Annotated in this window: 46 protein-coding genes and 3 pseudogenes (2 of these 49 running past the window's edge); 29 read left to right on the top strand and 20 right to left on the bottom strand. The window is 70.8% G+C overall.

Annotated features, from left to right (window positions below; genetic code table 11):
* From AB5J50_RS47780 to AB5J50_RS47770, 3 genes are all read right to left on the bottom strand, one after another.
* A protein-coding gene (locus tag AB5J50_RS47780; protein ID WP_369264777.1) for a transaminase crosses the window boundary here: on the bottom strand, positions 1-1103 show its 5' portion. 247 nt of this gene lie to the left of the window's left edge; 1103 of the gene's 1350 nt are visible here — the first part of the coding sequence; it begins with the start codon at positions 1101-1103; its stop codon lies beyond the left edge, outside the window.
* 137 nt (positions 1104-1240) lie between these two features.
* Complete coding sequence (locus AB5J50_RS47775; protein ID WP_369264776.1) at positions 1241-2320, bottom strand: dipeptidase; 1080 nt, start codon at positions 2318-2320, stop codon at positions 1241-1243.
* Positions 2317-3666, bottom strand: coding sequence for an amidohydrolase family protein (locus AB5J50_RS47770; protein ID WP_369264775.1), 1350 nt, complete (start codon positions 3664-3666; stop codon positions 2317-2319). The genes AB5J50_RS47775 and AB5J50_RS47770 overlap by 4 nt, the downstream gene beginning before the upstream one ends.
* A gap of 146 nt (positions 3667-3812) precedes the next feature.
* Between AB5J50_RS47770 and AB5J50_RS47765 the strand changes: the two genes are divergently transcribed.
* Both AB5J50_RS47765 and AB5J50_RS47760 read left to right on the top strand, forming a co-directional pair.
* A complete protein-coding gene (locus AB5J50_RS47765; RefSeq protein WP_369264774.1) occupies positions 3813-4589 on the top strand; it encodes an IclR family transcriptional regulator in 777 nt (258 codons plus the stop codon).
* Positions 4586-5536 carry an ornithine cyclodeaminase family protein gene (locus AB5J50_RS47760; RefSeq protein WP_369264773.1) on the top strand — a complete coding sequence of 317 codons (951 nt, stop codon included), beginning with the start codon at positions 4586-4588 and terminating at the stop codon, positions 5534-5536. Before AB5J50_RS47765 ends, AB5J50_RS47760 begins: the two co-directional genes overlap by 4 nt.
* A gap of 17 nt (positions 5537-5553) precedes the next feature.
* Here the strand turns inward: AB5J50_RS47760 and AB5J50_RS47755 are convergent, their stop codons facing one another.
* From AB5J50_RS47755 to AB5J50_RS47745, 3 genes are all read right to left on the bottom strand, one after another.
* On the bottom strand, positions 5554-7425 hold the full coding sequence (locus AB5J50_RS47755) for a M48 family metalloprotease (protein ID WP_369264772.1): 1872 nt from the start codon (positions 7423-7425) through the stop codon (positions 5554-5556).
* The gene (locus AB5J50_RS47750) at positions 7422-8144 is read right to left on the bottom strand and encodes a hypothetical protein (protein WP_369264771.1); all 723 of its coding nucleotides are present in this window, start codon (positions 8142-8144) and stop codon (positions 7422-7424) included. Before AB5J50_RS47750 ends, AB5J50_RS47755 begins: the two co-directional genes overlap by 4 nt.
* 157 nt (positions 8145-8301) lie before the next feature.
* Positions 8302-9174, bottom strand: coding sequence for a hypothetical protein (locus AB5J50_RS47745; RefSeq protein WP_369264770.1), 873 nt, complete (start codon positions 9172-9174; stop codon positions 8302-8304).
* A 190-nt stretch (positions 9175-9364) separates the two neighbouring features.
* Here AB5J50_RS47745 and AB5J50_RS47740 point away from each other — a divergent pair, with 190 nt between their 5' ends.
* The 6 genes and pseudogenes from AB5J50_RS47740 (at position 9365) to AB5J50_RS47715 (ending at position 14674) form a co-directional block, all read left to right on the top strand.
* On the top strand, positions 9365-10069 hold the full coding sequence (locus AB5J50_RS47740) for a response regulator transcription factor (RefSeq protein ID WP_369265713.1): 705 nt from the start codon (positions 9365-9367) through the stop codon (positions 10067-10069).
* Positions 10066-11550: a sensor histidine kinase gene (locus AB5J50_RS47735; RefSeq protein ID WP_369264769.1), complete on the top strand. Its 1485-nt coding sequence runs from the start codon at positions 10066-10068 to the stop codon at positions 11548-11550. The genes AB5J50_RS47740 and AB5J50_RS47735 overlap by 4 nt, the downstream gene beginning before the upstream one ends.
* A 68-nt stretch (positions 11551-11618) precedes the next feature.
* Positions 11619-12017: a hypothetical protein gene (locus tag AB5J50_RS47730; RefSeq protein WP_327434276.1), complete on the top strand. Its 399-nt coding sequence runs from the start codon at positions 11619-11621 to the stop codon at positions 12015-12017.
* Complete coding sequence (locus AB5J50_RS47725; RefSeq protein ID WP_369264768.1) at positions 12017-12220, top strand: hypothetical protein; 204 nt, start codon at positions 12017-12019, stop codon at positions 12218-12220. The genes AB5J50_RS47730 and AB5J50_RS47725 overlap by 1 nt, the downstream gene beginning before the upstream one ends.
* A gap of 213 nt (positions 12221-12433) precedes the next feature.
* Positions 12434-12637, top strand: a pseudogene (locus tag AB5J50_RS47720) (hypothetical protein); the annotation flags it as partial.
* Positions 12638-12814: 177 nt separating this feature from the next.
* Positions 12815-14674, top strand: a complete 1860-nt coding sequence (locus AB5J50_RS47715) for a M1 family aminopeptidase (protein ID WP_369264767.1) — start codon at positions 12815-12817, stop codon at positions 14672-14674.
* 53 nt (positions 14675-14727) lie between these two features.
* On the opposite strand, the gene AB5J50_RS47710 is transcribed toward AB5J50_RS47715, so the two are convergent.
* Positions 14728-16287 carry a hypothetical protein gene (locus AB5J50_RS47710; RefSeq protein ID WP_369265712.1) on the bottom strand — a complete coding sequence of 520 codons (1560 nt, stop codon included), beginning with the start codon at positions 16285-16287 and terminating at the stop codon, positions 14728-14730.
* 230 nt (positions 16288-16517) lie between these two features.
* Here AB5J50_RS47710 and AB5J50_RS47705 point away from each other — a divergent pair, with 230 nt between their 5' ends.
* Together AB5J50_RS47705 and AB5J50_RS47700 are read left to right on the top strand one after the other, a co-directional pair.
* Positions 16518-24647: an alpha/beta fold hydrolase gene (locus tag AB5J50_RS47705; RefSeq protein ID WP_369264766.1), complete on the top strand. Its 8130-nt coding sequence runs from the start codon at positions 16518-16520 to the stop codon at positions 24645-24647.
* 105 nt (positions 24648-24752) lie between these two features.
* Positions 24753-25085, top strand: a pseudogene (locus AB5J50_RS47700) (hypothetical protein); the annotation flags it as partial.
* 42 nt (positions 25086-25127) lie between these two features.
* On the opposite strand, the gene AB5J50_RS47695 reads toward AB5J50_RS47700, so the two are convergent.
* Positions 25128-25595, bottom strand: a complete 468-nt coding sequence (locus AB5J50_RS47695; protein WP_369264765.1) for a nuclear transport factor 2 family protein — start codon at positions 25593-25595, stop codon at positions 25128-25130.
* A 114-nt stretch (positions 25596-25709) separates the two neighbouring features.
* On the opposite strand from AB5J50_RS47695, the gene AB5J50_RS47690 reads away from it, so the two are divergent.
* Positions 25710-26318, top strand: coding sequence for a TetR/AcrR family transcriptional regulator (locus AB5J50_RS47690; protein ID WP_369264764.1), 609 nt, complete (start codon positions 25710-25712; stop codon positions 26316-26318).
* Positions 26319-26398: 80 nt separating this feature from the next.
* On the top strand, positions 26399-26836 hold the full coding sequence (locus AB5J50_RS47685) for an N-acetyltransferase family protein (RefSeq protein WP_369264763.1): 438 nt from the start codon (positions 26399-26401) through the stop codon (positions 26834-26836).
* Positions 26837-26869: 33 nt separating this feature from the next.
* Here AB5J50_RS47685 and AB5J50_RS47680 read toward each other — a convergent pair whose 3' ends face one another.
* Entirely contained in the window at positions 26870-27895 is a 1026-nt protein-coding gene (locus AB5J50_RS47680; RefSeq protein WP_369264762.1) for a low specificity L-threonine aldolase, read from the bottom strand.
* A 213-nt stretch (positions 27896-28108) separates the two neighbouring features.
* On the opposite strand from AB5J50_RS47680, the gene AB5J50_RS47675 reads away from it, so the two are divergent.
* A complete protein-coding gene (locus AB5J50_RS47675; RefSeq protein WP_369264761.1) occupies positions 28109-29128 on the top strand; it encodes an LLM class flavin-dependent oxidoreductase in 1020 nt (339 codons plus the stop codon).
* 114 nt (positions 29129-29242) lie between these two features.
* On the opposite strand, the gene AB5J50_RS47670 is transcribed toward AB5J50_RS47675, so the two are convergent.
* From AB5J50_RS47670 to sthA, 3 genes are read right to left on the bottom strand one after another with little or no spacing between them, the layout of a single operon-like run.
* Complete coding sequence (locus AB5J50_RS47670; protein ID WP_369264760.1) at positions 29243-30475, bottom strand: epoxide hydrolase family protein; 1233 nt, start codon at positions 30473-30475, stop codon at positions 29243-29245.
* A gap of 38 nt (positions 30476-30513) precedes the next feature.
* Positions 30514-30840 (bottom strand): MarR family winged helix-turn-helix transcriptional regulator, encoded by a 327-nt coding sequence (locus AB5J50_RS47665; RefSeq protein ID WP_369264759.1) that lies wholly within the window; start codon positions 30838-30840, stop codon positions 30514-30516.
* Positions 30841-30899: 59 nt separating this feature from the next.
* A complete protein-coding gene (sthA, locus tag AB5J50_RS47660) occupies positions 30900-32303 on the bottom strand; it encodes a Si-specific NAD(P)(+) transhydrogenase (protein WP_369264758.1) in 1404 nt (467 codons plus the stop codon).
* A gap of 217 nt (positions 32304-32520) precedes the next feature.
* On the opposite strand from sthA, the gene AB5J50_RS47655 reads away from it, so the two are divergent.
* From AB5J50_RS47655 to AB5J50_RS47640, 4 genes are all read left to right on the top strand, one after another.
* A complete protein-coding gene (locus AB5J50_RS47655) occupies positions 32521-33003 on the top strand; it encodes a hypothetical protein (RefSeq protein WP_369264757.1) in 483 nt (160 codons plus the stop codon).
* A gap of 211 nt (positions 33004-33214) precedes the next feature.
* A complete protein-coding gene (locus AB5J50_RS47650) occupies positions 33215-34180 on the top strand; it encodes an ankyrin repeat domain-containing protein (RefSeq protein WP_369265711.1) in 966 nt (321 codons plus the stop codon).
* Positions 34181-34392: 212 nt separating this feature from the next.
* The gene (locus AB5J50_RS47645) at positions 34393-35103 is read left to right on the top strand and encodes a restriction endonuclease (RefSeq protein WP_369264756.1); all 711 of its coding nucleotides are present in this window, start codon (positions 34393-34395) and stop codon (positions 35101-35103) included.
* Positions 35104-35323: 220 nt separating this feature from the next.
* Positions 35324-37225 (top strand): long-chain fatty acid--CoA ligase, encoded by a 1902-nt coding sequence (locus tag AB5J50_RS47640; RefSeq protein ID WP_369264755.1) that lies wholly within the window; start codon positions 35324-35326, stop codon positions 37223-37225.
* A gap of 220 nt (positions 37226-37445) precedes the next feature.
* Here AB5J50_RS47640 and AB5J50_RS47635 read toward each other — a convergent pair.
* The 3 genes and pseudogenes from AB5J50_RS47635 to AB5J50_RS47625 all read right to left on the bottom strand — a co-directional run.
* A pseudogene (locus AB5J50_RS47635) lies at positions 37446-37814 on the bottom strand (sensor histidine kinase); the annotation flags it as partial.
* On the bottom strand, positions 37696-38370 hold the full coding sequence (locus tag AB5J50_RS47630; protein ID WP_369264754.1) for a hypothetical protein: 675 nt from the start codon (positions 38368-38370) through the stop codon (positions 37696-37698). The pseudogene AB5J50_RS47635 and the gene AB5J50_RS47630, both read right to left, overlap by 119 nt.
* A 39-nt stretch (positions 38371-38409) precedes the next feature.
* On the bottom strand, positions 38410-39036 hold the full coding sequence (locus AB5J50_RS47625; protein ID WP_369264753.1) for a DUF6629 family protein: 627 nt from the start codon (positions 39034-39036) through the stop codon (positions 38410-38412).
* Positions 39037-39303: 267 nt separating this feature from the next.
* Here AB5J50_RS47625 and AB5J50_RS47620 point away from each other — a divergent pair, with 267 nt between their 5' ends.
* Positions 39304-39519 (top strand): DUF4177 domain-containing protein, encoded by a 216-nt coding sequence (locus AB5J50_RS47620; protein WP_327434257.1) that lies wholly within the window; start codon positions 39304-39306, stop codon positions 39517-39519.
* A gap of 187 nt (positions 39520-39706) precedes the next feature.
* Entirely contained in the window at positions 39707-40510 is an 804-nt protein-coding gene (locus AB5J50_RS47615) for a VOC family protein (protein ID WP_327434256.1), read from the top strand.
* Between the two features lie 3 nt (positions 40511-40513).
* On the opposite strand, the gene AB5J50_RS47610 is transcribed toward AB5J50_RS47615, so the two are convergent.
* Entirely contained in the window at positions 40514-41500 is a 987-nt protein-coding gene (locus AB5J50_RS47610) for a DUF5937 family protein (RefSeq protein WP_369264752.1), read from the bottom strand.
* A gap of 154 nt (positions 41501-41654) precedes the next feature.
* Between AB5J50_RS47610 and AB5J50_RS47605 the strand changes: the two genes are divergently transcribed.
* On the top strand, positions 41655-42857 hold the full coding sequence (locus AB5J50_RS47605) for an MFS transporter (RefSeq protein WP_369264751.1): 1203 nt from the start codon (positions 41655-41657) through the stop codon (positions 42855-42857).
* On the opposite strand, the gene AB5J50_RS47600 is transcribed toward AB5J50_RS47605, so the two are convergent.
* Positions 42847-44613 (bottom strand): tetratricopeptide repeat protein, encoded by a 1767-nt coding sequence (locus tag AB5J50_RS47600; protein ID WP_369264750.1) that lies wholly within the window; start codon positions 44611-44613, stop codon positions 42847-42849. The two genes, AB5J50_RS47605 and AB5J50_RS47600, sit on opposite strands and share 11 nt — an antisense overlap.
* A gap of 447 nt (positions 44614-45060) precedes the next feature.
* On the opposite strand from AB5J50_RS47600, the gene AB5J50_RS47595 reads away from it, so the two are divergent.
* From AB5J50_RS47595 to AB5J50_RS47560, 8 genes are all read left to right on the top strand, one after another.
* Positions 45061-45513: a cyclic nucleotide-binding domain-containing protein gene (locus AB5J50_RS47595; RefSeq protein WP_369264749.1), complete on the top strand. Its 453-nt coding sequence runs from the start codon at positions 45061-45063 to the stop codon at positions 45511-45513.
* A gap of 42 nt (positions 45514-45555) precedes the next feature.
* On the top strand, positions 45556-46389 hold the full coding sequence (locus tag AB5J50_RS47590) for an N-formylglutamate amidohydrolase (protein ID WP_369264748.1): 834 nt from the start codon (positions 45556-45558) through the stop codon (positions 46387-46389).
* A gap of 106 nt (positions 46390-46495) precedes the next feature.
* Positions 46496-47320 (top strand): amidohydrolase family protein, encoded by an 825-nt coding sequence (locus AB5J50_RS47585; RefSeq protein ID WP_369264747.1) that lies wholly within the window; start codon positions 46496-46498, stop codon positions 47318-47320.
* 48 nt (positions 47321-47368) lie between these two features.
* Complete coding sequence (locus AB5J50_RS47580; protein WP_369264746.1) at positions 47369-48634, top strand: DUF4032 domain-containing protein; 1266 nt, start codon at positions 47369-47371, stop codon at positions 48632-48634.
* A 106-nt stretch (positions 48635-48740) separates the two neighbouring features.
* Positions 48741-50417 carry an FAD-dependent oxidoreductase gene (locus AB5J50_RS47575; RefSeq protein ID WP_369264745.1) on the top strand — a complete coding sequence of 559 codons (1677 nt, stop codon included), beginning with the start codon at positions 48741-48743 and terminating at the stop codon, positions 50415-50417.
* The gene (locus AB5J50_RS47570) at positions 50414-51856 is read left to right on the top strand and encodes an ATP-binding protein (RefSeq protein WP_369264744.1); all 1443 of its coding nucleotides are present in this window, start codon (positions 50414-50416) and stop codon (positions 51854-51856) included. Before AB5J50_RS47575 ends, AB5J50_RS47570 begins: the two co-directional genes overlap by 4 nt.
* A complete protein-coding gene (locus tag AB5J50_RS47565; RefSeq protein ID WP_369264743.1) occupies positions 51853-52203 on the top strand; it encodes a UBP-type zinc finger domain-containing protein in 351 nt (116 codons plus the stop codon). The genes AB5J50_RS47570 and AB5J50_RS47565 overlap by 4 nt, the downstream gene beginning before the upstream one ends.
* A gap of 97 nt (positions 52204-52300) precedes the next feature.
* On the top strand, positions 52301-53260 hold the full coding sequence (locus tag AB5J50_RS47560; protein WP_369264742.1) for a threonine/serine dehydratase: 960 nt from the start codon (positions 52301-52303) through the stop codon (positions 53258-53260).
* A gap of 54 nt (positions 53261-53314) precedes the next feature.
* On the opposite strand, the gene AB5J50_RS47555 is transcribed toward AB5J50_RS47560, so the two are convergent.
* From AB5J50_RS47555 to AB5J50_RS47545, 3 genes are read right to left on the bottom strand one after another with little or no spacing between them, the layout of a single operon-like run.
* Positions 53315-53806 (bottom strand): VOC family protein, encoded by a 492-nt coding sequence (locus tag AB5J50_RS47555; RefSeq protein WP_369264741.1) that lies wholly within the window; start codon positions 53804-53806, stop codon positions 53315-53317.
* A gap of 56 nt (positions 53807-53862) precedes the next feature.
* Entirely contained in the window at positions 53863-56577 is a 2715-nt protein-coding gene (locus AB5J50_RS47550) for a glucosidase (protein WP_369264740.1), read from the bottom strand.
* 17 nt (positions 56578-56594) lie between these two features.
* Positions 56595-57224 (bottom strand): HdeD family acid-resistance protein, encoded by a 630-nt coding sequence (locus tag AB5J50_RS47545; protein ID WP_369264739.1) that lies wholly within the window; start codon positions 57222-57224, stop codon positions 56595-56597.
* Positions 57225-57508: 284 nt separating this feature from the next.
* Here AB5J50_RS47545 and AB5J50_RS47540 point away from each other — a divergent pair, with 284 nt between their 5' ends.
* A protein-coding gene (locus AB5J50_RS47540; protein WP_369264738.1) for a hypothetical protein crosses the window boundary here: on the top strand, positions 57509-57671 show its 5' portion. Its footprint extends 53 nt past the window's final position; 163 of the gene's 216 nt are visible here — the first part of the coding sequence; its start codon is at positions 57509-57511; its stop codon lies beyond the right edge, outside the window.

Here is a 57671-nt window from a genome sequence, read left to right as displayed (position 1 = left end):
CACGGGAGGGCCCAGGTGTCGATGCCGGCGCGCACCCCTGCCTCGAACCGCTCCGAAAGCTTCGCCATCGAGTCGAAGGCCTCGTCGGTGAGGACGTGCTCCAGGGTCGCACGCATCGCGGCGACGGAGAGAGCGTTGCCGGCGAGGGTGCCGCCGACTCCGCCCATGTCGACCAGGTCCAGGTCGTCACGGTCCAGCAGCTGCTCGGCGAGCTCGGCCGAGAGACCGTACGCGCCGGCCGGAATGCCTCCGCCGATCGCCTTGCCGATGGTGAGCAGGTCCGGCTCCAGGCCCCAGGCGGCAGTGCAGCCACCGGGTCCCGCGGAGAAGGTGTGCGTCTCGTCGTTGATGAGGAGGGTGCCGTACTGGCGCGTCAGTGCGCGCACGCCCTCCAGGTAGCCGGGCTCGGGCAGCACGATGCCGATGTTGGTGAGCGCGGGCTCCATGAGTACGGCGGCCACGTCGCCGTGGGCGAGTTCGCGCTCCAGCTGCGCCAGGTCGTTGAATTCGGCGACCCGGCTGGTGAGCGTGACGTCGCAGGGGGCGCCGACATTGCCGGGGCGGGCGGTGCCGTGTCCGTCCGGGCCGACCACGATCAGCGACTCGTCGACGCTGCCGTGGTAGCTGTAGCTGTTCACCAGGATCTTCGGACGTCCGGTGACCGCCCGGGCCAGCCGGATGGACCAGCGGTTGGCGTCGGTCGCCGTCAGCGAGAAGCTCCAGCGCGCGAGGCCGAAGCGGCGGGTGAGCTCGGCGCCGACCCATTCGGCGTCCTCGGTGGGCAGCATCGCGGTCGCGCCGCCGAGTTCCCCGAACCGGCTCCGCACCGCCTCGGCCACCACCGCGGGCGAATGGCCGGCCATCGCGCCCGTGTCTCCGAGGCAGAAGTCGATGTACTCGTGGCCGTCGATGTCGGTGACTCGGGCGCCGCGCGCGGTGTCCAGGTAGCGGGGGAACGCTCCCGCGGTCTTGTTCATCCACGTCATCGGTACCCGGCCGAAGAGGTGGTCGGCCCGCTGGTAGGCGGCCTGGGAACGCGGGTTGCGGCGCTCGGCCTCGGCACTCTCGCGGGCCAGGAGCTGCTGGAGGCGGGTGCGGTCCATTGAGGTGCCCCTTCATCTGTGGTGACCGAATGCAGCGATCCTACGAATGAAAGCGTCACTGGAGCAAGCCTCTGCGATCGATTCCGCTGCGTCAACGATCGAATCGTCGGTGAGTAGGGGCCGTGATGGTCGCCGGGCTAGGAGGAACCCTCCGGCGCCCACACCCGGTCCGCGTAGTCCAGGAAGTTCCTGCCGAGGATCTTCTCGATGCGCTCGGAGCGGTAACCGCGCCGTTCCAGGAGGCGGATCAGCTCCCGGAACTGGTCCACTCCGCGCAGGTCGAGCACGAAGGGGAGTGTGTCGCCGCGCTCCCCCGCCGCGCCGACGCCGGCCTCGCGACGCAGGGCCACGTGCTCGGCGAGATGCGCCCGGTAGGCGTCGAGGTCGTCGATGGACGTGATGGTTCCGTCGGTGCCGATGCCGACGTGGTCCTCTCCGCACACGTTCACCGCGTGGTCGATGTGCTCGACGACGTCCGCGGCACGGGCGTGACCGGAGAGGTTGAGGAAGGGCATGAAGTAGATGCCCACGAAGCCGCCGCGCGAGGCCACCAGCCGGAGTTCCTCGTCGGTCTTGTTGCGCGGCAGGTCGGCCAGTGCCCGGCACCCCGTGTGGTTGATCGACACCGGACTGCGCGAGATCTTCGCGGCCTCCAGGCAGGTGCGTTCCCCGCTGTGGGAGAGGTCGACCATGAGGTGGTGGTCGCCCAGAGCCTCGACGACGCGCCGGCCGAAGTCGCTCAGCCCCCGGTTGGCGGCCGCCATCGAACCGTCGCCGATGTGGTTGGCCTGGTTGTAGGTGAGCTGGACGACACGGACACCCAGGTCGGCGAAGGTGCCGATGCGACCCGTGTCCTCGCCGACGGCCACGGCGTTCTGGAAGCCGTAGATGACACCGATCCGGCCCTCCCTCCTGGCCCGGTGGACATCGGCGACTGTGCGGACCTTCGTGAGATCCGCCGGGTTGTCACGGATGATCGCGTCCCATACGGCGATCTCGTGCAGCGTGTGCTCGTACGGCGGCAGATCGCCCATGGTGTAGCCGAGCGTGATGTTGACGGCGGTGAGGCCGGAGGCGTGGGCGTCGGCCAGGGTCCGGGCGTCGACGGTGAGTTGCTCGCTGGAGGGGTTGAGCTGTGCGGCGGCCTCGGACGACCGCGGTGCGTTGGGATTGTCGAGCTGCCCGAGGGCGTTGATGATCATGGGGGTGGTGGTCATCGGGTCTCCTCGTCGCGGCCGGACTCTTCGGCATGGCTGTCTGCGGGCACGAACTCGCCGCGTTCGAAGCGACGGCCCCGCTTGACGGTCAGCGTGACACTGCGCAGATGGTCGATGTCCCGCAGCGGATCGTCGTCCAGGACGACGAAGTTGGCGAGCTTGCCCGCTTCGACGCTTCCCATGACGTCCTCGGCACCGGCGCTTCGGGCGCCGATCAGCGTGGCCGAGCGCAGCACCTGCTCGGGCGGGATCCCACAGCGGCGTACGAGGAAGGCCAACTCCTCGTACAGCGCGGGGAAGGGGTCCTTCGGATCGGTCTCATAGTCCGTGCCCGTGGAGATGTCGACGCCGGCGCGGTACGCCTGGGCGGTGATCCGTGCGGCGAGTTCGGTGTTGGCGGCCGCGCGTGCCGCGTCCTGTGGACCGTCGCCGGCCAGGGCGTCGCTCGCCCACATGCCGGCGGTCGCGTCGAGGACGGTTCCGCGCCGGCGCATCAGGGCGAAGAGTCCCTCAAGACGGGGATCGTCGCCGGAGGCGAACCGCTCGTGGTCGACCTGCGGTTTGTCCTTGTAGCTCGTCAGCTGTCCTTCGGCGCCCTCGAAGGCGAGCAGGGTGACATGGGAAACGCTGTCGGCGCCGGCCAGGACGACCTGTCGGGGCGTGGCGGGGAAGACGGTGGCGTGGGCCCAGACGGGGATGCCCTGGTGGTGTGCCTCCGCGGCGATCGCGGCGACGGCGGTGTGGTCGAGATCCGCGTAGACCTTGATCGCACAGGCGTGCGTTCCGCGCGCCAGGGCCACGGCCAGACGCAGGTCCGTGTCGTCCGTGATGGCCTGCATCCACGGCACGGCGCCCGGAGTCTCCCCCTGGGACACCTGGTGGGTGCGTGGGTCGTCGAAGAAGCCCGGCCCCGCCATCAGCGCGGCGTAGCGGATGTCCGGGCCGGGGATCTCGCCGACCAGCACGGCCCGCGCGAGGTCGCCCACCTGCCGCAGGTCGTCGGCCATGTCGCGGATCGCTGTGACACCGCTGTAGACGAGCCGGCGCAGCACCGCCTCGGCCGACGGCCGGTCCGGAGGGGTCGCGATGTGCTGATGCGAGTCGATCAGGCCGGGCATGACGAAACGTCCGTCGAGGTCGAAGACCTGCGCGTCCGCGGGCAGATCCTCGGCGATCACGGCATCGTCGGCGACCGCGCGGATCGTCGGGCCGTCGATCAGGATCGACGTCGAGGGCCGGGGCGGCCGACCGGTGCCGTCGAACAGCGTGGCACCGCGGTACACCGCGACCGCCCCCTTCGGCGAGGGCGCGTGCGGGGTGGGTGCGCCCGATGCCTCGTTCGTCATCTTCACCTCAGTGTCTGCTTGTTGCGGTGCCTGTTGCCCGTTGCCCGTTGGCGTGCTTGTTACGCTCTACGTAACAGATGTATCGCTTGTAGAAACATGCGTTACCGTACGCTCGCACCTCCCGACGCCACAAGGAGTGGTCGGAATTGCCCGAAGCGCCTCGCACCGCGGTGGACAAGGCTCTTGACCTGGTCGAGGCGGTGGCCCGTGCGTCCCAGCCACCGCGCCTCACCGACCTGGCCGAGGAGGTCGGCCTGCACCGTGCCACCGCCTACCGCGTGCTCCTTGACCTCGTACGCCGCGGCTGGGTGCTGCGGGCCGGCGACCGCTATCTGCCCGGCACCGCGGTGCTGCAGCTGTCGTCCTCCGCGGCCAGGAACTCCCTCACCGCGCTCGCCCGTCCGGTGCTCACCGCCCTGTCCGAACGCACCGGCCTGATGGTCAACCTGCAGGTGCCGGAGGCCGACAGGTCCCGGGTGATCGACGTCGTGCGGCCCGACCGCCTCGCCATGATCAGTCACCTGATGGGCGAGGCCCTGCCCGTCCACCGGTTCGCCGGCCCCCTCGCCCTGGTCGCCGCGCTCGACCCGTCCGCTCGAGCCCCCTATCTCCGCCCCGCGGAGGAGGCCGGGTGCGAGCTGACCGGGCCGGACGGGCTGCTGGCCGACATCGAGCGCACCGAGCGGTCCGGATTCGCCGTCGAGTACGGCCGCAACGAACAGCCCGTCGCCTCCCTCAGCCGCGCCGTCGTCCCCCAGCCGGGCACGCCCGTCTGTGCGCTGACCGTCGTGGGACTGAACGCGGAGTTCGACGCATCCCGCCTTCCCCGGCTGCGACAGGATCTGCGGGAGGCGACCGACGAACTGCGGCGGATCCTCTCCGGCCCCGGCGCACCCACCACCCTCCCGGACGGTCCGTCATGAGCGAGATCCTCTTCCTCGACGGCGCGCAGACGCGTGCCGCGCTCGACCCGCACCGCGTCATCGACGCCGTGGCGACGGCGCTCATCGCCATCAGCCGGGGTGAGGCCTCCGCGCCACCGCGGATCGCGGCCCGCGCCCCGGGTGGACTGCTGGGCGCCATGCCCGGTTACGTTCCCGGACTCGGGCTCGCGGCCAAACTCGTCTCCGTGTTCGGCGACCCGGCACGGCCCGGACGCAGCAGTCACCGCGGCATCGTGGCGCTCTTCGACGCCGAGGACGGCCGTCCGCTGGCCCTGATGGACGCCGAGCCCCTCACCGAGATCCGCACCGCGGCCGCCGCCACCGTCAGCGCCCGCGTCCTGGCCCGGCCCCACCCCACCCGCGTCGCCGTCATCGGGACCGGCGCCCAAGCGCGTGCCCAGATCCGGCTGCTCGCAGCCATCGATCCCACGACCCCGGTCAGCGTCGGCGGCCGCGACCCCCAACGCGCCGAGAGCGCCGCCGCTCTCCATCCCGCGGGCCGGGCCGCACCCGGTATCGAGGCGGCGGTGCGCGAGGCCGACACGGTCTTCTGCTGCACCGGAGCGGTCCAGCCCGTGATCCTCCGCGCCTGGCTCGCCCCCGGCGCACACATCAGCTCGGTAGGGGGATCCCACGGGCCCGAACTGGACGCCGACACCGTCCACGACGCCACACTCTTCACCGAGTGGCCCGGCGCCGCCACGACCCAACCCCCGTCCGGCGCACACGAGTTGCAGGGCCTCCCTGCCGGGCGGCCCGTCACACTCCTCGGCTCCGTCCTCTCCGGCCACCACCCCGGCCGCCGGACCGACACCGAACTCACCCTCTTCAAATCCACCGGCCATGCCGCACTGGACGTCGCCGCCGCACATGTCGCCCACACCGTCGCCGAAGCCGGCGGCGCGGGCACACGCATCGTGATGTGACTCGCCCGTCGCGGCAGTCACAGACCGCTCAGCGTCAGGGAAAAGCGCTGCGCCGTGCTCGATGTGGACGTGAACTCCCGGCAGTCGACCACGGCCCGCATGGCCAGTGTCGCCGCCCTGATGAGGTCCAGTCGGGGCGACTGGTCCGCGCCGACGACGAGGCGGGCCTCCGTCCAGGTCGTGGTCGTGCCGACGTCGGTGTGTTCCGTGCGCTGCCCGGTGAACCATCGCGTCGTGCCGTCGACGCCGCTACCGCGCAGAACGGGAACACCGGCGACATCGGCGCTCAGGCTGCCGTCGCCGTGCAGCGTCCAGCGGGCCCCACGGAGCCGGTCGCCCACGTCCTGGGCCTGAGCCGTGGATCCCGACAGCGCTTCGACAGACGTGACCCTCAGGGTGCGGAAGGTCCGCGGTCCGTCCGATGGGTGCGGTGCCGCATCGCCGGACGCCTTCGGGCCTCCTCGCGCGAAGGAGGGGAGCCCCGGCGGACGCGTCGGAGCAGGTGGTGCCGAAGCGCTGGGGCACGCGGTCGGAGTGCCCCCGGCGCCGTCCCCGCCCGGTACCCCCGTGGACGCGGTCGCGTGCCCGTCGTGGCCCTCGGCGAAGACGTTCCCGGTCGGCCTGGAGACAAGGGGCAGCAGTCCGACGAGCAGGACAACCGCGGGAAACAGGACGGCTGTCGCGTACACCCTCGACGAGACGGAGACCGCAGGCCGGGCTCCGGCCGACGACCGGACGCCGGTCGCCAGGGGCCAGACAAGGACGACGGCGAGCGTCGCCCACCAGGCGGGGTCCGCCGTCAGCGTGTCATGGGCCAGCGCGAGAACCTCCCTGATGGCGCGATCCCGCGAAGCGCCCAGCAGCTCGTACGCGGGCACCGCGCCCAGCACGGTCAGGAGCAGCTGGGCGAGCAGGGCGAACGGCCACATCAGCGTCAACAGGAGCAGTGCCTCGCCGGTTTCCGCGCGGGACGCGAACCAGATCCGTACCCCCGCGGGCGGGTGATAGAGCCGGGCCGGCCCTCCGCGATCCCCCTCCTCCAGGCGACGAAGCGCACGTACGAGAGTGTCGGCCCCCGCGGCCCTGGCGGCGTGTCGATCCGCCCCCAGTTCCGCCGACCAGAGCGCGGCGACCACGAGAAGCAGCACCTTCGGCACGCTGAACAGGACCAGGACGACCTCGGCGAGCGTCAGAGGGGCGGTCGCGTTGCCGGTGACGAACAACAGGGTGACGGGTACGACGACGAGGGCCCCGAGCACGTACGGCCAGACTCGGACGAGGGCGGTGAAGGGGCTGCCGAGCCCGGCGACGTGCTGTTCGCCGTGGCGCAGATGCCCGAGCTCGTGCAGGAGGACCGCGCGGGCCGCCTCCCTGTCCGTCTCCCCCAGGTGGACGAGCGAAGCGAAGACGCCGACCCGCGTGATGCGCCAACTGCCCGGATAGACGCGGGCGGAGAAGCCCGCCTGGGTGCTGAAGCGCAGTTGAGTGCCGGGCGCGTGCTCGTGGAGGAAGGCCGCCATCTGATCGTGGAAGTGCGGTTCCGGGACTTCGCCCGGCGCCTTCGGTGCCCCTGCCGCCGGAGCCATCAGCGGATGGTCTGGCGGCAGCAGTCCGTAGCGCCGCTCGACGAAGTGGCAGCGCGCCCGCGGGGCGAAGAGCGCGAGGGCTGCCGCCAGCAGGAAGAAGAGGGGCAGGAGTTGGACCAGGCTGAGCAGCGCGGTGACGAAGCGTCCATGGCCGGCCTCACCGAACTGCCCCAGTCCCGTACCGACCCCCAAGGCGTGGCCGATCAGCGTGGGGACCTGCGCCAAGAACAGCAGCAGCGTCAGCCACAGCCACGGAGGGGGATTCCATGAGCGGGCGGGCCGAGTGGGAGAAGGCCCACTCATGGCGTCGTGCGACGGCGTCCGACGCGGGACAGCAGGCCCGACGCGGCGGCGATGAACCGGCTCGGTCCCGTCTGCCGGAGGCGGGTGGCGCTCACGTCCGGCTGCGGGGGCTCCTCGCCCACGAGAGCGTCGAGGAACGCTGCCGCCTCGGCCGGATCGCCCTCGGCCAGGAACTGGGCGGTCACCCTGGCGGCCAGTTCGTCGGCTTCGGCCGGTTCGATCCCCCGGGCTCGGAGCCGTTCACTCATCCGTAGGGCGGCTCGCATGACCTCCAGCGAGGGCCCGGCGGACGATGCTCCAGGGTCGGGCACGGCCGACGATGCTCCGGGGTCGGGCGTGGTGTCCTCTCCCGGCTGCGGTGACTCGGTGGAGGCCGGCGCGGTCTGGGCATGGTCGGAGGCGGCGCCGGAACGATGTGCCCGCAGTCCGACCAACAAGCCGGTGACGGACAGCACATTGCTCAACTGGGGACTTCCCAAAGCCGACTTGAGGGCGTCGGCGGCGTAAGCGAGCCCGTCCAGCACCGCGGGCAGGACGGATGCCGTCCCGCCGCCCATTCCGCCCGGTGCGGGTCCGCTCGGGGAGAAGAGGGTCCGGCGAGGGGCGCCGCCCACCGCGTACGCCCGAGTGGTCTGCGCTGCGAGCGCGGTCTCGCCGGGCGACGCGGACCACGTGGCGATCCTCACGCCCCAGCGGTCGAGTCGGTCGATCGCCGTCATCCGGTCTCCCCATGTCCGGTCTGCCAATGTCCGTTCTACCGATATCCGGTCTGCGCATCTCCGGTCTGCCGATATCCGGTCTGCGCATGTCCGGTCTGCACATGTCCGGTCTGCACATGTCCGGTCTGCACATGTCCGGTTGGCCGCCCCCACCGCCTCACGAGGCGGTCCCTTCGAACGTGAGGTGGAACTCGATCAGACTGTCCGTGCTGCTGCCCTCGGCCGTCAGGGATGCCGTGGAGTCGTCGAGTTGTCCGTTGAAGGTCGTACCGGAAGCCAGTGCGTGCGGGTAGCCCCCGGGCAACTGGCCGAGGTCGGACCGACAGGCCACGACGGGGCTGGACCAGTTGAGCAGATTGAGCGCCACGGCCTCCTGGGTGTGCGGGTCGGTCAGCCGGGCGTCCAGTTCGCCGTCGGACCACCCCATGTCCCAGTAGGTCAACAGCACCTGCGGATCACGGGGGTTGCCCGCCAGGTCCTGGCCTGAGGTCGTGCTGACCGCCGAGGACCAGAACGACACCGCGCCGGCCCGGGACGGGTCACCCGCCGCGAACAGCAGGGAGAACGGGTTGTTCTCGGTCTCGTCGCCGCCGGTCCGCGGCCGGCTCAGGTTGAGCGTGCTGTCCAGGGAGTAGCTCTGGCTGTCGGCCAGGCGGCGGGAGCCGTCGGCATCGCAGTAGTCGTAGACGTCGACGGAGATGTCCGCGGTACCGCTGTAGGCCTTGCCCCACAACGCCGAGGCGTCCGACGCGCCGTCGGACGCCGGATCGTCCGGGGGCGAGGACGTGACCGGGTCGTCGGACTCGGTCGTCGGTACGTCGGTGACCGAGGGCGTCGGTTCCGGCGGCGAGGCCGATACTGACGGACTGGACACGAAGGTGCTCGCGGGAGCCGTGGACGCTCCGGCTGCCGGCGAACCGTCGTCCCCGCAGCTGGTCAGCGTGGCGCTTATGAGCCCCAGGCAGACCGCTGCGATCAGGCGGGCCCTGGTGAATCCGGGCACCCCTCCCCCACCTGTCATGACGGGCATGACATCCCCTCCCCCACACCTGGTGGCTCCCCCACGAGCGCTCAGGACAGGGGACGTTACGCTTCGCGGTCGCTCCATTACGCCGCACAAATCCTTCGTTACCGTTTCGTGCCTGCGGACGGCGAGCTGATGCACCATGGGCGGCGAACAGGAGCGCGACAGCCTGTTCGACCGAGCTGGGGGTGTGGCGATGAGCGGAGACCTGGGCCGTGTCCTGGTCGTCGACGACGACGCGGCGATACGCCGTTCACTGGAACGCGGTCTGCGGCTCGGCGGGTTCACCGTGGACCTCGCCGACGGCGGCCGCCCGGCACTGGCCGTGTGCCGACGGACGCCACCGGACGCGATCGTGCTGGACATCTCCATGCCGGACCTCAGCGGCATCGACGTGTGCCGGACGCTGCGCGGCGAGCACAACGACGTACCCGTCCTGATGCTCTCCGCGCTCGACGAGACCGCCGACCGGATCGCGGGACTGCAGGCCGGTGGTGACGACTACCTGGTCAAGCCCTTCGCCCTGCAGGAGCTGGTCCTGCGCCTGCAGGCGCTGTTGCGGCGCCGGCCTCCGAAAGACACCGACACCGTACGAGTCGGCGGGCTGCTGCTGGATCCCGCGGCCCGCCGGGTGATGCTCGACGGGAACCCCGTTGAGCTGACGCGGCGCGAGTTCGAGCTTCTCCACGTCCTCGCGCGCAATGCCGGCCTCGTGCTCAGCCGCGACCAGCTCCTCGACCGTGTCTGGGGGTACGACTTCGAGGTGCGCACGGACGCGGTGGACACCTTCGTGAGCTACCTGCGGCGCAAGCTGGAGACATCGGGCCGCTCCCGGATCATCCACACCGTACGGGGAGTGGGCTTCGTTCTGCGGGACGACAGTGGGGATTCCGGGCGATGAGGCTGTCCACGCGGATCGCCCTGGCCGTCGGGGCCACCGTGCCCGTACTGGTTCTGGCCACCGGCTGGCTGCTGCTGCGGCTGGTGGCGGCGGATCTGCACGACCAGCAGGACGCGCACCTGCGCGAGCGCGCCACGGCCGTGGCCAAGGACGCCCGTGGGCTGCTGCGGGCGAGCGCCGCCGACCGGTCGGCGGCGGTGGAACAGGCCCGCGAGCGGCGGCTGTTCACCTCCGCCCTGGACGTCGGCGTACGGCTGATCGGTCCCGAGGAGACCTTCACCGGCGGCCCGCAACCGGACCAGGGGGTGTCGCTGCCCGAGAGCGCGCCGGTCCCGGTCACGCTGCGGGCCGGCGGCCGGAGCTGGCGGGTGCTGTCGACGCGGGTGACGGGCGCGCGGCCCGGCGTCCGCGGCACGCTCTGGCTGTTCGCGCCGGACACGGCGGGTGAGGCACAGCTGCGTCTGGTCCGCAGACGCGTGGTGACCGTCGCGCTGCTCGCCGCGCCGCTGTCCGGGCTGCTCGCCGGGGCCGTCGCCTCGCGTGCGAGCCGTCCGCTGCGCCGCCTGCGGGACAGCGCGAGCGGCCTGGACCCGCGCACCAGCACCGCCCGGCTGGACCACGCGCCGGCGCGGATCGCCGAGGTCGACGATCTGGCACACACCCTCCAGACGGTCCTGACCCGCTATGACGAGCAGGCCGCCAGAACCGCCGAAGCCCTCGCCACGGCCCGTTCCTTCGCCTCGGCCGCCTCGCACGAACTGCGCACTCCGTTGATGAGCATGCAGACCAACCTGGAGATCCTCACCGAGCATCCGGACCTTCCCGGGCCCGACCGCGACGAAACCCTGGGCGACCTTCGCCGCGAACACGCCCGGCTGCTGGGGCTGTTGGTGATGCTGCGTGAGCTCGGTCGTGGCGATCTGGTCGAGGCGGACGCCTTCGGTCCGGTGGACCTGGCGGATGTCGTCGAGGCGAGCGCGGAGGACCAGGTGCGACGCCATCCGCTCGCACGGATCTCCAGCGACTGCCCGCCCGGTCTGCGTGTCCACGGCTGGGAGCCCGGGCTGCGCACGGTCGTGGACAACCTCCTCGCCAACGCGCTCGTGCACGGCTGCGAGGACGGTCGGCCCGCGCGGGTCGGTGTCACGCTGCGCGCGAGCGGTGGCCACGCGATCCTCGTCGTCGACGACCGGGGTCCGGGCATCCCGCCCGATCGTCGCGCCGAGGTCTTCGAACGCTTCAAGCGCCGCTCGGACAGCCCGGGTTCCGGCCTCGGCCTCACCCTCGTCGCCCAGCAGATCGACCTGCACCGGGGCCGCATCCGCGTCGTTGACCCGCCGACAGGGCCGGGCACCCGGATCGAGGTCATCCTGCCGCTCCTCGACGGCGCGGCCGGGACGGAAACGACGCTTCCCCTCCAGCGCAACTGGATGATCTCGGCCGCGGGCCGGCCACAAGAATTCCACAAAGAAGACTCCTAGCTTGCCGGGGCGTGAGGGCCTGTGCGGGCCCGTGAGGGCAACCGCCGCGCAACACGGAGGAGTTCGCCATGCCAAGGACCAGGACAACCGTCATCTCGCTGATCGCCGTCGGCACGCTGCTCGGCGCCGCGGGCGTCGCCACGGCCGACGACCCGCACCCCGGGCCGTCGGGCACCCCCACGGGTGACGGCGCGCCGGGGCTCTGCAAGCGCGCACCGAAGATCGACCACCGGATCGACCGGATCCTCGACCGGCTGCACGCGGACGCGTCACGGCGTGGCTCCATCGCCCGCCTGGAACAGCGCGTGGCCGCCGCCAAGTCGGCGGGACATACGGAGATCGAGACCTACCTGAACGACAGGCTCACCTTCCGGCGTTCCCTCGTTCCCACCCTGGAGGCCCGTCAGAAGGATCTGGCGGACGTGCGGAAGTGGTGCAAGACCCACGACAACGGAGCCGACAACTGATGCGCGCCCCCCACACCGGCCTGGCCGCCTGCGCCGCCGTACTGCTGCTGTCGCTGACGGCATGCGGCGGCCACGCCGAGAACACGCACAGCCCGGCGCCTTCCTCCTCTTCCTCCTCCACGGACCTCGCTCACCTGCGGCAACTGGTGAACGACGCCGAGTCGGCGGCGAGCTCGGCGGAGTCCGAGATGGCGCGGGAGTGACGGCGAGCGCGCCGCGGGACCTCCCCGTCCGGTGCGCGCTCGGCCCTTCGATCAGGCACCCTTCTCAGCACTGCGACCAGGCAACGCCTCGTCCATCTGGGCTCGGCCGCCGAGTACGGTCCCGGCACCCGGGACACCGGCGTGCCGGAGTCGATGCCACCCGTCCCCTCACTCCGTTCACTCCGTACGGCGCCACCAAGCTCGCCGGCACGATCGGCGTTCAGCAGACCGGCGTGGACCGCCCGGCACCCGCCGGAGCGGTTCTGTCATCTCGTCTACGGTGTACCCGAGGCGCTCGTACCGCTCGCCGTCCGCACCGCGCGCGACCGCGGTGCGGCGGTGTCCGGGCCGGTGACGTGTGAACTCCCCTACCCCTGGACGCGGTTGACGCCCGCGCTGGGCGAAACGGATCAGTAGGACCACTTTCACTCACTTCGATGGCATGTCTCCGTCAAATCTGCGAGGCTTCCGGCAGCCGTCGCCCTGATCCCAGGGAGGCGCAACGGACATCTCACCGGCCGCCCTCCGGCGCACCCCAGCCTCCCGGCGGCCACCGAGCAGGCCGGAACCCCGGCCGCCTCAAAGGAGTTTCGCGTGAGACCAACCCCCCACAGGGCCCTCGCGGCGGGCGCTCTCGCCCTCGTCGCGTCGGCCGGAGTCCTGCTCCCCGTCACCCCGGCGGCGGCAGCACCGACCGCGGCGCCACTGGCCGCCGCCTGCACCCCGGCCCAGGTGGTCACCAACGGCGGTTTCGAGAGCGGTACTTCGCCCTGGACCCAGTCGTCGACCAGCGTGATCACCAACCGCACCGGCCAGAGCGCCCACGGCGGCAGCAGCTTCGCCTGGCTGGACGGTGTCGGCAGCACACACACCGACACCCTCTCGCAGAGCGTCACGATCCCCTCCGGGTGCAGCAGCGCCACACTCACCTTCTGGCTGCACATCGACACCACCGAGACCACGTCGTCGACCGCGTACGACAAGCTGACGGCGAAGATCGGCAGTACGACGCTGGCGACGTACTCGAACCTCAACAAGGCCACCGGCTATGTGCAGAAGTCGTTCGACGTGTCGTCGTTCGCGGGCCAGACCGTGAGCGTCGCCTTCACCGGCACGGAGGACTCCAGCCTCCAGACGAGCTTCGTCCTCGACGACATCGCGCTCAACACCTCGGGTGACACGACCCCGCCCGCGGACTCGACGCGGACGCCGGCCACACCGTCGTACACCGTCAGCCTGAGCAGCAACACGAGCGGCACCGTCTGGACCGGTCACGAGAGCGTGACCTTCACCAACGCCTCCTCCACCGCGCTCAGCGAGGTGTATCTGAGGCTGTGGGACAACTATCACGGCACCTGCTCCGCGATGCCGATCGCGGTCAGCAACGTCACCGGCGGCACCGCGGGCGCCCTGTCGGTCGGCTGCACCGCCCAGCAGATCGCCCTGCCGACCCCGCTGGCCCAGGGCCAGAGCGCGACCATCGGCTTCGACCTGGGCATCACCGTCCCCAGCGGCGCCGACCGGTTCGGCTACGACGGGGCGTTCAGCATGATCGGCAACGCCCTGCCCGTGCTCGCGGTCAAGGACGGGTCCGGCTGGCATCTGGACCCGTACACGAACAATGGCGAGTCGTTCTATTCCCTGGCCGCCGACTTCAAGGTGACCCTCGACCACCCGACCACCCTGCTGGTGCCCGCCACCGGCGCCTCGGTGGACACCCCCGGCTCCAGCGGACGCACGGTCACCACAGCCACCGCGTCCAAGGTCCGTGACTTCGCCTGGGCGGCGGGCCCGTTCACCAAGATCTCGGGTACGTCGACGGCGGGCACCCCGATCAACATCTACTCCGTCTCGGGCATCAGCTCCTCCGACGCCCAGTCGATGCTCACCACCGCGAAGACCGCCGTGGACGCCCACGCGGGACGCTTCGGCGCCTACCCGTACGGCGAGTTGGACGCGGTGATCGACAACAACTACTGGTTCGGCGGCATGGAGTACCCCGGGTTCGTCCTCGACCTGGTCAGCACCACGGCGCTCACCCACGAGATCGGCCACCAGTGGTTCTACGGGATCGTCGGCGACGACGAGTACAACAGCCCCTGGCTCGATGAGGCGTTCACCGACTACGCCACCGATCTGGCGCTGAACAAGACCGGCACGAGCTGCTGGAACAGCGTCTCGTGGGCCTCGACGGCGGAGAAGATCACCAACTCGATGGCGTACTGGGACGCCCACTCGTCCCGCTACTCCACCGTCGTCTACGGCTACGGCAAGTGCGCGCTGCACGATCTGCGGCGCGTCCTCGGCGACACCGTCATGGCCAAACTCCTGAAGGACTACGCCACTTCGCACTGGTACGGCGTCTCCACGACGGCCGAGTTCAAGGCGGCCGCCCAGGCCGCCACGACCACGGACCTGACGTCGTTCTGGACGACCCACCGCATCGAGGGCTGACAACCCGGGATCGATTCACCGCGGCCGGCGCCCTGGGGCGCCGGCCGCGGCTGTCAGTAGCTGAAGCCCGTCGTATAGGCGCACTCGGTGTAGATGTAGCCGGGTGACAGCTTGACCGTGTCCGATGCCGGCGACTTTGCGCTGCTGTCCTGGGACTTGTGCACGAAGTACGTGGTGCCGACCGGCAGCCGGATGGTCCGTTGCGGGTAGTTCTTGCCGCTGTCGTTGCACGGTGTGAAGCCCCGCACCAGGGTGCTGGTGAGGGAGTAGGACGTGCAGCTTCCGCAGCCCTTGAGGGTGAAGCTGCCGGTCACCGGCCCGGTGTAGAGCACCCTGATGTCGTCGGGGCTGTCGTTCTTGACGGTGACGCTGATACTGCCGCCGGATGCCGTCGTCGGCAGGCGCTTGCCCGCCGCAGGCACCGTCTGCGCGACCTCCGCGGCGATGGCGATCTTCTGGGCGCGGGCCCGGTTCTTGTGGTGCGGGTTGTTCTTGACGAAGTCGTCCATGGTGGTGACGGCCTCGTCGAAGCTCCCGTCCTTGTACTGGTCCACGCCGCAGGCGTAGGTGCCCGAGGAGGCGCTCCGGCCGGCGCGGGAGGCATCCTTGTCGAGGGCTTCCGCCACTTCCGCCTGCTCCCCCGGCAACCCGCCGACCTGGGAACTCAGGCTCTCCAGGCGCTGGACCGCCGCACAGGGCTCGTCGCCGCCGACCTGCTTCACGGCCGCGTCGACGGCGGAGGAGACGGCCGGTTCCACCTTCGCGGCCTGCGCGGACCGCGGGAAGGTCGACAACAGGTCGCTGAACTGCACGGTCCAGTCCGCCTCACCGCCGCTCAGGGACTGCGACGCGCACTCGTAGAGCGAGGTGGCCAGGCGGTCGTCGGGCCAGGTGGCCAGCGTTCCGAGGTCCTTCTTGCCCATGGTCCCCGGGACGGTGCGAAGGTACTTCAGGGGCGCCACGGCGTCGCAGTACCGCTCCTGCTCATAGGGAACGCCGACCGTCGCGTAGTAGGTCTTGAGCCGGTCGGGGACGTGGGCGGCCGCCCGCGATCCCGGGTGGTCCTCGCGCAGCGCGTGGTAGACGGCCAGTGCCCGGCGGTAGTCGGACTCCGCGGTGGCGAACGGCTGCTTCCCGGCTGCCCGGACGAGGGCGTCCGCCCGCTCCAGCCGGTCCATGAGCATCTGCTCGGTGGCCTCGTCGCGCGCACCGTCGTACAGGACGGCACCTCCGGCCGGTACGGCCAGGAGTACGACGCCGAGCACGAGTGCGACCGCCGGACGCGGCGGCCACGACAGACGGGTCCGCAGGCCCACGGCCGCGCCGTGGACGGCCACGAGCGCGAGAAGGACCAGGTAGAGGACGAGGGCTCCGCCGGGGACACCGTCCGGGTCCGCGGGAAGGGCCACCACGAGCAGAATCGCCGTCGCGATCCAGCACACGGCCATCAGTCCCCAGCGGCGTACGAGTGCGTAGCCGATCCCGAGACCGGAGAGGTTCAGCAGGCCTACCGCGGCCGATCTCCATCCGTCCGCAGGAGCGGGAGGAGGGGCCGGAGCGGGAGGAGGACCAGTCTCGGGTGGAGGTGCGGCGGGTGGCGCCGCGAAGGGCATCGGCGGTGTCGGTGGTACCGACGGCATCGGTGGTACGACGGCGTCGTCGCGCGGGCCGTGCTGGTCCCAGGACATGACGTTCCCCCCGTCAATCACGCCTGAAAATCTATGACTTGTCACTGTACGGTCAATTGTGCGACTGCGACAGAGGACGCATGCGGCTGACGTACGGTTGCCGGATGGCACATGGGGGCGATGGGGCGGGGATGACTCGTTTTCAAGGTGAGACGGTGCGTGCGCTGCCCGTCACTTTGAAGGAACACGCGGCTCGGCTGGAAGGCAAGACCGCCTACGCGGATGCTCATCGCGCCGTCACCTATGGGGAGTTGGAGCGGCGCACCGGCCGACTGGCGGGGCATCTGGCACGACTCGGGGTGCGGCGCGGGGACCGGGTCGCGATCCTGCTGGGCAATCGGGTCGAGTTGGTGGAGAGCTGTCTCGGCGCGCTGCGGGCCGCGGCGGTCGGTGTGCTGCTCAACCCCGGTGCTTCGGAGGAGGAGTTGGCGTACTTCCTCGACGACAGCGGCGCGGTTCTGGTCGTCACCGAGGAGCCGCTGTTGCCGCGCGTTACCCGGCTGGCGGCCGAGCGGCCCGCGCTTCGGGTGGTGGTGGCAGGGGAGGGCGCTGCGCCGGAGGGCACGGTCGCGTTCGAGGACCTTGCGGGGGCCGACCCGGGCCAGGCGCCCCGTGACGACCTGGACCTCGACGATCCGGCCTGGATCCTCTACACCTCGGGCACCACCGGCGAAAGCAAGGGCGTGGTCTCCACGCAGCGTTCCGCCCTGTGGTCGGTGGCGGCGTCCTATGTGCCCGCGTTCGGGTGGCGGGAGCAGGACCGCCTGCTGTGGCCCCTGCCGATGTTCCACTGCTACGCGCACTCGCTCTGCCTGCTGGGCGTGCTCTCGGTCGGTGCGAGCGCCCGCCTCCTCGACCGGGGCGCCAACGTCGCCCGCGCGCTCGCCGCGGAGCCGTTCACCGTGCTGGCCGGAGTGCCCGCCACCTACCGTCTGCTGCTGGACTCGTTGCACGAGACGGCGGCCCCCGTGCCCCCTTCGCTGCGGGTGTGCGTCAGCGGGGGCGCACCCTGTCCCCCGGAACTGCGGGCGGCCGTCGAGGACGCGCTGGCCGCTCCCCTCCTCGACGGCTACGGCTCCACCGAGACCTGCGGGAAGATCGCGCTCAACCTGCTCGACGGGCCTCGGGACGACGCCTCCAGCGGTCCCCCGCTGCCCGGGCTCGCGGTGCGGCTCACCGATACGTCCACCGGCGCCGAGGTCGCCGACGGGGACGAGGGGGAGATCTGGGTCCGTGGCCCCGGCCTGATGGCCGGCTACCACCAGCGCCCGGAGGCCACCGCCGAGGCGTTCAGCGACGGCTGGTACCGCACCGGGGACCTCGGCCGGCGACTGACGCACGGCCACCTCCACATCACCGGCCGCGTCAAGGAGTTGATCATCCGGGGCGGTGAGAACATCAACCCGTCCGAAGTGGAGCGGGTGCTGCTCGCCCGCCCCGATGTCGCCGACGCCGCCGTCGTCGGACGGCCGCACGACGTGCTCGGCGAGGTGCCGGTCGCCTTCGTCGTGCCGGGACCGCACGGGGTCGACCTGGCGCGGGCGCTCGCCGACTGCCGGGAGCGGCTGTCCGCGTTCAAGGTGCCGGACGAGTGCTACGAGACGGATGCCATCCCCCGTACCCCGTCGGGCAAGGTGGTCCGGCCTGCGCTCGCCGAGCAGCTGGCGCGACGTCTCTCGGCGGAGCGGACGGCGGCCTCGGCGGGGCTGCGCGAGCGGCTGGCGGCGGTTTCCGACGCCGTGCTGGACCTGGTGCTCGAAGAGACGGCGCGTACGGCCGGGCTGCCTCCCCACGACATCGATGTCGACCGGGCCTTCACCGAGCTCGGGCTCACCTCGCTCGGCGGGGTGCTGCTGCGCGACCGGCTGGGCGCGGCGACCGGCCTCGACCTGCCCGCGACGCTCGTGTTCGACCATCCGACGCCCGGGGCGGTGGCGGCATGTGTGCGCGACGCGCTGCGCGGTGACGCACACGCGCGGCCCGCTCGGACGTCCGGCACGGAGGCCGGGGAGCCCGGCGGCGGGGAGCCGATCGCCGTGGTGGCCATGGCCTGCCGTTACCCGGGCGGAGTGGAGTCGCCGGAGGACTTGTGGCGACTGCTGGCGGACGGCGTCGACGCGACCTCCGACTTCCCCGCCGACCGGGGCTGGGACGTGGCCGCACTCCACGACCCCGATCCGGACCGGCTGGGTACCTCCGTCACCCGCAGGGGCGGATTTCTGCACGGGGCGGCCGAGTTCGACGCGGCCTTCTTCGGGATGTCGCCGCGCGAGGCCCTGGCCACCGATCCACAGCAGCGGCTGCTGCTGGAGACCGGCTGGGAGCTGCTGGAGCGCGCGGGCCTCGATCCGTCGGGGCTGCGCGGCAGCGAAACCGGTGTCTTCGTCGGTGTGATGCACGCCGACTACGCGGGCCGTCTGCTGCACGGCGCCGGGCACGAGTTGGAGGCCCATCTCGCGCTCGGTTCGGCGGGCAGCGTGGCGTCGGGCCGGATCGCGTACACCCTGGGGCTGCGCGGGCCCGCCGTGACGGTGGACACCGCGTGTTCGTCGTCGCTGGTGGCCCTGCACGCGGCCGCACGGTCGCTGCGCGAGGGCGAGTGTTCCCTGGCCGTCGCGGGCGGGGTGACCGTCATGGCCTCGCCCGCGCCGTTCATCGCGTTCAGCAGGCTGCGCGGGCTGGCCCCCGACGGCCGCTGCAAACCGTTCTCGGCGGCGGCCGACGGCACGGCCTGGGGCGAGGGTGCCGGCCTGGTGCTGCTGGAGCGGCTGTCCGACGCACGGCGCAACGGGCATCCCGTGCTCGCCGTGCTGCGCGGCTCGGCGGTCAACTCCGACGGAGCGTCCAACGGGCTGACCGCGCCCCACGGGCCCGCGCAGCAACGGGTGATCCACGCGGCCCTCACCGACGCCGGGCTCTCGCCGGCCGACATCGACACGGTGGAGGCGCACGGCACGGGCACCGCGCTCGGAGACCCGATCGAGGCCCAGGCACTGCTGGCCGCGTACGGGCAGGGCCGATCCGCCGAACGCCCCCTGTGGCTGGGCTCTTTGAAGTCCAACCTCGGCCACACCCAGGCCGCAGCGGGCGTCGCCGGCGTCATCAAGACCGTACTGGCGATGCGGCACGGGCAACTCCCCCGCACCCTGCACACCGAGGAGCCGTCGCCCCGGGTGGACTGGTCGTCGGGTGCCGTACGGCTGTTGAGCCGGGAGGAGGAGTGGCGGCCCGAGGCGGGGCGACCCCGGCGGGCCGGGGTCTCGGCGTTCGGGATCGGCGGGACCAACGCGCACGTGATCCTGGAGGAAGCCGAGGAGAACACCGTCGTACGACCACGCCGCCGCTCGGCGGTGCCCCCGCTGCCGCTCTCCGGGGCGAGCCCGGCGGCCCTGCGGGCCCAGGCCGCACGCACGGCGGCGGCGCTGCGCGAGCGGCCCGAACTCGAGCCGCTGGACGTGGCGTTCACCCAGGCCACCGCTCGGACCGCGCTCTCCCACCGGGCTGTCGTGGCCGCCGACGACCGCGAGGAGCTGCTCGGCGCGCTGGACAACCTGGCCGCGTCCGCTGCGCCGCGGCCGGCGGTGGCTCCCGGCCGGCTGGCCCTGCTCTTCACCGGCCAGGGCGCCCAACGAAGGGGAATGGGGAGGGAGTTGTGCGAGACCTTCCCGGTCTTCTCCGCAGCCTTCGACGCCTTGTGCGAGCGTTTCGACGCCCATCTGGGGCGTCCGCTGCGCTCGGTTCTCTGGGGAGCGGACGAGGAAGGGCTGCTGGATCGTACGGACTTCGCCCAGGCGGCCCTGTTCGTCTTCGAGGTGTCCGCCTTCCGGCTGCTGGAGTCCTGGGGCGTGCGGCCGGACTTCCTGGCCGGGCACTCCGTCGGCGAGCTGGCGGCGGCCCACGCCGCGGGCATCCTGTCCGAGCAGGACGCCGTCGAACTGGTGGCGGCCCGCGGCCGGTTGATGCGGGAGCTTCCGGAGGGCGGCGCCATGGTGGCACTGGACGCCACCGAGGCCGAGGTGAACCGCGAGCTCACCGGCGGGGTCTCGATCGCGGCCGTGAACGGCCCGCGCGCGGTCGTCGTCTCCGGTGCGCAGGAACCCGTCCTCGCGCTCGCGGAGCGATTCGCCGTACGAGGACGCCGCATCACCCGGCTGCGGGTCAGCCACGCCTTCCACTCCCCGCTGATGGAGCCGATGCTCGCCGAATTCGGCCGCCTCGCGGGCAAGTTGGCTTACGGCGCGCCCCGCATCCCTGTGATGTCGGGGCGGACCGGACGTCCGGCCACCGGGGACGAGCTGCGGTCGGCCGCGTACTGGATGGGGCACGCCCGCGAGGCCGTGCGATTCGGGGACACCGTGGGGTGGCTGGCGGGCGAGGGGCGGGTGACGGCGTTCGCGGAGATCGGCCCGGACGCTCAGCTCACGGCGCAGGCCATGACGGGCCTGGCCGAGACGGACGGGGACCCGCTGTTCACGGCCGTCGCCCGCCGGGGCGCCCCCGGGCCCGAGCCGCGGACACTGTTCACCGCGCTGGGCCAACTCCATGTCCACGGCCTGCCGGTGGACTGGCGGCGGGTGTACGCGGACAGCGGCGCCCGGCGGGTCGACCTGCCGACCTACCCCTTCCAGCGGCAGCGTTACTGGCTGTCCGAGGCCACCGCCGACACCGGCGCCGCTTCCGGGCATCCGATGCTGACCCAGACGGTCACCGTGCCGGGCACGGAGCGCGTGCTGTGCGGTGGCTGGCTGTCCGGCGCCGCCCAGCCCTGGCTGCGCGACCACGCCGTGGGCGGACACGTCCTCGTGCCCGGTGCCGCGTTCGCCGACATGGTGCTCCACGCGGGCGACGCGTGCGGTCTCGACGTACTGGAGGACCTCGCCCTCCTGGCGCCGCTGCCACTCCCCGACGCCGAGGGGGACCGGGTGCAGCTCCAGGTGGTCGTGGGGGAACCGGACGGCACCGGGGGCCGCACCGCGGACGTGTACTCCCGGCCGGAGACGTCCGGGGCACTCGGCGCCTGGTCCCAGCATGCGACGGGGCGGCTCGGCCCGGCCGTCCCCGGCGACCGGGACCGAGCGGCCGCCCTCACCGCGTGGCCGCCACCGGACGCGATCGCCGTGGATCTCACCGGCGCCTACGAGCGGCTGGCGGCCACCGGCCACGCGTACGGGCCAGCGTTCCAGGGCGTTACGGCCTTGTGGCGGCGCGGCGAGGAACTCTTCGCCGAGGTCGGCCCGGTGCCGGGCACGGAGGCCCGCCGCCACGCCCTCCACCCGGCGCTCCTGGACGCCGCTCTGCACAGCGGGCTGCTCGCCGAACCGCCCACCGGACCCGCCCGGATGCCGTTCGCATGGCAGGGCATGACGCTGTACGCCGCGGGGGCCACCGCCCTGCGCGTACGCGTCCGGACGACCGGCCCGGACACGGTCGCCGTGGACCTCGCCACCCCCTCGGGCGCCCCCGTGGCCCGACTGGACTCGATGACGACGCGTCCCGTCCCGAAGGGAGGGCCGGCACCGGTGGGAGAGTTGTACCGGCTGAGCTGGACGGGAGTTGCGACGACAGGACAGGGGCCCGCTCTGGCAGTGGCGGACACCGACGACCTGGGCGTGGGCGCGGTCCTTCTGTCCGTGGAGACTTCCGAGGGGGCCGTGGCATCACTGTCCGAGGGCGGTACGGAGACGGCTGTCGCGTCCCTGGCCGCTCCCGTCGCCCCGGGCGGCGATCCGGCCGTCGCGGCGTACGAGTTGGCCGTGCGGGCCTTGGAGTTGCTGCGGACGCGGCTCGCCGGTTCCGGGCGGCTGGTCGTCGTGACGCGCGATGCCTCCGCCGAGACGCCGGACCTGCCCGCCGCCGCCCTCTGGGGGCTGTTGCGGGCCGCGCAGGCGGAGTATCCCGGGCGGCTCACGCTCGTGGACGTGGACGGTCGTCCCGAATCGGTACGGCTGCTGCCTGCCGCCGTCGCCACCGGTGAACCCCAACTGTCCATCAGGGAAGGCCTGTTGCGCGTTCCCCGACTGACAGCCGCTCCCGGATCGGTGGCCGTCGGCTCCCTCGGCCGAGGCACCGTACTGGTCACCGGTGGAACGGGTTCGCTGGGCGCGACGCTGGCCCGGCATCTGGTCAACCGGCACGAAGTCCGGCATCTCGTGCTCGTGAGCCGACGCGGACCGCAGGCACCGGGGGCGCAGGCACTGTGCGCCGAGCTCGAACAAGATGGCGCCCAGGTCGACCTGGTGGCGTGCGACACCTCCGAGCGGAGCCAACTGGCCGTCCTGGTCAAGGAGTTCGGGCCCAACCTCACTGCTGTGGTGCATACGGCCGGGGTCCTGGACGACGGCGTACTGGAGGCGATGACGCCCCAGCGGCTGGCGGCGGTGCTGCGGCCGAAGGCCGACGCGGCCTGGCATCTGCACGAGCTGACGAAGGATCTGCCGCTGTCGCACTTCGTGCTGTTCTCCTCCGTCGCGGGTCTGCTCGGCAATCCCGGCCAGGCCAACTACGCGGCGGCGAACTCCTTCCTGGACGCTCTCGCCCTGCACCGCGCCGCGCTCGGACTGCCCGCGCTGTCGCTGGCCTGGGGGCCGTGGGCGGACGAGGAAGGGATGGCGGCCCGCGCCGGCGTGGTCCACGGCGGTCCCGTGCGCGCGGTCTCCCCGGAGCAGGCACTGACCCTGTTCGACACCGCGTTGGGCAGCGGCGAACCGGTCCTCGCGCCGCTGCCGCTGGACCGCTCGCCGGGGGCGCCGGCCGCCGGGGCACCGGTTCCGCCACCCTTGCGCGGGCTCCTGCGTCCGGCTCGGCCGACAGCCTCGGCCGGGGGCGATGAACCGGACGGCACCTCCGGGGCCTGGCGGGAACGGCTGGCGTCGCTCCCCGTGCCCGAGCGGGTCCCCGCCCTGCGGGGGCTGATCCGCGCCGAAGTCGCCGGCCTGCTCGGGCACCCGGATGCGAGCGCCGTCGACCGGGGCTTCCCCGACCTGGGCCTCGACTCGCTGATGAGCGTGCTGCTGCGCAACCGGCTGAACCTGCTGGCGGGAGTCCCGCTGGCGGCCACCGTCGCGTACGACTGGCCGAGCGTCGAGGAGCTGGCGGATCACGTGTACGGGGAGATGCGCGGGGTGCTGTCCGAGGGGGCGGGTGCCGCCGGGTCGGGGGCGGGCGATCGGGAGAGGGTGCACGGGGATCAACCTGGTGACACCGCCCTGCCCGGTCCCGCCGAGACCACTCCATCCGAGACCGCAGAGGCCGTACCTTCCGAGCCCGCTGAGACCCCGCTGCCCGCTTCCGGGGAGACAGCGACTCCGGCCCTCGTCGGGGCTCTCCCGTTCACTTCCCCGCGCACCGCTCACGCCGATCACCTCGCTCGCCCCGCTCCGTCACCGTTCGCCTCGCCCGAGCCGGGCGGCAAGCGCGGCGCCCGCGCGGGTCAGTCCTTGCCGAGCCTCTACCGGCAGGTCTGCGAGACGGGCGACGTGGTCTCGGCAATGCATCTGCTGGTGACCGCGTCGGTCGCCGCGCCCTCCTTCGGCCGCGACGACAGCGCCCGGCACACGCTGTCCCCACTGCGGCTGGCCACCGGCGGGGAAAGCCCGGCACTCGTGTGCGTTCCGGGCTTCGCCACGAACCTCGGCCGACCGTGGCACGCGGGGCTCGCGCCCCGGTTCGACGGCGAGCGGAACGTCTTCGAGCTGCGGCACCCCGGGGTCGACCACGGGGACGCCGTGGCGCGGGACCTGGAGACTCTGGTCGAACTGCACGCCACGACGGTGCGACGCCACCTCGGTGAGCGCCCGTACGTCGTCCTGGGCCACTCCATGGGCGGTTCGGTCGCGCATGCGCTGACCGCGCGTCTGGCGGCCGACGGCACTCCCCCGGCGGGGCTCGTCCTGGTGGACTCGTACCACATCACCCCGGACCGGGAGGCCGAGTCGTGGCTGCTGGCGCTGCCAGCCCGGATTCCACTGGCGCTGCGCGAGCGGTTCGACACCGCGGTGGACGATCTGACGCTGCTGTCGCTGGGCGCGTACACCCGGATGTTCCGCGGCTGGCAACCGGAGCCGACAGGTGTGCCCACACTGCTGGTGCGCGCCACCGAGCCGCTGCCGGACATGCCGGAGCGTTCGTCGTGGCCGGTCGTCCACGACACGGTGGATGTCCCCGGCCATCACCTGAGCGTGCTGGAGGAGCACGCCGCGACGACGGCGGAGGCGATCCGCGACTGGATCACCTCCAGCCATACGACCACCACCCCGGCCGCAGGTCCGCAGGCCGTTCTTTCGTAGGGCGTCCAACTGCCGGGGGAACTGGAGGCATTGCGGGTCTGCGAATCGAACAGTCCGGACAGCAATCCCTGCCGGCCGGAACCGCTACGAGAGAATGAGGAACATCGGCGGCGCACGGACCGGCTCCGCGCCGCCAACCTGGGCCGCTCGCGCGGCGGACTGACCGGCAAGGTGCATGCACCCGTCCGCAGACCGCCGCTGCCGTCCGCTGTCCTTCATGCTCGTCCCCGGCCAGGCCGCCGACACTCCCCAAGATGGCCGCCGACACTCCCCAAGATGAAGGGGCGCCGGGGCGGACGGCGCGTCAACCACGACACCGCGCTCCGCCATGACCGCAACGCCGTGGATCGCCGCATCAACAAGATCAAGGAGTGGCGAGGGCTCACCACCCACTACGACAGCACCCCGACCAGCCACCTTGCCGGACTCCACCTGCGCCGCATGGCCATCGGGCTCCGCAGCCTCCATTGCGGATCTGAATCACCACCCGCGCTGGGCCGAGGCGGCACTGCTCGCCTGCACGGCTGCGACAAGTGCGTCGAGTTGCCCGCGCACTCGGGCGGCGGTGACATGGTCGAAATAGTCGCGGGAACTGATGATCTCACCGTCGCGCACCCGCAGCACGAATACGCCGGGCAGCGCGAAGGGTTCGCCGGTCTCCGCGACTGTTCCCTGGTACTCGAACTCGGCGACGATGACCTCGGGGTCGGTCGTCTCGTGGATCGTGATGTTGGTTGCCCTACGGTGCAGCCGGGGGCCGGCGTCGGTCGGCCTGAAGTGTTCGCGCAGTTCATCACGGGTACGGAGCGCGGCAGCACGAAGCGGGTCGAAGGGGTGCACGACATGGGTCTGCTCCGCGTACAGATCGGGCAGTTCCCTCCACCGGCCCTCCGCAACACCGTTCACGAGCGCGAGGAAAACCTCGCGCGGGCTGAGGACTTGAGCCATGACACTCTCCTGTCGTCTGCGCCGACGTGCAGTGGCATCGAACTACTATCCGAAGTGGGGACTCCGAGTATACGGAGTCGTGACTTCGGATAACGGCGTACAGGTGAAAGCGCGATGAGCACCCCAGACAACCGAGAGACGGGCGGCGGACGGCCGCAACGCGCTGACGCGCGAACCAACCGCGAGCGGATCTTGAACGTCGCCGAAGAGGTCTTCGGCAAGGGCGGCCGGTCCGCGTCCACCGAGGAGGTGGCGCGTCTGGCCAACGTCGGCATCGCCACGGTCTTCCGCCACTTCCCCACCAAAGCGGCGCTGCTGCAGGCCGTTCTCGTGCAGCGGTTCGATCGCCTGCGCGAGCAGGCCGAAACGCTGTTTCACGCCACGGACCCGGGTACGGCGTTCTTCGACTTCTTCAGCCACCTCGTCACCGACGCGGCCGGCAAGATCGCCATAGCCGAGGCCCTGCTCGAGGCCGGTGGCGACAAAGGCGGCGACGCCGCTCAGGCATCGGACGGACTGCGTCGAGCCGTCGGTGCACTGCTTGAGCACGCCCAACGCGCAGGCGCCGTCCGGGACGACGTCGAACTGCCGGAGGTGTACGCCTTGCTCGTGGCCACATCGCAAGCCTCCGCACACGCCCATCTCGAGGAGGAGGTTCGAGACCGGATGCTCGCCGTCGTCTTCGACGGCCTCGCGCCAGTCCGGGCTCGTGGCCGCGAATGAAGATCTGAACTCGGCACACGCTCCGGGCAGTTCCGGCGAATCATCAGATCAACGGAGCCCGCGTGCGATGATGGGCAACCATGATCGCCATTGGTGCGTTGCGCGAGGAAGACCGCACCGACTGGGAAGTGCTGGCGCGGGGTTACAAGGCCTTCTACCGCACCGCTGTGCCGGACCAGGGGTATGAGCAGGCTTGGCAGCGGCTGCGGCGTGGCACGGAGGTCCACGGAATCGGCGCCTGGTCGGACGGGAAGCTGGTGGGCATCGCGCACTATCTGTTCCACGCGACGCTCTGGATGGAGGACAGCTGCTATCTCCAGGATCTCTTCGTCGACGAAGCGGCGCGCGGCCAGGGCGTGGCGCGGAAGCTGATCCAGGAGGTGGCCGACGCGTCGCGGGAGCGGGGGGCCTCTCGCTTGTACTGGACCACCCAGGAGGGCAACACCACCGCCCGCGCTCTGTACGACAAGGTGGCGAGCTTCAAGGGGTTCCTGCGCTATGACTACCCACTGGGTTAGGGCCTGTCCGGTTTCGTGAACGGAGCCGGATCCCTACTGACCAGCCACGGCGGCGATACGGTCGAGAGCCCGCCGTACGTCGGCGCGTGAGACGTCGCAGTGGGTGATCAGGCGCAGGCGGCCGCCCAGCGACAGGGCGAGGACTCCCGCTCGTCCGCATTCCTCGACCGCCTTTGCCGCATCGGGAACGTGGACCATGACGATGTTCGTCTCGGGTGCCGCCACGTCCCAACCGAGTTCGCGCAGACCGCCGGCGAGCAGTTGGGCGTTCTCGTGGTCCTCCGCGAGCCGGTCGACGCGTTCCAGTGCCACCAGCCCGGCCGCGGCGAGCACGCCGCCCTGGCGTACTCCCCCGCCGAGCATCTTGCGCACGCGCCGGGCCTCGCGCACGAAGTCGGCGCTCCCGCCGACGACCGAGCCCACGGGTGCGCCCAGCCCCTTGCTCAGACATGCCTGGACGGTGTCCACACCCCGGGTGAGCTCGGCCGGGGTGGTCTTCTGCGCCACAGCCGCGTTCCAGATCCGGGCGCCGTCCAGATGGACCAGCAGGCCCGTCTCCCTTGCCGCGGCGACCAGTTCGGCGTGCTCCCGAGGCGATGTCGTCGTGCCTCCGGCTGTGTTGTGGGTGTTCTCCAGGCACAGGAGCCGGTTGCGCAGGCCGAAGTACGGGCCGCGGCCGGACGCCGCGGCACGGACGGCCTGTGGGGTGATCCGGCCCGGACCGGCGGCCCAGGGCAGCGGCTGCGGCATGCCGCCGGCGAGCCATGCCGCCGTACCGATCTCGCTGTCCAGCACATGGGCCTGTTGGGGTGCGAAGAAGCGGTCCCCTCGTTGCAGGTGGAGGAAGAGGGCCACAAGGTTTCCCATGGAGCCGCTCGGCACCCACAACGAAGCTTCCACGCCGAGCAGTTCAGCCGCTCGCTCCTCCAGAGCGCGCATGGTGGGGTCTCCGTCGAGGACGTCGTCCCCGACCTCGGCCGCAGCCATCGCGGCACGCATCTGCGCGTCGGGGCGGGTCACGGTGTCGGATCGCAGGTCGATCGGTGCTGCGCTGCTCATCACGGCCTCTCGGGAGAACTGTGGCCCGGCCGAAGCCGGTCCCTCGCGGTTCGGGGACCACGGAAGACCGCCCGTGCTCCTTGTGGATCAGCGCCATTGTGAGCGCTGACCACCGGACACGGGGGCCTCCCGGTCAGCCCACAGTGATCGCCTGCCAGAATTGGGGCAGCATTGGTGTGCGGCAGAACTTGCCGCGGACGATGGAGGAGCCCTGTGCCACTGCCCTCAGACCCTTTGCGGAAGCTGGGATTCCTGACCATCGGGCTGTTCGACCAGGACAACCCCGGCCGCGGTCATGAGTCGACGCTCGACATCATCGAACTGGGTGAACGGCTCGGTTTCGACAGTGCGTGGGTGCGCCACCGTCATCTCCAGTACGGCATCTCCTCCCCCGTCGCGGTCCTGGCAGCGGCCTCCCAGCGCACCCGCCGCATCGAACTGGGAACCGCGGTCATCCCGGTCGGATGGGAGAACCCGCTGCGGCTGGCCGAAGACCTGGCAACCGTGGACATCCTGTCCGCGGGCCGCCTCAATCCGGGCGTCAGCGTCGGCCCACCGATGCACTACGAGCAGGTCAAACACGCCCTCTATCCCGACACCGCGGACGCCGAGGACTTCGGCTACGAGCGTGTGGAGCGGCTGCTGGACTTCGTACGCGGCAAGTCGGCCACCGACTTCAGCGGGGTCGAGGGCTTTGAAGTGTTCTCCGACCGCGTGCAGCCCCACTCCCCCGGTCTGGGCCGCCGTATGTGGTACGGCGGCGGCAGCCTGCGGTCGGCACAGTGGGCCGGTGAGCACGGAATGAACTTCCTGACCAGCAGCGTCGTGAAGGCGGAGGAGTCCGAGGACTTCGCGGAGGTCCAGCTCTCCCACGTACGCGCCTTCCGCGCCCACCATCCCGACGGCGACCGGGCCCGTGTCTCCCAGGGACTCGTCGTGATTCCCACGGACAGTGCCTCGCCCGAGCAACGTGCGAAGTACGAGGAGTACGCCCGCAAGCGGATGCCACGCACCGCGACGCCGCAGGGGCCGGCGCGCATGATGTTCGCGCCCGATCTCGTGGGAACGTCCGACCAGATCGCCGAACGGCTCTACTCCCACGTCGCGTTCCAGGAGATCGACGAGGTCGCCTTCGCGCTGCCCTTCACCTTCGACCACGACGACTACGTCCAGATCCTCACCGACATCGCCACCAGGCTCGGCCCGGCGCTCGGCTGGCACCCGTCAGCCTGAAGACCGACGCCGCTGACGGGTGGAGCGGGCTGTAGGCAGCGCACCTGGTCCCCGTGTTGCGTCCTGTACGTGATCGGGCGGGCCCTAGTCGTCTCGCCCAGCCGACAGCGCGGCTCAGTGTCGGTTGCGGAAGGTACGGCGCAGGTCGTCCACCCAGGCGTCCGGGGTCTCCCAGGGGATGAAGTGGCCGCCGCTGTCGTGGGCGGTGAGGTTGACGTGGTGGTACCAGTCGGCGCGGTCGCTGGAGAGCCAGTTCTGGATGCGCTGCTCGGTGGTGGTGACGCCCGGCGGGTTCTCGTAGCCGACGAAGGTGATGCCGGTGGGAGCCTCGATGGCCGGCCGACGGTCGTGGGAGGGAGTCCAGGGGTAGCGGTTGGCGTTGGCGTAGTAGCGAATCGAGGTTCCGATGGTGTTGTTGGCCCAGAAGATCGTGGCGTGAGTGAGGAGGTCGTCCTTGGAGAAGACGTTCTCCACATTGCCGTGATCGTCGCTCCAGCTCGCCCAGCGTTCCAGGATCCAGGCGAGCAGCCCGACCGGTGAGTCGGAGAGCCCGTGGGCGAGGGTGCTGGGGGCGAGGAGGTGGGCGGCCAGGTGGACGGCGAAGCGCCGCTCGAAGGCCACCAGTTGCCGGCGTACGGGCTCGGGCAGACCTTCGGGGATCGGATGCCCGCCGCTGAGGTCCCAGGCCCGGTCGCCGTTGAAGAAGGTGAGTTTCAGTCCGGAGCCGATGTGGATGCCGTGCAGCTCGTCGGCGTACTTGTGGCCGAGCTGGCCGGTGACGAGGGCGCCGACGTCGCATCCGCCGGCGGCGTATTTCTCGTGGCCGAGCGTGCTGGTCATCAGGGTGTGCCAGAGGTCGGCGACCTTCCAGAAGTTCATGTCGGGGTGGTCCGGCAGCGGGGTGGAGAAGCCGAAGCCGGGCAGGGAGGGGACGATGACGTCGAACGCGTCGGCCGGGTCACCACCGAACGCGGCGGGGTCGGCGAGGGGGTCGACGACCTTGGACCAGTGCCAGAAGGTCCAGGGCCAGCCGTGCGTGAGGATGAGTGGCGTCGGGTCGGGGCCGACGCCGGGTTTGCGCATGAAGTGGACCGGAACGCCCTGCACGTCGACCTTGTAGTGCTCGTAGACGTTGATCGCGGCTTCGGCCTTGCGCCAGTCGTAGTGATGGAGCCAGTGGTCGGCGAGTTCCTGGAGGTAGCCACGGCTGACGCCGTAGTACCCGTCCTCATTGCCCGCGTCGTCGGCCCATCTCGTGAGCCGCAGCCGCGTCTTGAGGTCGTCGAGGACGGCGTCGGGCACGTGGATGGGCACGGGCTCCAGCGGGAACCGCGCTGTGGCTGCCATGAGGATTCCTTCCGGGTCGGAGAGGGCCGCGCGGCCGGTCAGCGCTCGGTGTCCATGAGCGCGGCCATCCGTGCCGACGCGGGCAGGGCGACGCCGATGGTGCGGCGTTCCTCGGGGGTCAGGGCCTCGATCAGCTGCGAGAACCGGCGGACGCGGTCCTCGTACCGGGTCCGAACGATCTGCGCACCGGCCGGGGTCACCCGTACGAGAACCGCACGGCCGTCTTCGGGGTCCGGCTGCCGCTCCACCAGCCCCTCGCGTTCCAGACGGCTGACGAGCTGGGTGATGGCGGGCTGGGTGATCTGTTCGCTCGCCTTCAGCGTGGTCAGCCGCATGGGGCCCTTGTGGGCGAGCGTGTGCAGCACCGACAGCGTCGTGAAACTGCGCTTCTCGGATCGCGGGGAGCGGCGCGGTGATCAGTCCCTCAGTCCTTGAGACGGTCGATCTGCCGGATCTTGTTGGTGGCGTCGAGGGCGGCAATCTTGTAGGACTCGGCGAGTGTCGGGTAGTTGAACACCGCGTCGACCAGGTAGTCGACCGTGCCGCCGCAGCCCATGACGGACTGGCCGATGTGGATGAGTTCGGTGGCGCCGGTGCCGAAGCAGTGGACGCCGAGCAGTTTGCGGTCGTCGGGCGAGACCAGCAGCTTGAGCATGCCGTGCGAGTCGCCGATGATCTGGCCCCGGGCCAGTTCGCGATAGCGGGAGATGCCGACCTCGAAAGGCACGCAGTCCTCGGTGAGTTGGTCCTCGGTCCGCCCGATGAAGCTGATTTCCGGGATGGTGTAGATGCCGATCGGCTGGAGGTCGTGCATCCGGTTCACCGGCTCGCCACAGGCGTGGTAGGCCGCCGTGCGCCCCTGCTCCATCGAGGTGGCCGCCAGGGCGGGGAAGCCGATGACGTCACCGACGGCGTAGATGTGCGGCACCTCGGTGCGGTAGTGCTCGTCGACCGTGATCCGGCCGCGCCGGTCGGCGGACAATCCGGCCTTGTCCAGGTCGAGTTCGTCGGTGAGACCCTGTCGGCCCGCCGAGTACATGACGGTGTCGGCGGGGATCTTCTTGCCACTCTCCAGGATGGTGAGGGTGCCTCGGGGGTGGCGTTCGACCGCGGCGACGGTCTCGCCGAACCGGAAGGTGACGGCCAGGTCCCGCAGGTGGTACTTCAGCGACTCGATCACCTCGACGTCGCAGAAGTCGAGCATCCCGGGCCGCTTCTCGACCACCGTGATCTTGCTGCCGAGGGCGGCGAACATGGAGGCGTACTCCATGCCGATCACACCGGCCCCGACGATGACCATGGAACGCGGCACCTGCTCCAGGTTCAGCACGTTGTCCGAGTCCATGATCGTCCGCCCGTCGAACGCGACGGTCGCGGGCCTTGCCGGACGAGTGCCGGTGGCGATCACTATGTGCTCGGCGCTCAACTGCCGTTCATGACCGTTCACTTCGCGCAGGGCGATGGTGTGGTCGTCCAGGAAGCTGCCGGTGCCCGCGAAGAGCGAGACGTGGTTGCGTGACAGTTGGCTGCGGATGACGTCGACTTCGCGGCTGACCACGTGCTCGGTGCGCGCGGTCAGATCGGCGACGGTGATGTCCTCCTTCAAGCGGTAGCTCTGGCCGTACAGATCGCGCTGGGTGAGGCCGGTGAGGTACAGGACCGCCTCACGCAGAGTCTTTGAGGGGATGGTCCCGGTGTGGATGGAGACCCCGCCGACCATGTCGGGGCGGTCGACGACAGCGACCCGGCGGCCGAGCTTGGCCGCAGCGATGGCGGCCTTCTGGCCGCCCGGGCCGGATCCGATGACGAGCATGTCGAAGTCAGGCACCCTCCGGAGTCTGTCAGTCGCGAGCCCTCCGTCGAAAGGGTGAACGGGGGATCATTCGCAAAGCATGGACGCCGAACCTGTCCCGGGGGCTTACGCCAGGGGCGGCCGGGCCGGGCGGAGTTGGGCGTGAACGCCCGGGGCGGCACCGCAGCCATGCCCGACCGCCATCGCCTACGGTGCCGAGGAACAGGCGCGCACATCGGCCAGGAAGGGCGTGATGCACATGGGCGATCTCTTGCCGTACGTCGATGAACACACGACGGTGATCGCGGCCGGGACCGAGGTTGTCTGGCGCGTGCTGGGCAACACACTGGACCGGTCGTCCTCACGTCCCGGCGCGGTCGGCTACGCGAGGCTGGTGGACTGCGCGGACCGGACGGCGTCCGGACCACGCCCCCCTGCCGAGGGTTCGACGTTCCCGGGCTTCCGGGTGACGACGGCGGTACCGGGACGTGAGCTGGTCCTCGAAGGGCGCCATCGATTCTCGACATACGCCCTGACCTTCCGCCTCGAAGAACTCGGGCCGGACCGATCACGCCTGCGGGCCGAAACGAGAGCCGCCTTCCCCGGCCCGACCGGCAGGCTCTACCGGCGGCTCGTCATCGGGACGGGCGGGCACGGCATGGGCGTGCGGCGGCTGCTCGCGGGGATTCGCCGTCGATCCGAGGAGCCTGCGGGCGACGGTCACCGGAGTCGGTGACCTCGCGGGAGGCGGGGGCGCGCGGCGCACGGGCGGGACACGCCGCGGGGGCGTCCCGCCCTGAAGCCATGCCTCATGTCCGGCTGAGATGACGACAGTTGGAGTCCCAGCACGGTCCTGGCGACGCGGCATGCCGGGGCGTTGTCACACCCGTCTGCGAGGGTGTGTACGGGCGCCATGAGGAGTCGCCCTGATGGGGACCGGAGGGGGCATGGTGGCAGGTCGGGTTGGTGGCTGGGCAGGCGTGAGTTGGGAAGACTGGCGGGACTACGACGGCATTCGGCGGCGTCTCGATCAGGGCGCCGATCCGGAGGCCTGGAGCGGAGGGCGGCCCCTGCACCGGGCAGCGGGGTTCGGCTCGCCGGAGGTCGTCGCGGAGCTGGCCGGACGGGTCGCGGACGTGAACGCATGGGAGAACGGGACGACCGCGTTGTGGGAAGCCCTCTTCACCGGCCGACCGGACAACGCGCGGGCCCTCGCGGCCGCCGGGGCAGATCTCTGGCGCCCCCAGATCGGCGGTTGGTCGCCGGGTCGGCTCAGCCTGGCCGGGCCGACGCCGGACCTGTTCGCGGTGCCCGAGGGGGAACGCACGCTGACCGAGGCCGAACGCGCGGTGGCCAAGGAGGGCGGACGGCTGGTCGCGGCGCTGGGAAGCATCGACTACGACGGCACGGGCCTGGCGTGCGTGGCCGGGATCGACGCCGAGGAAGCGATACGCCGCTTGGAGGCGACACCGGCGGAAGGCGAGGAACTGGACGAGCTGATCGAGGATCCGTACGCGTACGACATGGACGAGACCCTGCAGATCATCGGCGTGACGACCGTGCCGGGCGGCTGTGTCGTGACCCAGCCGTGGGGGTACGCGCCACAGATGCCGGGCGTGCTGAGCCGGCTGTCCATCGGCACCGTCTGCTACGGCCTGTACGCCAACCCCAAGAGCGGCAACCAGGGCAGCATCGCCCGCGACGGAGTCGTCGAGGCATGGGACCTCCACCCGGGCGGCGCACCGGACCTCGACGCCACACCCGGGGAAGTCCTGGCCGCCTACCTCTTCCAGAGCAGCGCGGTGGCCTACTCGTGCTCCTACGCGGGACTGCGGCCGACGGACGCGCGCGCCGTCGTCGGGCCGCCCGACCTATGGGTTGAACTGCCTGAGCGGGACTACTGGAGCAGCTGACGCAGGACGCGTCGCGAGCACCTCGTGGCGACGCCCCTGGTGGAATCGCCGCCGCCTGGCCGGATCTCGGCCTGCGTCGATCACGTCCCACGGTCGTTCGTGACCCGTTGTCAGTGGTCCTTGCCATGATGGGTGGTGGCACGGTGAGCGATCACATGACCACGGGGGGTACGGGTGCTTTCGATCGACGTGTGCGGGAAGAGCGGCAAAGCATGTCGGCCGGGCGGTGCCCCGTGACGCGCCGTCGGCCGCCCGTCCGGTGGCGCGGGCGGCGGCCCAGCAGGCGGCAACGGGAGGCGGACGCACGACTGTTGGTGATCCTTGTGGTCGCGGGCGCGGCCGTCCTGGTGGTCCGCTGGCTCGCGGACCACTGGTGGGTGGTCGTGACCGCTGTGGTGTTCGCGGGTCTCGCGGGCGCCGGGTGGTTGTACCGGAGTCGGCAGCGGGAGCGGTGGGAGGAAGTGCGGTCGCGCGGGCTGCGGTACGCGCTGGCGCAGCTGGACGGGCTGCACCATCAGGAGTTCGAGCAGGCGGTACGGGAGTTGATGCGCCGTGACGGCTGCCCGGATTCCGCGCGGGTCGGTGGCCGTGGGGATCTGGGCGCGGACGTGAAGGCGACGGACCCGTTCGGGCGGCGCTGGGTGCTCCAGTGCAAGCACCGCCGCGAAGGGGATCGCGGGTCCGCGGTGGGCACCCCGGATCTGCAGGTCCTCAATGGCACGGCGCGACCCGTGCACCGGGCCGATGTGGCGGTCATGGTGACCAACGGCCGAATAACCGGCCCCGCGCGGGACTTCGCGAAGCAGCAGCGGCTCCACCTTGTCGACCGCCGGCTGCTCGCCACCTGGGCGGCGGGATCGCAACCGCTGTGGGAACTGCTACGGGCACTCCCACCGCCGCGCGGACGGTCCGCTGCGTCCTGACCGTCCATGACGAACAGAATGAGGCCTTGGGGAGCCTTGGGGAGGGGCTGGAGATGAAGAACCGTCCCGTGCAAGCGACGGTCCGTGGGCCCGGAACTCGGCCGCGGGCGAGCTGCTCGTTGAATGGTGCACGGTCGTCGCCGGTGTGGGCTACATTCGGGAATCCTCGACACCGGCGTCTCTGGGTGAGGCCACGTTGAGGAGAATTCCGGAGCGGCGAATGCACCAGTCCGAACTTCCTCCACCGGCCACACCACTGATCCAGGGGGGACTCGCCGACAGCCTCTTCGAAGCGGCACACCGCACCCCTGACCTTCCGCAGCTGGCGCGCCGCCCCGATGTCCCCTCCGCGGCCTGGACGCCGGTGACCGCCGCGGAACTGTGGGGCGAGGTGGTCGACCTGGCGCGGGGGCTTGTCACCTCGGGCATACGCCCGGGCGACCGCGTGGCCATCATGGCGCGTACGCGCTACGAGTGGACCGTGCTCAGCTATGCGCTGTGGTCGGTGGGCGCCGAAATCGTGCCGATCTATCCGACGTCGTCGCACGAGCAGGTCGCGTGGATTCTGAAGGACGCGCACTGCGTCGCCGTGGTGGTCGAGGACGAGCAGGGGGTCATGACGGTCGGCTCGGCGTGCGCCGCGCTCCCGTTCCTGCGCCACGTCTGGCAGTTGGACAGCGGGGCGCTGCCACAGCTGGTCGAGCGCGGCCGGGCGATACCGGCGACGGCGGTCGACTCGCTGCGCCGGATCGTGCTGCCCGACTCGACCGCGGTCATCGCCTACACCTCCGGCACGACGGGCCACCCGAGGGGCTGCGCCCTGACGCACCGCAACCTGGCGAGCCCCTGCGACACGCTGCTCGAAGGCTGGAGACAGACGGCGGCTCCTCCCGGAGAGCAGCCGGCCATCCTCGCCTTCCTGCCCTTCTCCCACGTGTACGGCCTGATGATCCAGGGGCTCTGTCTGCGGGGCGGCATCCTGATGGGGCACGAACCCGATCTGGGGGCAGGGGCGCTCTCCGCGGCGCTGCTGTCCTTCCGGCCGACCTACCTGTACGCGGTTCCGTCCGTCTTCGAGAAGATCTACAAGAACTTCCTGCGGACGGCCCAGCAGACGGGCCGCGCCTCACTGTTCGAGCGTGCCGTCCGCACCGCGCAGGATTTCGCCCTCGCCGAAGAACGTCATCGGCTGGGCAAGGGCGCAGGCCCCGGCTTCGACCTGCGCCTGCAGCACTCGCTCTACGAGAAGACGGTGTACAAGAAGTTGCGCGCCGCGCTGGGCGGACGGGTATGCGGCGCGGTGTCGGGCGGCTCGCCCATGAATCGTGAACTCACCCTCTTCTACGCGGGAATCGGAATCTTCGTGCACGACGGATACGGGCTCACGGAGACAGCCGGAGGAATTACCGCGCAGCCCGTGGGGCGCGAGAAGTTCGGAACGGTCGGGCGCCCGCTGCCGGGCACGGACATCCATGTGGCCGACGACGGGGAGATCTTCGTGTCGGGGCCCTCGGTGTTCCAGGGATACCTCAACGACGCCCCGGCCACTCAGGACTCGTTCCTGGACGGTTGGCTGGCCACGGGCGACGTCGGGCGTCTCGACTTCGAGGGATATCTGACCATCACCGGGCGCAAGAAGGAGATCATCATCACGAGTAGTGGAAAGAGTGTGGCTCCCGCGGCTCTCGAGGAGCGTCTGCGGGTCCACCCGCTCATCCACCAAGCCGTGGTGGTGGGTGACAACCGCCCTTGCGTGGGGGCCCTCATCACTCTGGATCCCGAATTCGTCGCGCACTGGCGCGCGTCCCGGTCCAGGGGCGAAACACCGGTCCGGGACGCGCGCGAGGAGAACGAACTGCGGGAGGAGGTCAGGCGCGCGGTCGCCGCGGCCAACAGCACCGTGTCCCGCTCGGAATCCATTCGGGTGTTCCGCGTCCTCCCGGAGCCCTTCGATCTGGCCAATGGATTGCTGACGCCCTCGATGAAGTTGCGCCGGGATGCGATTACTCGGCGGTTCGCCGCCGAGATCGAGGCGATGTATCAGACGTCGTCGCGGGTTCCGCGGGAGTACGCGTCCAGTGACTCCTCGATCTGGGAGGACTCGGACAACGTATTCCGGTGAAGGTGAAAGGGGCGGGCGCCGTCGCGGTGCGGGACGTATGTGCCTCCCAGGAGGGACCTCAGAGGCGTCACACGGCTCCTGACTTCCGGCTGCTTGGTGGTGGTGTTCATACGGACACCTTGCGCGAAGGCGGTCGGGGCAACCAGATCCCTCCGGAGAGCAGGACCGCTGGTCCTGGTAGCGATGCCACCACGATCGGCGGGAATGCGCCCGTCACAGGTCAGTCGGCCCCAGCGGCGGAGGAAGCGGGCTCCATCGTGCAGGGTAGCCGCAGGGCGAAGACCGAGCCCGCGCCGAGGTCGCTGGTCACGGTGACGGTTCCGCCGTGGGCGGCGACGAGTTGGTGGACGATGGACAGGCCGAGCCCACTGCCGCCGGTGCGCCGGCTGCGGGACTTCTCGGCCCGCCAGAACCGGTCGAAGACACTGGGCAGATCCTCAGGAGCGATACCGCTGCCGGTGTCGGCCACCTCAAGGACGACCTGACCGTCCTGGCTGCGGGCGGACAGGGTGATCGTTCCGCCGGAGGGAGTGTGGCGCGTCGCGTTGGACACCAGGTTGCCCAGCGCCTGTCGCATCCGCACCGGGTCGGTTGTAGTTGATGGCGATCACATAGTCGAAGGAGCCGGTCAGGGGCTCGCCCTCGAAGCCCGTGCCGGGTGCGGTGAAGGCGCCCGAGCGGTCGTACGGGAGCCGGGTACCGGGGTCGGGCAGCAGCCCGCCGGCATCTGCGAGGGTGTACACGCCGATGGGCGAGTGGAGGTCACCAGCGCGGTGGTGGTCGGTCCATCCCCTCAGCGCGTTGTGCGCGGGCCAGCTCGGTCCCGCCCGCCAGCCCGCCTCCGTGCGCTCGTACAACACCACCGTGGATATCGGGGAGTTCCTGCCCCGGCCGGTCACCACGACGGCCTGGCGGGTCGTCGACGGGACGGCGGCCAAGGTCTTGGGCCCGAGACCGGGCAGCTGCTGTGGTGCCACTTCCAGGGATGCGGTGGGCGTGGGAGCGGGCGTTGCCACGCGTGCCCTCACCGTGGGGCCGCCGACTCCTTGGCCCATCGTTTCCACCGTGCCGCCGGCTCCGCAGCCGACGAGCAGGAACGAGGCGGCCAGAACCATCGCCGGAACACGCTGTACGGGATCGATCATGCGTCGACCCTGACCGACAGATATGAGGAACTCGTCAGGTCAGGCCACCCGGGTGACCGCGCCCCTTCTGCGGACCCACCCGAGCAGGGCCGCCGAGGTCACCGCCGCGAACGCGCACCACGTCGAGACGAACTCCAGCTGCCACAGCGCCCAGCAGATCACCGCCCCCACGGCGACCAGGACACCGAGCAGCAGCAGGCCGCGATCACCGGAGAGCAGCAGTGCGCCGACGGTGGCGAGGAGATAGCCCGCGATGAGCAGTTCCGCGTGGGACAGATCGACGACGTAGCCGACGGTGTGGCCGCGGATCTCGGCCGTGACGGGACGGTCTGCGAGAGCGTACGCAAGTGCCGCCGCGGTCGCGAGACCGGACGCGAGCGGGAGCGCCAACCGGAGCCGGGCGTGCCGCGGCGCCGCGCAGAGCACGCCCATCGGTACCCACACCGCCAGCAGCGGAAGGGCGATCACGGCCCGGGCGACAGTGGCGGGACCGCTTCCTCCGCCGGAGTCCCAGACCACGGACTCGACGATCTGGTGGGCCCCGAGCAGCAACGGCAGCGCGGCCAGCGGGAGATCCGCTGTTCTGCGCACCCGCGTCACACAGGCCACTCCGACAGCGGCGATTCCGGCACCTGCTGCCAGATCGGCCGTCGCACTCCAGCACATCGCGTCACCATGGGTCCGCCGTCACGAGATCCCGCCCTACGGTGCGCAACGCTACGGGGCCGGGAAGTGATGCCCGTCGTTGACACGAAGGCCGAGGGGACCCCGTGCACACCTCCCCTGCCTGAAGCTTCCCTTCCCTGAAGCCTCCATTCCCTGAAGCTTCAACAAAGCCTTGTGTCAGGCGGGACCCGCCCCTGTGCCGCGCCGGAGAACAGTGATTGGGTGGGCCCGGCCACGCCCGACGAAACGCAGGAGAGCCTCGCAGCCATGAGCAGCCCCTACACGTACGAGTACAAGGTCGTCACCTTCCGGGAGTCGCTGATCGGCGACGCGCTGGACAGCGGCAAGCTGGAGAAGGTCCTGAACAAGCACGCCGAGGACGGGTGGCAGCTCAAGGCGATCACCTCCGCCGACGTCAAGGGCCGCATAGGCCCCGGCGCGGTCGAGGGGCTGCTGCTGACGCTGGAGCGGCCGCGCGGATAGCCCGCGCGTAGTGCGCGAGACGCCGAGGCGGGGGATGCTGGAGCTGATGGGACAGCGAAACCGCAGGTGCTACTGATGCCGTCGGAGGCCTTCCGGCATGGGAGGCCTCTTATGGCTGGGCTGTTGCCGAGGGTCTGGCATGCACCCCGCGACCGCTGCCGGCCAGTGATGTCAGGACGGTACGGCGATGAAGAGCGATGGAACACTCCACCATGAGGTCGTCACCAGTCACTCGGTGTTCGGCGCGCCGTGCTGGGTCAGTCTGACCACACGCGATCTGCGGGCCGCGGAGGCCTTCTACCACGCCGTGCTGGGCTGGGAGTGGGCCTCGGACACCAAGATGGGCGATCAGTACAGGATCGCGCGCGTGGACAGAGTCCCGGTCGCGGGGGTCTCCGAGGTGGACTTCGTGGCGAAGACAGCCGTCGCATGGACTCCCTACTTCGCGGTGTCGAGCGCGGACGAGACCGTCTCCAGGAGCCAGGAACGCGGTGGTACGACCGCGGTGGGGCCGATCTCGCTGCCGCCGGGGCGTGCGGCTCTGCTGGCCGACCGGGACGGAGCGGTCTTCGGTATCTGGGAGGGCGAGCTGGTGGCCGGCTGGGAGGCGTGGCGCCGCGCGGCACCGGCCTTCATCCGGCTGCACACCCGCGACGCCTTCGACGCCGCCATGTTCTACGGAGAGGTCCTGGGCTGGGCGTCCAACGCCTCCGGATGCTGCGAGGTCCACTACGAGGAGAACGAGGTCGTCCTGCGCAGCCAGGGAGACATCGTGGCCCGGATCCACTCGGGCGCGGTGGAGGCGGCGCCCGATCCCACCATCAGGCCGCACTGGCAGATCCACTTCGCGGTCTCCGACGTGGAGGCCTGTGCCCGGGCCGCGCGGGCCCACGGCGGCACGGCTCACCAGCAGGGGGTCGGCTCCACGGAGGCGGTCCTCATCGACCCCGACGGGGCGCACTTCACCGTGACCTCCAAGGGCGACGTGTAGGGCTCAGGCCCCTGCTGCCAGCGCCTTCCCCAGTGCCGTGCGCCCGTAGAGGACGTACGGGCCCCGGCGGTGCGACACCAGCAGCCCCGCCTCGCGCAGCACCGACAGATGGGCCGAGACGGATGAGGGAGCCAGGCCGTGGCGGTCGGCCAGGGCCGTCGTCGATGCGGGCGTGTGGAGGCCGGTGAGGATGGCGGCGCGGTGGTGGCCCAGCAGCCGGGCCAGGGCCGCGGGCGCCTCGGCGGCCGGGGCCGGCGGGAGGCCCGGGCCGCGCGCCGGATAGATGACCGTCGGCTGCCAGGGCCGGGCGAAGCCGCTCACCACGTCCGGCCGCACGAAGACGCTGGGCATGAGCAGGATGCCCCGGCCGTCGGCGCCCTGTGCCTCCTTGTGGTCGGCGTACATGCGCAGGGTGAGGGTGTCGTCCGCCCAGTCGATCCCCGGGTGCAGGTCGCCGAAGAGCGCTTCGAGGCCGCCGTCCGCCAACTGCCGTGTGCGGTGGGCGATATCGGCCTCCAGCACGGCCTGGTGGCGCGTCCAGTCCGGTGCGAGCAGCGCCTGCCAGGCCCGCTCGGTGAGGTCGGCGAGCCGTCGCACGGTGGCCGCGGGGTCGTCCAACGCCGCCCGGCCGTACGGTGATGCGGCCGCCCCCGGCGTGCACGCGAGCGAACGCGCCAGTTCCGTACGGGCCATGGCCGGGTCGGTGGCCCGCAGCCGCGCGAGTTCCTCCTCGAAGGAGGCGTTCGGCGTCTTGGGCGGCGGCCCCAGGAAGTCTGGGGTGTAGCCGCCCTTGCGGGGGATGAACAGCCACAGCTCCGACAGGTCAAGGCCCGCCACGACATCGCGTACCCGCCGCAGCCAGTCACGGTGGAAGGCATGCCGGGCCGGTCGCCGCAGCATGCGCAGCGCCTCATGCGTCTGGCAGAGCGGGGACACCGCGAACCGGCACCGGGTCAGGTCGTCGGTGCCCAGGTGCAGGGTCAGCGGCAAAACGGCCTCCGGTGAGCCTCGATGAGCCTTCGACGAGCCGTCCACGAGTGATTCGGCTCCAGCCGAAAGAGTAGAAGGCCGTGCGAGCGCCCCGCACGCTTGCCCGTGGCCGCACCCGGCCACTCTCAACAACCCGTCGCAGAAAGGCTCGTTGATGGGGAGTGAACGCCTCACCGCCTGGCGCAGAGCCGCCGTCGTCGCGGCGCTCATGCTGGCCGCCTTCACCTTCAACACCACGGAGAATCTGCCGGTCGGGCTGCTCTCCCTCATCTCGGACGACCTGCGTGTGCCGCTGGCGTCCGTCGGAATGCTGGTCACCGGCTACGGCCTGACCGTGGCCGTCGTGTCGCTGCCCCTCGCGCACCTGACCCGGTCGATCCCGCGCCGTCATGTGCTGTCGGGCTTGCTGGCGCTGCTCGTGCTGGCCAGCTGGGTCTCGGCACTGGGTGCCCTCTCCTACGGGCTCCTGCTCGGGGCACGCGTGGCGACCGCGCTGGCCCAGGCGCTGTTCTGGGCGGTGATGGGTCCGGTCGCGGTGGGGCTGTTCCCGCCCGAGCGGCGCGGCCGGGTCATCGGGCTGCTGTCGGTCGGGGGTTCCCTCGCCACGGTGCTCGGGGTTCCGGCCGGTACCTGGCTGGGCGGGCACAGCGGCTGGCGGGCGCCGTTTCTGGTCCTGGGCGCGATCGGACTCGTATCGCTCGTCGCGATCGCCGTCCTGCTGCCGACCTCGCGTGCGGAGGAGGGGCATGCCGCGTACGGGGCCGCTCCCGACGCCCGCCGGTTCGCCGTGGTGCTGGCCACGACCGCGCTGTCGGTGACCGGAGCCTTCGCGGGATTCACGTATGTGGTCGCCTTCCTCGACGAGGTGAGCGGGTTCTCGGAGGGTTCGGTGAGCGCGCTGCTGATGGTGTTCGGGGTGGCGGGGATCGCGGGCGTCGCCGCGGCCGGGCCGCTCCTCGACCGTTTCCCGCGCGGGACGCTGAGCGTCCCGGTGGCGGCCCAGGCGGTGGCCCTGCTCGGCCTGTACGCGGGCGGTGGCAGCCAGCCGGTGACCGTCGCCATGCTGATGCTGCTCGGTGCTTCCCTGGGACCCGTCTTCATGGCCACGCAGAGCCAGGTGCTCCATGTCGCGCCCGGGCGCACCGAGTTGGCCCTGGCGGCGAACTCGGCCGCTTTCAACACGGGGGTGGCGGCGGGCGCGCTGACCGGAGGCGCCGTGCTGTCCGCCGTGGGGGTGCGCGGAACGTTCCTGATCGGCGGGCTGCTGACCGCCGTGGCGCTGGCGGTGCTGACGTGGCCCGTGCCCGCAGCGCTGACCGAAGGTTCGAAGGCCGCTCCCCCGAGCCTCAGTTCGTAGCGGAGGCCTTGTGCGACGCGGGAATCCGGTAGACGAACGACGGGTACGGGTCCGCGGTGACGCGCTGCCAGGCCGACCTGACCTCATCCGGAGCCTGCGCGCGGGCCACGGCGAAGGCGGTGAGGCAGGCGGCATGGACGTCGGTCTGGTCGGTGCGCCGGGTCAGGGCCAGCAGACTGCGCAGGGCGGTGACCGCCTCGTCGACGCGGTCACCGGTGAGATGGGCCTTTGCGCCGGTGCGGAGGGTGGTGGCGAGGGCGGAGAGGGTGACGGCGAGCCCGGTTTCGTACCGCTCGGGGTCGGTGCCCTCCATCAGCTCCCGCAGGATCGTCTCCGCCTCCTCGTAGCAGGCCAGAGCCCCCGCGTCGTCCCCGGCGTGTCGCAGTGCGCGGGCGAGGACCCGCAGGCGGCGGGGGGTCAGCGGCTGGTAGGTGTCCCAGTCGGACTCGGCCAGCCGACGGGTGATGGCCAGGGCCTCTCGGCCGGCGGCCACGGCCGCGTCCGGGCTGCCCGTGCCGCAGTACCGATGGGTGAGATTGGCCAGCGCCCGGGCCAGTTCCGGTTCGTAGGTCTGGGGACTGCGCTCCGCGGCGCTGCGATACGCGGCCACGCTCTGTTCGCCCGCCTCGACGGCCTCACGGTCGGCGCCTTCCGCCTCGTAGCAGAAAGCCAAGTCGTCCAGGGCCTGGGCGAGTCTCGGTTCGTAGACCTCGGGGTTGCCTACGGTGAGCCGAGTGCACAGATCGGCCAACTCCCCCAGCGCCAAGCGCTCCTCGCCGGTCTTCTTCAGCCGGCCCAGGTGGTGGGCCAGGCACTCCAGGGCCTCGACCAGCCACGGTTCGCCGATGGCCGCATTCCGCTCGGCCAGCGTGCGGCTCACGGCGACGGCCTGCTCCGAGGTCTCGCGCGCCCGGGGAAGGTCACCGGTCACGTCCTGGCACCGGGCCAGGTCGGTCAGGAGCCGGGCACGCAGGGGCAGCATGATCTCCGGGTAGATCCACGCGGGGAACTCGTCCGTCGCTTCCCGGGCCTCGGCCCCGACCTCGACGGCCTCACCGTACCGACCGAGCGCGCGCAGTCCGCCGGTCAGCTCGACCAGCACGCGGGGCCTCACCAGCTGCACGCGTTGCTGCTGTCTGAACGACATGTCCCGAAGCAGCCCGGCGCACTCCTCGTAGACAGCGACGGACTCCTCCGCACGACCGAGGCCGCCCAGCACCAGCGCGTAGGTGCGCAGGGCGCCGGCAAGGGTTCCCATCGGCCTGTCCCGGCGCCGGGGCACGGCATGCCGGTACGCCGCCACGCATTCCCGGGCCGCCTCCAAAGCCTCCTCGAGCCGACCGGCCTCGGTCAGCGTCTGAGCTCGGGTGTGCAGGACAGAGGCGGCCTGTGCCCGGGACGTTCGGGCGCCAGGAATCGTCAGGGACTCGTCGGCCGCCATCAGCGCATCCTGATGACGGCCGGCCAGGGACAGCGCGTTGGCGTACAGGGCAAGGGCGCGGGCCAAACCGTCCCGGTCACGTCGCCGAGGGTGCTCACCCACGAGAAGGCTGCGGTACGCGACGACGGCCTCCGCGCTCCATGCGACGCGCCGCGCCGGCGGCTGTGGCCGCATCCACACCCACCCGGGTGTGAGGCACCGCAGCAGCGCGGCGCCGAGCAACGGCCCACCGACCCGCGGGCTGACCCGGGCCAGCGCGCGCGGCAGGGGCAGCAGGATCCGCACCACACCCATCCGCTCCCCCTCACCTCTCATGCCCATGACGATCGGGCCCGCTCCCTGGTTGCACACCAGCTGCCATGAGTCCCAGAGTCGTTGTCCGCCACCGATCGCCGAGGCTTGTCACGCGGTCGACACCCTGGCTGCGGTGGGCGAGCGCGGGTGGGCGCCGCGATGTCGAAGCTGGTCGCCGCCTGCCTACGGTCGCTCGAAGACGGCCCGGTGTCCTCGGGCGCGACCGCCGCCGACGCGATGGCGCTGTTCGCGGGGCCCCTGCCGGATGAGGGGCCGGAGGTGCCGCATGGTGGGCGCGCTTCCCGGGCCCATTCCGACGGATTCCGGCCCCGACGCTCCGGATCCCGTAGAACCGGCTCCAATAGCCGGATCCCGCAGAACCGGCTCCAATAGAGAGTGACGGGATACGACCGGCACGACATCCGCGGAACGAGTCGCTTCTCCGCGGCGGCGCGATGGAGGTCCGCGATGACCACAGCTCTCCGGCTCCTGCCCGCACTTTCCCCCGAGCATCGCGAACGGCTGATGGGCGTGGCCCGCGAGGTCTCGTTCCCCGCGGACGGAAGGATCTTCGAGGCAGGGGGTACCGCGGACCGTTTCTGGGTGGTCCGCTCCGGGACGGTCTCCCTGTACCAGCGGGTCGTCGCGGACAGACGTATCTCCGTCGCGCAACTGGGCCCCGGCGATCTGCTCGGCTGGTCATGGCTGTTCCCGCCCCACACCTGGGATTTCGGCGCCGAGGCCTTCAGTCCCGTACGCGCCTATGAATTCGACGCGGCGCAGGTGCGGACTCTCTGCGACCAGGATCCGACGCTGGAGCTGTCCCTGACCCGGACGATCGGCGCCATCCTGGCCCACCGGCTGGAAACGACACGAGCGGCGCTGATCGAGCACTACGCGCGCCACGGTGGCAGCCGGTGAGGGCAGGCCCTCGGGCAGGCCGGGCTGGGATAGGAATCTCGTATGGACGACACCCTGGATTCCCCGGACGCCCTTGATTCCTTCCAGCTTCTGCCCGGCGCGGCGGACTCGCCCGTGATCCTGCATGTGCCGCACTCCTCGCGGTACGTACCGGCATCTCTGCGCGACGGCATCGTGCTCGACGACGCGGGGCTGGAGCGCGAGTTGGACCACATCACGGACGCGCACACCGCAGAGCTGGCCGCGGCAGTCGCCGAGGCGGCCGACGTCACGCCGTGGCGGTTCGTGAACCGGCTGTCCCGGCTGGTGATCGATCCCGAGCGCTTTCCCGACGAACGGGAGGAGATGCTGGCCGTCGGGATGGGCGCGGTCTACACCCGGACCACGCATCGCGCGCCACTGCGGCCCGCGGACGTCGATCCGCGGCCGCTGATCGACCGTTACTTCCACCCCTACGCACAGGCGATGACGGCGGCGGTGGCCGACCGGCTGGCCGCCACCGGGCGGGCCGTGGTCGTCGACGTCCACTCGTATCCGACGGCCCGACTGCCCTACGAGCTGCACGGCGACGGTCCACGGCCGCCGGTCTGTGTAGGGACCGACTCCTTTCACACGCCGCCCGAGCTGGTCGCCCTCGCGGAGAAGGCGTTCGCGGGCCTCGGGGGTGTGGGGATCGACAGCCCGTTCTCCGGCGCGTACGTGCCCCTGCGGTTCTACGAACGGGAGCCGCGGGTCGCGGCCCTGATGGTGGAGATCCGGCGGGACACGTACATGACCGAACCGGGTGGCCCGGCGGGTCCGGGGCTCGCGCGCCTGGCCGGGGCGCTGACCGCGCTGGTCGATGCCGTGTCGATGTTCGATGCCGTGTCGACGTAGCCGTTGGGAGGTTTCGCATCGAGGTGGCCGTCGGGCGCGATCACCCCTAGGGTCGGGGTAAGCAATCGCTTAGTCAGGGTGTCCGAACCAGGGGAGGCACGGGACCATGCCGGTCGTCGACGCGTGGATGCAGCACCCCACGCTCCGTCACTCCAACCATGAGATGTTCGAGTCGCTGCGCCGGTGGACGGGCATGGAGCTGCTGAAGGAACCGCTGCCCGTCGAGGTCACCGTCGCCGCGATGGCGGAGGCCGATGTGGAGATCGGCCTGTCGGCGGCCTGGTACGGGCCCCAGGGCCCCCTCATCAGCAACGACGAGGTCGCCGGGTTCGTCGCCCGGTCCGACGGACGGCTGCGCGGCGTCGCGGGCGCCGATCTCACGAAGCCCGTCGCGGCCGTGCGGGAGCTGCGGCGGGCCGTCGAGGACCTGGGCTTCGTGGCCCTGCGGATCGTGCCCTGGCTGTGGCAGCTGCCGCCCACCGACCGGCTCTACTATCCGCTGTACGCCGCCTGCGTCGAGCTCGGCGTCCCCTTCTGCACCCAGGTCGGGCACACCGGACCGCTGCGCCCCTCCGAGACCGGCCGGCCCATCCCGTACATCGACCAGGTCGCGCTCGACTTCCCCGAACTGACCATCGTCTGCGGGCACATCGGCTACCCGTGGACCACCGAGATGATCGCGGTGGCCGACAAACACGCGAACGTCCACATCGACACCAGCGCGTACACCACCCGCCGCTATCCGCCGGAGCTGGTGGAGTATCTGCGCGGCCGGGGACGGCACAAGGTCCTCTTCGGCACCAACTACCCCATGATCACGCCCGCTCGGGCGCTGGAACACCTCGCCGACCTGCGCCTCGACGACGAGACGACGGAGCTGTTCCTGTCGGGCAACGCCCGATCCGTCTTCCGCCTCCCGGATCATTCGTAGATGCTTGAGCCCGACACCGTTCGACCCTGAGGTGAGGGCAGCCCAGCGATGGCTTTGCAGATCAGCGCCACCAACCCGGAGCATCCCGCGCTCCTGCTCGAACTGCCCTGGCAGCTGCCCCTGGAGGAGTGGCCCGAGCACTACCTGGTGCCGCTGCCGCGCGGCATCTCCCGGCATGTGGTGCGCTACGCGCGCGCCGGGGACGAGGTGGTGGCCGTCAAGGAGCTCGCCGAGCGGCCCGCGGTGCGCGAGTACGAGCTGCTGCGCAGCCTGGACCGGATCGGCATCCCGGCGGTCGATCCGCTCGCCGTGGTGACCGGGCGCACCGACGGCGCCGGCGAACCGCTGGAACCCGTACTGATCACCCGGCATCTGGGCGGCTCGATGCCGTACCGGTCGATGTTCGAGACGACGATGCGGCCCGCCACCATGCACCGGCTGATGGACGCGCTCGCAGTGCTGCTGGTGCGGTTGCATCTGGCGGGGTTCGCCTGGGGCGACTGCTCGCTCTCGAACACGCTGTTCCGGCGTGACGCCGGGGCGTACGCGGCGTATCTGGTGGACGCCGAGACCGGGGATCTGCACCCTCAGCTCAGCAGCGGGCAGCGCGAGTACGATCTCGATCTCGCCCGGGTCAACATCAGCGGGGAGCTACTGGACCTGGAGGCGGCCGGAGCCCTGCACCCCTCGGTGGACCCGATCGAGTTCGGCATGGAGATCTGCGCGCGCTACGGGGGCCTGTGGGAGGAGCTGACCCGCACGTCCGTGTATCCGGCGGGCAAGTACCACTACATCGAGCGCCGGATACGCCGTCTCAACGACCTCGGTTTCGATGTCGCCGAGATGCAGATAGCGCACTCCGCCGACGGTGACACGGTCACCTTCGTCCCCAAGGTCGTCGACGCGGGCCACCATCAGCGCCAGCTGCTGCGGCTGACCGGGCTCGACACCGAGGAGAACCAGGCACGCCGGCTCCTGAACGACCTGGAGAGCTGGATGGCCACCCAGGACGACTACGCGCCGGGCGACCCTCTCGCCGCCCGCCCGGAGGTCCTCGCCCACCGCTGGGTGCGGGACGTGTTCCGGCCGACCGTCCGGGCCGTGCCGCTGGACCTGCGCGGATCCATGGACCCGGCCGAGGTCTACCACGAGCTCCTCGAACACCGCTGGTTCCTGTCCGAGCAGGCTCAGCACGACATCGGCCTGGACACGGCCGTCGAGGACTACGTCACGACCATCCTGCCCAAGGTCCGCGACGCCCTGCCGCCCCGGGCGGACGCCCCCGCGTCGACCGCCGGAGAAGCCGGTTTCTGAGCAAAAGCGACCGATCGTACATACGATTGGGCCTGTACCGGCCGGGCGGAGCCCGAAAGCGTCCGTGCGGCCGGAACGACACTGACCTGCTCGGGGTGGGAGACGTATGGCACAGGCCGCCAGTCCAGCGCGGACCGTCATTCTGACCGTCGATGACGATCCCGGAGTGTCGCGCGCCGTCGCCCGCGACCTGCGACGCCGCTACGGCGAGGCGCACCGGATCGTGCGCGCCGAGTCCGGGGAGACCGCCCTGGACGCGTTGCGGGAGCTGAAGCTGCGCGGTGACCAGGTGGCGGTGATCCTCGCGGACTACCGGATGCCCCAGATGAACGGCATCGAGTTCCTGGAGCAGGCCCTCGACGTGTATCCGGGCGCGCGGCGGGTGCTGCTGACCGCGTACGCGGACACGAACGCGGCGATCGACGCGATCAATGTGATCGATCTGGACCACTACCTGCTCAAGCCGTGGGATCCGCCGGAGGAGAAGCTCTATCCGGTCGTGGACGATCTGCTGGACGCGTGGCGGGCCAGCGACTACCGGCCCGTGGCGACCTGCAAGGTGGTCGGGCACCGGTGGTCGGCGCGTTCCTCGGGCGTACGGGAGTTCCTGGCCCGCAACCAGGTGCCCTACCGCTGGTACGCGTCCGACACACCGGAGGGGCTGCGGCTGCTGGCCGCCGCCGGGCAGGACGGTGAGCGGCTGCCGCTGGTGATCACCCCGGACGGTACGCCGCTGGTGGAGCCCGAGGACCCGGATCTGGCGGCGCGGGTGGGGCTGGCGACGACGCCGACGGAGGAGTTCTACGACCTCGTCGTCATCGGCGGCGGTCCGGCGGGGCTCGGAGCGGCCGTGTACGGCGCGTCCGAGGGGCTGCGGACCGTTCTCGTGGAGCGCGAGGCGACCGGTGGGCAGGCGGGGCAGAGCTCACGCATCGAGAACTATCTCGGCTTCCCCGACGGTGTGTCCGGGGCGCAGCTCACCGACCGGGCGCGGCGGCAGGCGGCGAAGTTCGGCGCCGAGATCCTCACCGCGCGCGAGGTGACCCGTCTCGAGGTCACGGGGGCGTCGCGCACCATCCACTTCTCCGACGGTTCCGCGATCGCCGCGCACTCGGTGATCCTGGCGACGGGTGTGTCGTACCGGCAGCTGGAGGCTCCCGGGCTGGCCGATCTGACGGGATGCGGGGTCTTCTACGGGTCGGCGTTGACCGAGGCGGCCGCCTGCCAGGGTCACGACGTGTACATCGTGGGCGGGGCGAACTCGGCCGGTCAGGCCGCCATGTATCTGGCGCGGGGCGCCAAGTCCGTCACCATCCTGGTCCGAGGTTCGTCCCTGTCCGCGTCGATGTCGCACTATCTGATCCAGCAGATCGGCGACGCGCCCAACATCAGCGTGCGCACCGGTACGGTCGTCGAGGCGGCGCACGGCACGGGCCATCTGGAGCAGCTCACCCTGCGCGATGTGGCGAGCGGGCACACCGAACTCGTGGACGCGCAATGGATGTTCGTGTTCATCGGCGCGGCCCCGCTCACCGACTGGCTGGAGGGGACCGTGCTCAGGGACGCGCGCGGATTCATCATGGCCGGCCCGGACATGACGCCCGACGGGCAGCCGCCCGCGGGCTGGGAGCTGGACCGGCCGCCGTATCACCTGGAGACCAACATTCCCGGCGTGTTCGTGGCCGGGGACGCGCGCGCCGAGTCCGCCAAGCGTGTCGCCTCCGCCGTCGGAGAGGGAGCCATGGCCGTGATGCTCGTCCACCGTTATCTGGAGCAGTCATGAGCGGGCGGCCGATGCCCTGCGACATGGCGGAGCTCGGCACGCTGTTCCTGTTCGAGAAGCTGAACACGGAGCAGCTCGAACGGCTGTGCCGGGAAGGCCGGGTGGAGCTGTTCGAGCCCGGCTACATCTATCAGGAGGGCGAACCGGCCACCTGCTTCTTCGTGCTCCTCGACGGCACGATCGTGATGTCGCGCCGGGTCGGCGGCGACGAGGTGGAGATCAGCCGCACCTCGCAGCGCGGGGTGTACGCGGGCGCCATGCAGGCCTATCTCCCCGGATCGGGCCAGGCGAGCTACAAGGGTTCCGCGCGGGTCACCGAGCCGTCCCGCTTCTTCATCCTGCCCGCCGAGACGTTCGCCTCGATACTGCGCGACTGGTTCCCGATGGCGGTGCATCTGCTGGAGGGGATGTTCTTCGGCAGCCAGAACACCCAGCGGATGATCGGGCAGCGCGAGCGGCTGCTGGCGCTCGGCTCGCTGTCCGCCGGGCTGACACACGAGCTCAACAACCCCGCCGCCGCTGCGGTGCGGGCCACGTCCGCGCTGCGGGACCGGGTGGCCGGGATGCGCCACAAGCTCGGCATGATCGCGTCGGGCCGGTACGCGCGCGACGCCATGGAGACCCTGGTCGAGCTCCAGGAACGTACGGCCGAACAGGTCGCCAAGGCCACCCCGTTGAGCCCGCTGGAGGCCTCCGACCGGGAGGACTCCCTCGCCGACTGGCTGGACGACCACGGCATCGCGGGCGGCTGGCAGCTCGCGCCGACGTTCGTGCAGGCGGGGCTCGACACGGACTGGCTGGACCAGATCGCGGGGGCCGTCGACGAGGAGACGCTCGAAGGCGCGATCCGCTGGCTCAACTACACGGTGGAGACCGAGCTCCTCATGAACGAGATCGAGGACTCCACGACCCGTGTCTCGAACCTGGTGAACGCGGCCAAGCAGTACTCGCAGCTGGACCGCGCGCCCTACCAGGTCGCCGATGTGCACGAACTGCTCGACAGCACACTGATGATGCTCACCGGGAAGTTCGGCTCCGGGATCACGATCGTCAAGGAGTACGACCGGGCACTGCCCAACATCCCGGCCTATCCGGGCGAGTTGAACCAGGTGTGGACGAACCTCATCGACAACGCCGTCTCCGCGATGGCCGGGGAGGGTGTGCTCACGGTGCGCACCGCGCTCGACCACGACCACTTGCTCGTCGAGTTCCGCGACACCGGACCCGGGGTGCCCGCGGAGATCCAGGGCCGCATCTTCGACCCGTTCTTCACCACCAAGCCGGTGGGTGAGGGCACCGGACTCGGCCTGGACATCTCGTGGCGGATCGTCGTCAACAAGCACCACGGGAGCCTCCAGGTGCAGTCCGTGCCGGGTGACACGCGTTTCCAGGTACGTCTTCCACTGACCGCCACGGACACCTCCGAGGAGTCGTCATGACCGCGTCGACCGGAATCGACCCCGCCGTTCCGCCGAGCGGCACCGGCTGTACCGAGTGCGACGCCGCCGGCGGCTGGTGGTTCCATCTGCGGCGCTGCGCCCAGTGCGGTCACATCGGCTGTTGCGACGACTCACCGTCCAAGCACGCCACCGCGCATGCGCAGAGCACCGGGCATCCCATCATCCGCAGCTTCGAACCGGGCGAGAGCTGGTTCTGGAACTACGACACCTCCGAGCTGTACGAGTCCGGGCCCGACCTCGCTCCCCCGGTGAGTCACCCGGCCGACCAGCCCACGCCCGGGCCCGCCGGACGGGTTCCCGCGAACTGGGCCGAGACACTGCGCTGAGGGGAACTGTCCTTCCCGCGACGGCAGTTGTGGACGGAAAGGATGGGAAGGGTTGGAAGGGCCGGAAGGGCTGGAAGATGCGGAAGGGTCGGCTGCCTTGATCGGCATCTCGGAGATCCGGGCCGTGGCCGAGCGGATCGGCGCTCATGTCGTGCGGACGCCGACGGTGACGAGTCCGGGGCTGTCCTCGCTGCTGGGCGTGCCGGTCACCGTGAAGCTGGAACTGCTGCAGCGCACCGGGTCGTTCAAGGCGCGGGGCGCGACGGCTAGGCTGCTCGCGCTGAGCGAGGCCGAGCGTGCGGCGGGTGTGGTGGCGGTGAGCGGCGGCAACCACGGAATCGCGCTCGCGGTGATGGCCGCGGCCCTGGATGTGAAGGCGACCGTGGTGATGCCGCGGTCGGCGTCGGCCCGTGCTGCCGAGATCGTGGAGTCGGCCGGCGCCTCCCTGCGGCTGACCGATGACATGGACGGGGCGTTCGCGCTCATGGCGCGGTTGCGGGCCGAGGGGCTGACGCTCGTCCACCCGTTCGACGATCCGCTGGTGATCGCCGGGCAGGGCACCGTCGTCCTGGAGTTCGCCGAGGACGCGGGCGAGATCACCGATGTACTGGTCAGCATCGGGGGCGGCGGCCTGATCTCCGGTGTCGCGGCGGCCCTGCGCGCGCTACGGCCCGGGGTGCGGATCTGGGGTGTGGAGACGGAAGGCGCGCAGGCCATGTCTCAGGCGCTGGCCGCGGGCGGTCCGGTGCCGGTGGCGCTGTCCTCGATCGTGACCACGCTCAGCGCGCCGGCTGTTTCGCGGCTGACCTACGACCATGTGTCCGCCCTGGTCGACGAGGTACTGGTGGTCCCGGACCGCGAGGCCGTGCGAGGCACCCTCGATCTCGCGGACCACGCCAAGGTGTGGGCCGAGCCGGCCGCGGGCTGTCTGCTGCCCGCGGCCCGGCGGGTGCTGGAGCGCGTGGGTGACGGGGCCCGGATCGGGCTGGTGCTGTGCGGGGGCAACGCGACCACCCAGGACGTCATGAACTGGGCGGAGCGTTTCGATCTGCGCTGAGCATGCGTCGGCTCCTGTTGCACGCTCGGCCGGCGTCGGCCAGGAGCCGCGCCGTCAGCGCACCGACCTGCCGTACATCTCGCCGAGCGGTTCGGCGAGCAGTTCGACGCGGGCGCCGTCGGGGTCCCGGAAGTAGAGCGATGTGCTGCTCTCCTCCATGTACTCGACCCCGGCGGCGTCGAGCCGGTCGCGCAGCCCCCGCCAGGTGGTGGGGTCGACCGAGATGGCCAGGTGGTGCAGTCCGCCGAGCACCTCCGCGTACGGGCCGAGGTCGAGTCCGGGGAAGTCGAAGAAGGCGAGCATATTGCTGTTGCCGAGGTCGAAGAAGAAGTGGGTCGAGCCCTTGTAGTCGCGGTTCTCGATCATCTCCGTGAGGGGGAATCCCAGGACTCCCTGGTAGAACCGCACGGTCCGCTCGACGTCCGAGGAGAGCAGCGCGACATGGTGCACTCCGCGGGCGGAGCTCGCCGGCCTCTCCTGGTGCAGATACGCGTCCCGGATCCGCTGACGCTCCGCCTCGATCGCTGCAAGGTCCACCGCACCCATCGGGAAGCTCCTCAAGTAGGGAAGTAGCTACACGCTTGGTACTGAATCCAACCACTTCAGGACAGTGGTTCTTCCTGATCCGGCGACATCCGCAGGCCGTCGCGGCTGCGTGTCGGCCATTGTCCGGGGTCGACGAGGTGGAAGAGGGTGGCGGTGACCGCGACGAGGCCGGTCCAGCCGGTCTGGTGGCTCGCGCCGATGCCTGCGCCGTTGTCGCCGTGGAAGTACTCGTAGAACAGCGGCAGATTCTGCCAGTGCGGGTCCGTCTGGAACGAGTGCTGTGCTCCGTGCACCGGGCGGCGGCCGGTGTCGTCCGCGAGGAAGGTGTCCGTGAGCCGGGTAGAGATCTCGCGGGCGACCTCGTACAGGTTCATCTCGTGGCCGGAGCCCGTGGGGCACTCGATGGTGAAGCGGTCACCGTGGTAGGCGTACAGGTTCAGCAGCGCGCGGACGATCAGCAGGTTGATGGGGAACCAGACCGGTCCGCGCCAGTTGGAGTTCCCGCCGAACATCCCGGAGTCGGACTCGGCGGGCAGATAGGCGACGCGGTGGACTTCGCCGTGCAGGTCGAACGTGTACGGATGCCGGGCGTGGTGGCGTGAGAGCGAGCGGATGCCGTACGGACCGAGGAACTCCTCCTCGTCCAGCATCCTGGACAGGATCCGGCGCAGCCGGTCCTCCCCGAACAGCGCGAACAGATGCCGTCCGCCCGCGCTGTCGTCGAAGGGCCGGTGGGAGGCGACGACCGCCTCGACGGCCGGGTGGCGTTCGATGAACTCGCGGGCCCCCGCGATGAGTTGAGGGAATCGCTGATCGGCCCAGTCGCCGATGACGGTGGTGGCGGCGAGCGGGATCAGGCCGACGAGGGAGCGCACCTTGAGCCGGGTCGCGGTGCCGTCGGGCAGCCGCAGCAGGTCGTAGAAGAAGCCGTCCTCCTCGTCCCAGAGGCTGTCGTTGGCGGCGCCGATCCGGTTCATGGCGACGGCGATCCATGCGAAGTGCTCGAAGAGGGCCTGCGCCTGCTCGACGTAGACGGGGTTGTCGAGCGCCAGCTCGATGGCGATCTCCAGCAGGTTCTGGCAGTACAGCGCCATCCAGGCGGTGCCGTCGGCCTGGTCGAGGGTGCCGCCGGCGGGCAGGGGCGCGCTGCGGTCGAAGACACCGATGTTGTCGAGGCCGAGGAAACCGCCCTGGAAGACGCTGTTGCCGTCGGGGTCCTTGCGGTTGAGCCACCAGGTGAAGTTCTTCATCAGCTTCTGGAAGGCGTTCTCCAGGAACACCCGGTCACCGCGGCCGGTGCGCTGTTTCTCCAGCTCGTAGACGAAGAGGGTCGCCCAGGCGTGCACGGGTGGATTGACGTCGCCGAAGTTCCATTCGTACGCCGGGATCTGCCCGTTGGGATGCAGGTACAGGCGGCGCAGCAGCAGGTCCAACTGCCCTTTGGCGAAGGCGATGTCGACCGTGGACAGGGCGATGGCGTGGAAGGCCAGGTCCCAGGCGGCGAACCACGGATACTCCCAGGTGTCCGGCATCGACAGGATGTCGCCGCCCACCATGTGGTACCAGCCGCTGTTGCGGACCTTGGGGTCGGCGGTGAGCGGGTCGACGCCATGGCCCGCTAGCCAGCGCTCGACGTCGTACGCGTAGTACTGCTTGCTCCACAGCATGCCGGCCAACGCCTGCCGTACGACGAGGCGTTCGTCGTCCTTCATCCCGGGGGCGCCGAGCTCGTCGTAGAACTCGTCGGCCTCGGCCCGGCGTCGCTCCATGATGGCGTCGAACTCGGCGTCCCAGTCGGCCAGTTCGGTGTCGCTCAGGCGCAGGCGCACGGTGGCGCTGTTCCCGCCCGGGATGGACAGGACGTGGTGGACGGCCGCCTTGGTGCCGGTCCGTTCGGGGTTGACGGCCGCGCTCTCGCCGTGGACGACGCAGCGGTCGATACCGTCCTTGACGTACGGGGTGGGGTTGAGGCTGCCGAAGACGCGCTGGTTGTTGGTGTCGTTCTCGGTGAAGAGGGCCGGGGTGCCGGTGGCGCCGTGGAGCCATCGCCGCCCGAGTTCCTCGTGCTCGGCGCGGATCCGGCCGCCCGGTTCCTGCCGCAGGCTCGGTACGGCGGTGCCGCCGGCCCACGACCAGGTGTGCCGGAACCACAAGGTGGGCAGCACGTGCAGGGTCGCCTCGTCGGGGCCGCGGTTGTGCGCGGTGATCTGGATGAGCAGGTCTTCCGGGCCTGCCTTGGCGTACTCGACGTACACGTCGAAGTAGCGGTCGTCGTCGAAGACTCCCGTGTCGAGGAGTTCGTACTCGCCCTCGTGGCGGCCGCGTTTGCCGTTGGTGGTGACGAGGTCCTCGTACGGGTATGCCGCCTGCGGGTACTTGTAGAGGTACTTCATGTAGGCGTGGGTGGGCGTGTTGTCCAGGTGGAAGTAGTACTCCTTGACGTCCTCGCCGTGGTTTCCCTCGGCGTTGGTCAGGCCGAACATGCGCTCCTTGAGGATCGGGTCGCGGCCGTTCCACAGTGCCACGGCGAAACAGAGCCGCTGCTGGTCGTCGCTGATGCCGGCGATGCCGTCCTCGCCCCAGCGGTAGGCGCGGGAGCGTGCCTGGTCGTGGGTGAAGTGCGACCAGGCGTCGCCGTCCGGGCTGTAGTCCTCCCGGACGGTGCCCCACTGGCGCTCGCTCAGATAGGGGCCCCAGCGGCGCCAGGGCACTCCTGATTCGTCCGCGTCGGCCAGCCGCCGGCGCTCGGCGCTCTCGGTGTGTTCGTCCATCTCTCCCCCGGTTCAGGTCAGTTGACGAGGTGCGTGCGCACCTGGAGGCCGTGCTCGATCTCCAGCACGCCGAGCGCCACGAGCCAGAGCCCGGCGACGAGCGTCAGGGCGGCGAGGGAGCGGAAGGGCGACACGATCAGCACGATTCCGCCGAGGGACGTGAGGATGCCGAGGACGGTCTGCCGGCCGCGGGTCGGCAGGTTCTCCGCGGAGATCACCCCCGCCGTCGTCATGAATCCGTGGATCAGCCAGCCGAAGCCGATCCACAGGGCCAGCAGCAGGATCGACTGGGCCGCGCCGCGGAAGCAGATCAGGCCCAGCAGCACGCTGAGCACACCGCTGAGGAAACTCACCGCGCGCAGGTGACCGGGCACATGGGTCGGATACGCTCCGGCCAACTGGAGGGCCACGGTCAACTGGACGACGCCGCAGGCCAGCAAATAGATCCCGAACAGCACGCCGACCACCAGCACAGTGGCGCCGGGCCAGGCCAGGGTCAGTGCGCCCAGTGCGAGCGTGAGCACGCCCATGGCCACCTGCCGCTGCCAGGCGCCACGGGCGAGGAGGCCCAGCAGGCCGGGGTACGCGTCGGGATCGGGGGCCTGCTCCCCCGCCGGGAGGGGATGTGGTGTGCCGGAGGAACTCATGGGCTTCCGCCTCTGCGAGGGAAGACGCCGGGTTCGGGGCCCGGCGCGAGGAACGCGGGGCCGGGCTTGCGGTTGCGTGGACCCACCCAGCATCCCGCGGACCCGGGCGCCTGCCCATCGGTCGGGCGGCGGCTCTTCCGTGCCCTTTCTCCGTACCGCTCGCGTTGAGGACATGCCGGAAAGGAGGCGGAATCCGGCGTTCCTCGTCCGGGAGGCACGGAGGCTCCTGCCAGGGGGGCACCCGTCCGGATGCGCGTTGCCGCGCTCAGGACGATGCTGGAGACATGTCCGGACGGGCTCCTTTGATCGTTCATCCAGCGCTCGGCACCGGCGGTCGCGAAGTGACCGCACGGGGCGAGAACCTCGGCGTGGCATTCTCCGACGAGGATCTGCTCGAGTTCCTGGGCCGGGCGGGGCTGCCGGACGCGGAAGATCTCCTGGACGATC

The sequence above is a fragment of the Streptomyces sp. R35 genome, from assembly GCF_041053035.1.
Taxonomy (GTDB): Bacteria; Actinomycetota; Actinomycetes; order Streptomycetales; family Streptomycetaceae; genus Streptomyces; species Streptomyces lutosisoli.
The sequence above is the reverse complement of the archived record's forward strand: the minus strand, read 5'-3'. Positions and strand labels throughout refer to the sequence as shown.

Coding starts and splice junctions, on each gene's coding strand:
- AB5J50_RS47620 (WP_327434257.1), top strand. CDS start 39,304: ATGAGCAGCCCCTACACGTACGAGTACAAGGTCGTCACCTTCCGGGAG.
- AB5J50_RS47555 (WP_369264741.1), bottom strand. CDS start 53,806: ATGGGTGCGGTGGACCTTGCAGCGATCGAGGCGGAGCGTCAGCGGATC.
- AB5J50_RS47615 (WP_327434256.1), top strand. CDS start 39,707: ATGAAGAGCGATGGAACACTCCACCATGAGGTCGTCACCAGTCACTCG.
- AB5J50_RS47695 (WP_369264765.1), bottom strand. CDS start 25,595: ATGGCTCAAGTCCTCAGCCCGCGCGAGGTTTTCCTCGCGCTCGTGAAC.
- AB5J50_RS47775 (WP_369264776.1), bottom strand. CDS start 2,320: ATGACCACCACCCCCATGATCATCAACGCCCTCGGGCAGCTCGACAAT.
- AB5J50_RS47680 (WP_369264762.1), bottom strand. CDS start 27,895: ATGAGCAGCGCAGCACCGATCGACCTGCGATCCGACACCGTGACCCGC.
- AB5J50_RS47655 (WP_369264757.1), top strand. CDS start 32,521: ATGCACATGGGCGATCTCTTGCCGTACGTCGATGAACACACGACGGTG.
- AB5J50_RS47645 (WP_369264756.1), top strand. CDS start 34,393: ATGTCGGCCGGGCGGTGCCCCGTGACGCGCCGTCGGCCGCCCGTCCGG.
- AB5J50_RS47545 (WP_369264739.1), bottom strand. CDS start 57,224: ATGAGTTCCTCCGGCACACCACATCCCCTCCCGGCGGGGGAGCAGGCC.
- AB5J50_RS47550 (WP_369264740.1), bottom strand. CDS start 56,577: ATGGACGAACACACCGAGAGCGCCGAGCGCCGGCGGCTGGCCGACGCG.
- AB5J50_RS47570 (WP_369264744.1), top strand. CDS start 50,414: ATGAGCGGGCGGCCGATGCCCTGCGACATGGCGGAGCTCGGCACGCTG.
- AB5J50_RS47630 (WP_369264754.1), bottom strand. CDS start 38,370: ATGATCGATCCCGTACAGCGTGTTCCGGCGATGGTTCTGGCCGCCTCG.
- AB5J50_RS47585 (WP_369264747.1), top strand. CDS start 46,496: ATGCCGGTCGTCGACGCGTGGATGCAGCACCCCACGCTCCGTCACTCC.
- AB5J50_RS47770 (WP_369264775.1), bottom strand. CDS start 3,666: ATGACGAACGAGGCATCGGGCGCACCCACCCCGCACGCGCCCTCGCCG.
- AB5J50_RS47590 (WP_369264748.1), top strand. CDS start 45,556: ATGGACGACACCCTGGATTCCCCGGACGCCCTTGATTCCTTCCAGCTT.
- AB5J50_RS47760 (WP_369264773.1), top strand. CDS start 4,586: ATGAGCGAGATCCTCTTCCTCGACGGCGCGCAGACGCGTGCCGCGCTC.
- AB5J50_RS47710 (WP_369265712.1), bottom strand. CDS start 16,287: ATGCCCTTCGCGGCGCCACCCGCCGCACCTCCACCCGAGACTGGTCCT.
- AB5J50_RS47685 (WP_369264763.1), top strand. CDS start 26,399: ATGATCGCCATTGGTGCGTTGCGCGAGGAAGACCGCACCGACTGGGAA.
- AB5J50_RS47640 (WP_369264755.1), top strand. CDS start 35,324: ATGCACCAGTCCGAACTTCCTCCACCGGCCACACCACTGATCCAGGGG.
- AB5J50_RS47565 (WP_369264743.1), top strand. CDS start 51,853: ATGACCGCGTCGACCGGAATCGACCCCGCCGTTCCGCCGAGCGGCACC.
- AB5J50_RS47750 (WP_369264771.1), bottom strand. CDS start 8,144: ATGACGGCGATCGACCGACTCGACCGCTGGGGCGTGAGGATCGCCACG.
- AB5J50_RS47745 (WP_369264770.1), bottom strand. CDS start 9,174: ATGCCCGTCATGACAGGTGGGGGAGGGGTGCCCGGATTCACCAGGGCC.
- AB5J50_RS47575 (WP_369264745.1), top strand. CDS start 48,741: ATGGCACAGGCCGCCAGTCCAGCGCGGACCGTCATTCTGACCGTCGAT.
- AB5J50_RS47600 (WP_369264750.1), bottom strand. CDS start 44,613: ATGAGAGGTGAGGGGGAGCGGATGGGTGTGGTGCGGATCCTGCTGCCC.
- AB5J50_RS47595 (WP_369264749.1), top strand. CDS start 45,061: ATGACCACAGCTCTCCGGCTCCTGCCCGCACTTTCCCCCGAGCATCGC.
- AB5J50_RS47740 (WP_369265713.1), top strand. CDS start 9,365: ATGAGCGGAGACCTGGGCCGTGTCCTGGTCGTCGACGACGACGCGGCG.
- AB5J50_RS47650 (WP_369265711.1), top strand. CDS start 33,215: ATGGTGGCAGGTCGGGTTGGTGGCTGGGCAGGCGTGAGTTGGGAAGAC.
- AB5J50_RS47625 (WP_369264753.1), bottom strand. CDS start 39,036: ATGTGCTGGAGTGCGACGGCCGATCTGGCAGCAGGTGCCGGAATCGCC.
- AB5J50_RS47755 (WP_369264772.1), bottom strand. CDS start 7,425: ATGAGTGGGCCTTCTCCCACTCGGCCCGCCCGCTCATGGAATCCCCCT.
- AB5J50_RS47605 (WP_369264751.1), top strand. CDS start 41,655: ATGGGGAGTGAACGCCTCACCGCCTGGCGCAGAGCCGCCGTCGTCGCG.
- AB5J50_RS47725 (WP_369264768.1), top strand. CDS start 12,017: ATGCGCGCCCCCCACACCGGCCTGGCCGCCTGCGCCGCCGTACTGCTG.
- AB5J50_RS47730 (WP_327434276.1), top strand. CDS start 11,619: ATGCCAAGGACCAGGACAACCGTCATCTCGCTGATCGCCGTCGGCACG.
- AB5J50_RS47580 (WP_369264746.1), top strand. CDS start 47,369: ATGGCTTTGCAGATCAGCGCCACCAACCCGGAGCATCCCGCGCTCCTG.
- AB5J50_RS47735 (WP_369264769.1), top strand. CDS start 10,066: ATGAGGCTGTCCACGCGGATCGCCCTGGCCGTCGGGGCCACCGTGCCC.
- AB5J50_RS47690 (WP_369264764.1), top strand. CDS start 25,710: ATGAGCACCCCAGACAACCGAGAGACGGGCGGCGGACGGCCGCAACGC.
- AB5J50_RS47670 (WP_369264760.1), bottom strand. CDS start 30,475: ATGGCAGCCACAGCGCGGTTCCCGCTGGAGCCCGTGCCCATCCACGTG.